General features: G+C 67.3%; 33 protein-coding genes, 1 tRNA gene and 2 pseudogenes (1 of these 36 cut by a window edge). 19 read left to right on the top strand and 17 right to left on the bottom strand.

All coding sequences use genetic code 11. The annotated features are described in order from the left end of the window. A pseudogene (locus FFS35_RS04640) lies at positions 1-246 on the bottom strand (hypothetical protein); the annotation flags it as partial. 141 nt (positions 247-387) lie between these two features. Between FFS35_RS04640 and FFS35_RS04635 the strand changes: the two are divergent. From FFS35_RS04635 to FFS35_RS04595, 9 genes are all read left to right on the top strand, one after another. Continuing rightward, positions 388-477, top strand: a tRNA-Ser gene (locus tag FFS35_RS04635). A 535-nt stretch (positions 478-1012) separates the two neighbouring features. Continuing rightward, positions 1013-3637, top strand: coding sequence for a TonB-dependent receptor (locus FFS35_RS04630; RefSeq protein WP_171007501.1), 2625 nt, complete (start codon positions 1013-1015; stop codon positions 3635-3637). 87 nt (positions 3638-3724) lie between these two features. Beyond that, positions 3725-5572, top strand: a complete 1848-nt coding sequence (locus FFS35_RS04625; protein ID WP_212742167.1) for a CocE/NonD family hydrolase — start codon at positions 3725-3727, stop codon at positions 5570-5572. 32 nt (positions 5573-5604) lie between these two features. Further along, complete coding sequence (locus tag FFS35_RS04620) at positions 5605-6183, top strand: DUF3237 domain-containing protein (RefSeq protein WP_171007499.1); 579 nt, start codon at positions 5605-5607, stop codon at positions 6181-6183. Positions 6184-6440: 257 nt separating this feature from the next. Then, positions 6441-7397, top strand: a complete 957-nt coding sequence (locus tag FFS35_RS04615; RefSeq protein ID WP_249341452.1) for a LysR substrate-binding domain-containing protein — start codon at positions 6441-6443, stop codon at positions 7395-7397. Between the two features lie 146 nt (positions 7398-7543). Then, the gene (gene gabT / locus FFS35_RS04610; protein ID WP_137785920.1) at positions 7544-8866 is read left to right on the top strand and encodes a 4-aminobutyrate--2-oxoglutarate transaminase; all 1323 of its coding nucleotides are present in this window, start codon (positions 7544-7546) and stop codon (positions 8864-8866) included. Then, complete coding sequence (locus tag FFS35_RS04605) at positions 8866-10344, top strand: NAD-dependent succinate-semialdehyde dehydrogenase (RefSeq protein ID WP_137785919.1); 1479 nt, start codon at positions 8866-8868, stop codon at positions 10342-10344. Before gabT ends, FFS35_RS04605 begins: the two co-directional genes overlap by 1 nt. Before the next feature lie 259 nt (positions 10345-10603). Further along, positions 10604-11356 carry a gamma-glutamyl-gamma-aminobutyrate hydrolase family protein gene (locus FFS35_RS04600; protein ID WP_137785918.1) on the top strand — a complete coding sequence of 251 codons (753 nt, stop codon included), beginning with the start codon at positions 10604-10606 and terminating at the stop codon, positions 11354-11356. Between the two features lie 13 nt (positions 11357-11369). Beyond that, a complete protein-coding gene (locus FFS35_RS04595; RefSeq protein ID WP_137785917.1) occupies positions 11370-11621 on the top strand; it encodes a hypothetical protein in 252 nt (83 codons plus the stop codon). A 238-nt stretch (positions 11622-11859) separates the two neighbouring features. On the opposite strand, the gene FFS35_RS04590 is transcribed toward FFS35_RS04595, so the two are convergent. Continuing rightward, positions 11860-13161 (bottom strand): FAD-binding oxidoreductase, encoded by a 1302-nt coding sequence (locus FFS35_RS04590; RefSeq protein ID WP_137785916.1) that lies wholly within the window; start codon positions 13159-13161, stop codon positions 11860-11862. Next, positions 13161-14513, bottom strand: coding sequence for a glutamine synthetase family protein (locus FFS35_RS04585; RefSeq protein ID WP_137785915.1), 1353 nt, complete (start codon positions 14511-14513; stop codon positions 13161-13163). Before FFS35_RS04585 ends, FFS35_RS04590 begins: the two co-directional genes overlap by 1 nt. A gap of 144 nt (positions 14514-14657) precedes the next feature. On the opposite strand from FFS35_RS04585, the gene FFS35_RS04580 reads away from it, so the two are divergent. Continuing rightward, positions 14658-16217 carry an APC family permease gene (locus FFS35_RS04580; RefSeq protein ID WP_137785971.1) on the top strand — a complete coding sequence of 520 codons (1560 nt, stop codon included), beginning with the start codon at positions 14658-14660 and terminating at the stop codon, positions 16215-16217. Here the strand turns inward: FFS35_RS04580 and FFS35_RS04575 are convergent. From FFS35_RS04575 to FFS35_RS04525, 11 genes and pseudogenes are all read right to left on the bottom strand, one after another. After that, a pseudogene (locus FFS35_RS04575) lies at positions 16204-17712 on the bottom strand (CoA-acylating methylmalonate-semialdehyde dehydrogenase). The gene FFS35_RS04580 and the pseudogene FFS35_RS04575 overlap by 14 nt on opposite strands. Before the next feature lie 72 nt (positions 17713-17784). Then, positions 17785-19176, bottom strand: coding sequence for an amino acid permease (locus tag FFS35_RS04570; protein WP_137785914.1), 1392 nt, complete (start codon positions 19174-19176; stop codon positions 17785-17787). Next, positions 19173-20498 (bottom strand): aspartate aminotransferase family protein, encoded by a 1326-nt coding sequence (locus FFS35_RS04565; protein WP_137785913.1) that lies wholly within the window; start codon positions 20496-20498, stop codon positions 19173-19175. Before FFS35_RS04565 ends, FFS35_RS04570 begins: the two co-directional genes overlap by 4 nt. Positions 20499-20627: 129 nt before the next feature. Then, positions 20628-21332 (bottom strand): GntR family transcriptional regulator, encoded by a 705-nt coding sequence (locus FFS35_RS04560; RefSeq protein WP_137785912.1) that lies wholly within the window; start codon positions 21330-21332, stop codon positions 20628-20630. Between the two features lie 93 nt (positions 21333-21425). After that, positions 21426-23546: a molybdopterin cofactor-binding domain-containing protein gene (locus FFS35_RS04555; protein WP_137785911.1), complete on the bottom strand. Its 2121-nt coding sequence runs from the start codon at positions 23544-23546 to the stop codon at positions 21426-21428. Then, the gene (locus FFS35_RS04550) at positions 23543-24004 is read right to left on the bottom strand and encodes a (2Fe-2S)-binding protein (RefSeq protein ID WP_137785910.1); all 462 of its coding nucleotides are present in this window, start codon (positions 24002-24004) and stop codon (positions 23543-23545) included. The genes FFS35_RS04555 and FFS35_RS04550 overlap by 4 nt, the downstream gene beginning before the upstream one ends. A gap of 12 nt (positions 24005-24016) precedes the next feature. Beyond that, the gene (locus tag FFS35_RS04545) at positions 24017-24382 is read right to left on the bottom strand and encodes a c-type cytochrome (protein ID WP_249341451.1); all 366 of its coding nucleotides are present in this window, start codon (positions 24380-24382) and stop codon (positions 24017-24019) included. 8 nt (positions 24383-24390) lie between these two features. Beyond that, a complete protein-coding gene (locus FFS35_RS04540; RefSeq protein ID WP_137785908.1) occupies positions 24391-26274 on the bottom strand; it encodes an NAD(P)/FAD-dependent oxidoreductase in 1884 nt (627 codons plus the stop codon). A 344-nt stretch (positions 26275-26618) separates the two neighbouring features. Continuing rightward, positions 26619-27500: an amidohydrolase family protein gene (locus tag FFS35_RS04535; protein ID WP_137785907.1), complete on the bottom strand. Its 882-nt coding sequence runs from the start codon at positions 27498-27500 to the stop codon at positions 26619-26621. Then, positions 27497-28552: a 4-oxalomesaconate tautomerase gene (locus tag FFS35_RS04530; protein WP_137785906.1), complete on the bottom strand. Its 1056-nt coding sequence runs from the start codon at positions 28550-28552 to the stop codon at positions 27497-27499. Before FFS35_RS04530 ends, FFS35_RS04535 begins: the two co-directional genes overlap by 4 nt. Further along, positions 28545-29219 carry a 4-carboxy-4-hydroxy-2-oxoadipate aldolase/oxaloacetate decarboxylase gene (locus FFS35_RS04525; protein ID WP_137785905.1) on the bottom strand — a complete coding sequence of 225 codons (675 nt, stop codon included), beginning with the start codon at positions 29217-29219 and terminating at the stop codon, positions 28545-28547. The genes FFS35_RS04530 and FFS35_RS04525 overlap by 8 nt, the downstream gene beginning before the upstream one ends. Positions 29220-29315: 96 nt before the next feature. Here FFS35_RS04525 and FFS35_RS04520 point away from each other — a divergent pair, with 96 nt between their 5' ends. The 7 genes from FFS35_RS04520 (at position 29316) to pobA (ending at position 36013) form a co-directional block, all read left to right on the top strand. Next, entirely contained in the window at positions 29316-30491 is a 1176-nt protein-coding gene (locus FFS35_RS04520) for a LysR family transcriptional regulator (RefSeq protein WP_137785904.1), read from the top strand. Positions 30492-30562: 71 nt separating this feature from the next. After that, positions 30563-31399 (top strand): NAD(P)-dependent oxidoreductase, encoded by an 837-nt coding sequence (locus FFS35_RS04515; RefSeq protein ID WP_137785903.1) that lies wholly within the window; start codon positions 30563-30565, stop codon positions 31397-31399. Beyond that, positions 31396-32421, top strand: coding sequence for an amidohydrolase family protein (locus FFS35_RS04510; protein WP_137785902.1), 1026 nt, complete (start codon positions 31396-31398; stop codon positions 32419-32421). Before FFS35_RS04515 ends, FFS35_RS04510 begins: the two co-directional genes overlap by 4 nt. Continuing rightward, positions 32418-32894: a protocatechuate 4,5-dioxygenase subunit alpha gene (ligA, locus tag FFS35_RS04505; RefSeq protein ID WP_137785901.1), complete on the top strand. Its 477-nt coding sequence runs from the start codon at positions 32418-32420 to the stop codon at positions 32892-32894. Before FFS35_RS04510 ends, ligA begins: the two co-directional genes overlap by 4 nt. Before the next feature lies 1 nt (position 32895). Continuing rightward, entirely contained in the window at positions 32896-33789 is an 894-nt protein-coding gene (locus FFS35_RS04500) for a class III extradiol dioxygenase subunit beta (RefSeq protein WP_137785900.1), read from the top strand. Between the two features lie 113 nt (positions 33790-33902). After that, complete coding sequence (locus tag FFS35_RS04495; protein ID WP_137785970.1) at positions 33903-34844, top strand: Gfo/Idh/MocA family oxidoreductase; 942 nt, start codon at positions 33903-33905, stop codon at positions 34842-34844. Further along, positions 34844-36013 carry a 4-hydroxybenzoate 3-monooxygenase gene (gene pobA, locus FFS35_RS04490; RefSeq protein WP_137785969.1) on the top strand — a complete coding sequence of 390 codons (1170 nt, stop codon included), beginning with the start codon at positions 34844-34846 and terminating at the stop codon, positions 36011-36013. The genes FFS35_RS04495 and pobA overlap by 1 nt, the downstream gene beginning before the upstream one ends. 169 nt (positions 36014-36182) lie before the next feature. Here pobA and purU read toward each other — a convergent pair whose 3' ends face one another. Further along, on the bottom strand, positions 36183-37034 hold the full coding sequence (purU, locus tag FFS35_RS04485) for a formyltetrahydrofolate deformylase (protein WP_137785899.1): 852 nt from the start codon (positions 37032-37034) through the stop codon (positions 36183-36185). Between the two features lie 18 nt (positions 37035-37052). Continuing rightward, positions 37053-37928: a methylenetetrahydrofolate reductase gene (locus FFS35_RS04480; RefSeq protein WP_249341450.1), complete on the bottom strand. Its 876-nt coding sequence runs from the start codon at positions 37926-37928 to the stop codon at positions 37053-37055. 79 nt (positions 37929-38007) lie between these two features. Between FFS35_RS04480 and FFS35_RS04475 the strand changes: the two genes are divergently transcribed. Then, positions 38008-38751 carry an alpha/beta fold hydrolase gene (locus FFS35_RS04475; RefSeq protein ID WP_137785897.1) on the top strand — a complete coding sequence of 248 codons (744 nt, stop codon included), beginning with the start codon at positions 38008-38010 and terminating at the stop codon, positions 38749-38751. A 14-nt stretch (positions 38752-38765) separates the two neighbouring features. Further along, a complete protein-coding gene (locus FFS35_RS04470) occupies positions 38766-40163 on the top strand; it encodes an aminomethyltransferase family protein (protein ID WP_137785896.1) in 1398 nt (465 codons plus the stop codon). Positions 40164-40297: 134 nt separating this feature from the next. Here FFS35_RS04470 and FFS35_RS04465 read toward each other — a convergent pair whose 3' ends face one another. Continuing rightward, positions 40298-40700, bottom strand: partial view of an IclR family transcriptional regulator gene (locus FFS35_RS04465; protein ID WP_249341449.1) — the 3' portion only. The gene runs 338 nt beyond the window's last position; only the last 403 of its 741 coding nucleotides appear in the window; the start codon falls outside the window, past its right edge; its stop codon occupies positions 40298-40300.

Here is a 40700-nt window from a genome sequence, read left to right as displayed (position 1 = left end):
GACAGCGACATTGCTGGCCGGCACGGGGTCGGCCGGGACCGGTTCGTCGGGATAGGCCGGAACCTGCCGCGCGGGCGGTGCGCCGCCGGGCGCGGGGGAAATGTCGTTGTCGATCGCCTTGTTCGGGTCGATCGTTCGCATTTGCGCCGGCGCGGCCGTGCCGGCCAGCAATGTCGCTGTCAGACCAAAGGCCAGCATCATCTTGCGCATCGTCACATACCCCCCGGGGAACGGAGCGATCCCCATCCTAGGATGCTAATCATCATGCGCCTTTCGGGGCAATGAACCGGACGACGACCTGAGTCGATTTCGCGCCAGGGCGAATCCGCAATGCATCGGTTGATTGCCGCGTTTCGCCCCGCTATAGCCCGCCCTCGCGCCGCATCCGGAGACGTGGGTGAGTGGCTGAAACCAACGCTTTGCTAAAGCGTCGTACGGGAAACCGTACCGAGGGTTCGAATCCCTCCGTCTCCGCCAGCAGGGTTTTTCAGGCTGTATCATCCGGTCGCAGGGGTGATCGCCGCGGGCTGCAGCGGGAAGGCCGCCTCGAGCCTTTGCAGGTCAGGCCGTTCTTGAGCGGACGGCCTTGCAGCGGGCCGGAGTGCGCGAGACAGATCGCCTCCAGCAGCGCAATCTTCATCGAATCCCCTCAGGATGCCGCGCTCGGCGCTGTCCGGGGAGTTCAAGCCGATTGCGGCGACAATATCCGCGCCGCGGCGCGCATGAACCCTCGCGCGGATCGCGCGGTCTGACCACGCGACGCCACGGCTGGGGCGGCGCGCGCAACGTCAAGTCGGAGATGACGACGGGCGGAGAAGGGGAGCGGGACCGCCGCGCCGGACGAGTGGCAGAGCCTTGCAAGCCAGGCCAACGCGTTGAAAGACCGACCTGCATCGTGTGGATAGCGGCTGGCGTCAGGCTGACGGCACCTCTCCGGGGCATTGCGCAGCCTCGGTCATGGGATAAGGCCTTTGACCTGGGGCACGACCTGGATCATCGCGCGGGTCGCCCGATGGAACCGAGCCGCGGGGCGTGGTGTCTGGAATGCACCATTGATGATCTTGTTGGCCACTCCCCCAAATCTGCCCGTACGTCGACACAGTTTCCAAATGGCACCGATCCGACGAAGGCAGTGGGCGCCGATGGCACCACTGGGGATCTGCGACGGGTTAAGAGGTTGGGCCGGATAGGGGAGTTGACAGTGAAGGGCTATTTCAAACGGCACGTCGCACTCTGCGCATTGCTTGCAGCGTCATATGCCAATCAGGCCGGCGCCCAGACGGCCACGCCCGCGCGGGCCGAGAAGGCGAATGACAACAGCGGCGCCGCCGCCGACATCGTGGTGACCGCGAACCGGCGTAGCGAGGCGCTCTCGACCGTCCCCATCAGCATCGCCGCCTACACAGGCGACGACCTGCGCGAATCGGGCGTGAAGTCGATGATCGATCTCGCCCAGAAGTCGCCCGGCGTGCAATTCGATCAATCGGCGGGCTTCGGTGCGGGAACGCAGACATTCGTCTCGATCCGCGGGATCGCCTCGACGATCGGGACTTCGACGACCGGTGTATATATCGACGATACCCCGGTGCAGTCGCGCGTCGCGGCGCTGTCCTATTTCGGCAATCCTTACCCCGCCCTGTTCGATCTCGAGCGTGTGGAGGTTCTGCGCGGGCCGCAAGGAAGCCTGTTCGGCGCCGGCGCGGAAGGCGGCGCCATCCGCTTCATCACGCCATCCCCGAAAGTTTCAGGCGTGAGCGCGACTGCGCGAAGCGAAATCGGCTTTATCGATGGCGGCGGCACGAATTTGGAGGCGGGCGTTGCTGTCGGCGCTCCGATCATCGAAGGGAAATTAGGTTTCCGCGCCAGCTTCTGGACCCGCCACGACGGGGGATACATCGATCGGATCAATCCGCTCACCGGCGATGTCCTGATCAAGAACACGAATAGCGCAAACGCATATGCCGGACGGCTCGCGTTCGCCTTCGTGCCAAGCGACGGGATCACCATCACCCCCGCAATCTATTTCCAGCGTCAGACGAACGCCGATGCTCCGCTGTTCTATCTTTCGGCGCCCCAGCCCGCCGATAGCCTGCAGACCCGCAACATCGCCGATCCGAAGAATGGTGTCTTTCTGAACGGCCGCCTCTTGCGTCAGCCGTTCTCGGACCGCGTGATCCTCCCATCGCTGAAGGTCGAAGTCGGATTGGGCGGGGCGACGCTTACCTCGATAACATCGTATGTCGACCGTCGGGGCAAGCTGCTGTCCGACACGACCCAGATCAACGGCGCGTTCTTCGGCACGGTGACCGGATTTGACGAGAACGGCCCCATCATCGTGCCGGGTTACGGGAATCCGAACGGGCCCGAATATCCCACCAGTTACGACCAGGCAGGCCCGCAGGATATCCGCACCAGCCTGAAATCGATAACACAGGAAGTACGGATTTCCAGCGATGGGGGTGGTCCGTTCAAGTGGACTGCCGGCCTGTTCTATCTTCACACCGAGCAGACCGATTTTCAACGCGCGACCTCTCCCTTCGTCGTTCAAAACTACATTCTGCCGCTGCTCCCGAATTCGCAAGGATTGAACGATCCGATCCTCTATTCGCAGATCACCCAGACCGACGAGCAATATTCAGTTTTCGGTCAGGCCGATCTTGGCCTGACGGACAAGTTGACGCTGACGGTTGGCGGCAGACTTTCCCACCACAAGGCGGACTATAATCAGGAACAGTCCGGATTTCTATCTGCGGCCCAGGTTTGGGGACCGCTGGTGACCTCCTCCGGCGGGCAAAGTGAGACTCCGTGGTCCGGCAAGGTTGCGCTCGACTACAAGTTCTCGCCGACACTGATGGTGTATGGATCTGCAAACCGCGGCTATCGGATCGGTGGCGCCAATCAGCCGATCTCATCGACGTGTGGCGTCTCCAATATCTTCAAGCAGACATACAATAGTGACTATGTAAACAGCTTCGAAGCTGGTTCGAAAGGGCGCATCGGCAGGAAGATCCGGTTCGACGTCGATGCCTTTTATGTAAAATGGAAGAACGTACAGCAGAATGTCGTATTTCCATGCGCCTTCGGTTATATCGACAATACCGGAGACGCGACCGTCAGCGGATTCGATGCTTCGCTTGATCTAGACGTTGTGAGAAACCTCAAGATCTCCGGTTCGGTATCATATGCCAAAGCGACGTTTTCGAAGACCGTCCTGATACCCGGCGTCGCCGCGGGTGATCCTGGAAGCCTGGTTGTACGTAAGGGAGATCAGGTTAATCCCTATCAATCACCCTGGAACCTGAGCGCATCTGCCGAATATAGCTTCGATGTCGGCACTTCAAAGGCCAAGATCAGAATAGAAAATATCTATCGCAGCAAGAATAACGGCCCATTCACCTCGGATGATCCCCGCGCGGTTAATTTCGATCCGCTTCGTGTTTATAACCCCGCGACAAACCAAGTAAACGGTCGTGCGACGATTGCGATGGGTGATCTGGAGTTTGCGATATTCGTACAGAATCTTACGAATTCAAGGCCGTTGCTGTTTCAGTATAGAGACTCAACCGCCACGACATTGTTCACGGCGAATACATTCACACCTCGTACGATCGGCGCGTCGATCGATTTCCGCTATTGATCGGAGTTAAGAACCATTATGCCACGTGTCAGGAGATGGTCGATCAGGAACAAGATGCGCCTTGGCGCAGGCTCCCTGTCGATTTGTATGGCGGCTTGCAATCTGGCCGCCGCCAGCGAAGCGTCAGCCCAGGCGCAGGTTCCGGTCGCGAAGAGCCAGGATCCGTCGGAAATGGCGCCGGAGATCAAGATCCATCGACCGTTTTTTTCGAAGCGGTTGCGCGGGTATCTTCCCGCCCGTGATGGTACACAGCTGCGCTACAGCGTTCTTCTGCCGAAGGGCAAAGGGCCGTTTCCGGTCATCGTAAACTATTCTGGCTACGATCCCGGGTCGATCGGTGGCAAGGCCTATATGAACGACAATACGGCCATGTCGGTCAACCTCGACAGGACATTGGTCGAAGCGGGCTATGCCGTGCTCGGACTACAGGCGCGGGGCACCGGTTGCTCGGAAGGACAATTCGAATTCCTGGCGCGATCCTACGGCGAGGATGGATATGACGCGATCGAGTGGATCGCGAAGCAGCCGTGGTCGAATGGCGCGGTCGGCATGGCCAATTGGTCATGGGCCGGAATGTCGCAGATCGCCACGGCTGCGGAGCGGCCACCCCATCTCAAGGCTATAGCGCCAGGCATGGTGCTGGGCGATGCCCGGCTCGATTCCTGGGCGCCCGGCGGCGTTCCGGCTCCCGGATTCGTCGACGGCTGGTGGGATTATCTTCATTCGCGATGGGATGCGGCGAAGGAGAGTGCGAAGGCTGAGAACGATCAGCGCTGTTTGTCGCAGATCGCTCAAAACTATGAGTCGGCCGAGAAGAACCGCGTACCAGCCATCCTGATCCGCCATCCTCTGCGCGACGACTATATCGAAATCCGCCATCTCGCCGCCCGGACAAAGAACATCTCCGTTCCGGTGTTCAACATGGAAGCCTTTCAGGACGAGGCGGTCATTGCCCGGCAGGGCTATTTCCAGGAAACGCTGAACCCGGACCAGCTTTGGTATCTGCAGACCAATGGCGGTCACGACCTGTATGTCGCGACGCGGTTCCGCAAGCAGCTCGTGGCGTTCTTCGATCACTTCGTGAAAGGTATCGACAACGGGTTCGAACAGACGCCGCACGTCCAGGTATGGCTGGAGAGCACCTTCACGGGGCCGGCGGACGCCATTTTCGAGAACCTGTCCCCCGGCTTCACGTTTCAAAGCCAGCGGTTTCCGATGGCAGTCCAGCCGGTCAGCTTGGCCTTGAATGCCGGCGGAACGCTGGTGGCGAACGGGAAGGGGCAGGGAGCCGCCGACGGCTTCGACTATCCGGTCCGCGGACCGGCCGTCGACCACGAATTCGGCAAGGACAGTTGGGGCCCGATGGATCCGGCGTGGCGGAAAGGAAGCCTTGCCTACACGACGGCGCCGCTTTCCGATGATATGGTGGCCTACGGCCCGGCCAGCGCGGATCTGTGGGTCGTCAGCACGGGCGCCGATGCGGACGTGCAGGTGACGATCACCGAAGTACGGCCTGACGGGCAGGAAATGTACGTCCAGCGCGGATGGTTGCGCCTGTCCGATCGCCTGCAGGATGAAACGAAATCGACCGCGCTCCGGCCATGGCCGGTCGATCGTCCCGAAAAGATGCTGGCACTGGTGCCCGGACAGCCCACGCTGGGACGGATCGAGGTCCAGAAATTCGGCCATGCATTCCGGAAGGGCTCACGGCTGCGTCTATGGATCGATACGCCCAGTCAGTTCGGTGGCAATCTGTTCGCGCCCTATTCGGTGCCCACCCGGATCCAGGTGTTGCATGATGCAGACCATCCCTCGCGCCTGCTGATCGGCACGGTTTCCGCGAAGGACCTGCCGGCGCAACGGCCTGCCTGCGGCACCGTGCATCATCAACCGTGCCGGGCAGACCCGCTGGCATCCAACGGAGGACAGAATTGATGGCCATTTCGCGTCGCAGCGCCCTGGGATGGATGGGGCTGGCCGCGCCCGCGACGCTTTTGGGACCGGCGACGCGGCTTACGGCGACCGAGCCGCTCGGGCGCGAACCCCATGTTCCGCCATTGCCCCCCGGTGGCGCTCCGAAGACCTACGATGTTCCGGGCCTCGAATGGGTCATGGACATTGTGCCGATCTGCTCCGACCCAGAGTTCATGGGAGACAAGGCGGATCAGGTTTCGGCGGACGGGGACCGCTACGATGTATGGCCGTTGATCGGCGGGTTCTTTCGGGGGAGGGGCATCAAGGGGACGATCATCCCCGGCGGCGGCGACTTCCCCGTGATTCGCCCTGATGGCGTGGTCGTGGTCGACGCCCTGTATCGCCTGAAGAACGACGATGGCGTGCAGATCATCATCCACAACAAGGGATATGGCTATACGGAGGACAAGTACCGCCTCGTTCCGACGTTCAACGTGCCGGGGAAGAAGTATGGCTGGCTCAGGGAGTCGATCTTCGTCGGCACCTTGTCGTATCCGGTGCCCGCAGCGTACGGAGTGAAGGAGAAAGCGGGAGAGAACGGGCGATTGATTCAGGTGTATCGGCTCGTTTGACCGCTCCCATCTTTCCTTCGGATAGCTCGGGACCGATCGTCGCCCTATGGGGTTTGCCCGCGGGGCCGATCGGTCGCCCTTCATGGAGTCCAGAGCCGGGCCTGGCGCCGGATCGTATCAGACACCCATCCTTCGGGGATGGAAGCGCGGGCAGTGGTGTGCTTTCATCACCACTCCGCCGGATCGGCTCGTGATCAGGGACTGACAACGTCCCGGATCGCGACCGCCCGGCACGTTGCGAAGGTTTGGATGCGAGCATGCTGATCGATTCCCGGCTCCTGCCGCCGCTGGCGGCGCTGCGCGCGTTCGAGGCGGTGGGGCGGCTGGGCGGCATCCGCCGCGCGGCCAAGGAACTGACGGTCGACCATGGGGTCGTCAGCCGGCACATCCGATCGCTCGAGGCATGGGTCGGCGTCGAGCTGGTGGTGCGCGACGGTGCCGGTTACTCCCTGACCGAGAAGGGCGAGGTGTATCACCGCCAGATCTACGAGGCGCTTCGGGCGGTCGCGTCCGCAACAGGCGCGCTGGTCAAGGTCGGCGACGATCTGAAGCTTCGGCTGCAGTGCATTCCCGGCTTCGCCTCGCTGTGGCTGTCAGACCGGCTTGGCGAGTTCATCGATGCGAACCGCGACATCGACGTAGATTTCCGACCGTCGGATCACAGCCCCGATTTCCGCGGGCAGGATGTCGACGGCGACATCCGCTACCTGCGAACCTGGGAGGAGGTGGACCTTCCCAAGGTGGTCTACCGGCTGGACGTCGCCCGCCCGGTGGTCTTTCCGGTGGCCAGCCCCGCCTGCGCGGCCGGGCTGCCGCCGATCACCTCGCCAGCGGACCTGCTGAACATGCCGCTGCTGCACGAGGAAAACGATCTGGAATGGCGCCACTGGCTGACCGCGCAAGGCGTGGCCGTGCCCGAACGCATGCCGGGCTCGCGCCTCTGGCACGCGCACCTGACGCTGGCGGCGGCGCGACAGGGCCACGGCATCACGCTGGCGAACACGATGCTGCTGCGCGACGATCTCGCCGCCGGCCGCCTGGTCAAGGTGAAGCTGGCGCAGGGAGAGTTCGCGCCGGTGCTGCTGGGTACGTACACCTTCCTTGCGCGCGAGGATCGCTGGAATTCGCCCGCGATCGCCCGCTTCCGCCGCTGGTTATGGGGCGCGGTCGCCGTGTTCGACAGCGACGCCGCACTCGCGGCGGGTGCGCGTTGACGCTCCGGCGCCCGCACATTGAAAGGAAACGGAGGCGGGACGTGCCGCTGGTGACCCGGAGTCACCAGAGCCGGACAACTTGACCTCTTTCGCCGGTGCCGGCACGCGGAGGATGGCACGGGGCAAGAGCGAAGGAGCGTAACCCCGTGACCAGCAATGCCGAACTTGAGCGCCGCCGCATCCTTGCCGTGCCGCGCGGCGTCGGATCCGCGACCGCCGTCTATGCCGATCGGTCGGAGAATGCAGAATTGTGGGACGTCGAAGGTCGCCGCTATGTGGACTTCGCCGGCGGCATCGCCGTGCTCAACACCGGCCATCGCCACCCGCGCGTGATGGCGGCGGTTCAGGCGCAGCTGGCGCGCTTCACCCACACCGCCTTCCAGGTTTCGCCCTACGAAAGCTATGTCGAGCTCGCCGAACGGCTGAACGCGCGTGCGCCCGTCGCGGGGGCGGCCAAGACCATCCTGTTCACGACCGGAGCCGAAGCAACGGAGAATGCCGTTAAGATCGCCCGCGCGGCGACGGGCCGGTCCGGCGTGATCGCCTTTGCCGGCGGCTTTCACGGGCGGACCCTGCTCGCCTCCGCGATGACGGGCAAGGTGCAGCCATACAAGCGCATGTTCGGGCCCATGCCCGGAGAGATATTCCACATTCCCTTTCCCACCGGCCGCGACGGCGCCACGGTGGAACGCTCGATCGACGCGCTGCACACCCTGTTCGCCGCGGACCTGGAGCCGGAGCGGGTCGCCGCGATCATCCTGGAACCGATCCAGGGCGAGGGCGGCTTCCATGTCGCGCCGCCGGCGCTGCTCCGGCAGCTTCGCGCAATCTGCGACGCACATGGCATCCTGCTGATCGCCGACGAGGTGCAGACCGGCTTCGCGCGCACCGGCGCGTTGTTCGCGATCGAGCACAGCGGCGTTGCGCCCGACCTGATCTGCGCCGCTAAGTCGCTAGCCGGCGGTTTCCCGCTTTCGGCGGTGATCGGCCGTGCCGAGGTGATGGACGCGGTGGAGCCCGGCGGGCTGGGCGGAACCTACGGTGGCTCGCCTGTCGCCTGCGCCGCCGCGCTGGCGGTGCTGGACGTGATTGATGAGGAGGAGCTGATCGGCCGAGCGGACATGCTGGGCTCGCGCATCCGGGAACGGCTGGAGCAGATGGCCGGCGCGGAGGGCTTCGTCCCGATCGACAACATCCGCGGGCTCGGCGCGATGATCGGCTTCGACATACTGAGCGCATCCGGCGGGTTCGATCCAGCGGAAACCAAGGCGGTGTGCGCGCGCGCGCTCGCTGCCGGGCTGATCCTGCTCAGCTGCGGCACAAAGGGAGAGGCGATCCGCATTCTCGTGCCGCTCACCGCGTCCGACGCCATCGTTGATGAGGGGCTCGACATGCTGGAGACTGCCTTGCGCCGGGACGCGCCAGCAGCTGGGGTGGCCGCCAGGCGCGACGCGACGGTGCTTGCCTGATGACCGAACGGCTCGATCCCGCACTCGCCCGCGCGGAGCTGCTGCGCGCGGAGGCTTTCATCGACGGCGCATGGGTTTCGGCCGGCCAGACCATCCCGGTCACCGATCCGGCGAGCGGCCGGCTGGTCGGCACCGTTCCGATGCTGGGCCGCGCCGCGGCCGAGGACGCGGTGGGCGCCGCCCAACGGGCGCTCGCGGCGTGGCGCGCGCAAACCGGCAAGGCGCGCGGTATGATCCTGCGCCGCTGGCATAACCTGATGATCGCGCACGCCGAAGACCTCGCCCGGCTGATGACCGCCGAGCAGGGCAAGCCGCTGGCCGAGGCGCGCGGCGAGGTGCTGTACGCCGCGGGGTTCCTCGAGTGGTTCGCGGAGGAGGCGCGTCGCGTCCATGGCGAGGTGCTGACCCCACACCTCGCCGACAAGCGGCTGACGGTGCGGCGCGTAGCGGTGGGCGTGGTCGGAGCGATCACGCCATGGAACTTCCCACTGGCCATGATCACCCGCAAGGCCGGCCCGGCGCTGGCGGCGGGGTGCACCATGGTACTGAAACCCTCCGAGCTGACTCCACTCTCCGCGCTCGCGCTGGCCCGGCTGGCGGAGGAGGCGGGGGTGCCGCCCGGGGTGTTCAACGTCGTCACCGGCGACGCCGCCGCGATCGGCGCGGTGCTGACCGGCGATCCGCGCGTGCGCAAATTCACCTTCACCGGCTCGACCGCCGTGGGCAAGATGCTCGCGGCCAAATGCATGGACACGGTGAAGCGCGTATCGCTGGAGCTGGGCGGCAATGCGCCGTTCATCGTCTTTGACGATGCCGATCTCGATGCCGCGGTCGAGGGGGCGCTCGTTTCCAAATTCCGCAACACCGGGCAGACCTGCGTGTGCGCCAACCGACTGCTGGTCCAGTCCGGCATCTATGACGCCTTCGCTGCGCGGCTGGCCGAGCGGGTCGGCGCCTACAAGGTTGGAGCCGGGCTGGATGGAGAGACGCAGCAGGGCCCGTTGATCGACGACCGGGCGATCGCCAAGGTGGAGGCGCATGTCGGCGACGCCATCAGTCGCGGCGCGCGCGCACTGGCGGGAGGCGAGCGGATCTGGGGCGGCGGCAGCTTCTATGCGCCAACCGTGCTGGTCGACGTGCCGCGCGATGCGCTGCTGTGCCGCGAGGAAACGTTCGGCCCGGTAGCGGGGCTGGTTCGCTTCGATACCGAGGCCGAGGCGATCGCGATGGCGAACGACACGAGCGCCGGGCTTGCCGCCTATCTCTACACGCGCGATCTCGGACGCAGCGTGCGCGTGAGCGAAGCGCTGGAATACGGGATGGTCGGTCTCAACACCGGATTGATCTCGACCGAGGTGGCGCCATTCGGCGGGGTGAAGGAATCCGGCCTGGGGCGCGAGGGATCGCACCTGGGGCTGGACGATTATCTCGATATCCGGCTGGTCTGCGCACACGTCGAGCCGGCGCCCGCCGGTTGACCGGCGCGGCGATGACGCGGGCAGGGAGGGGCTAGCGGCGCAGGCGCCACGCAGCGACCGACCCGCCCGGCATCGCGGATCGCAGCCTCCGACAGCGAGATTGCACCCGGTCCTCGCGCGGGGGCGGCGCGTTGCCGCGGTGCCCTTACGACGTGTCGCGCCGTGCCGCGTCAGGCGACGCGATCGCTTTTGACAGCCTCAGTGATCACAGATATCAAAGCCGGGTCGTCCCTTCAGTCGTGATCGGAATCGAGGAACCATGGTCAGGCCCGTGCTGGGTATCATATGCTGCACCCGCGCCGTCGGCCATGATGAGGCGCAGGTGGCGATGAACCGATACGTCACGGCAGCGATGGCGTATGCCGATTGCGCGGCGCTGCTGGTGCCCTCGCTCCCGATGCTGATGGAGGCGGGCGAGATCGTGCCCCGGCTCGACGGGCTGCTGCTCACCGGCAGCCCGTCGAACGTCTCCCCGGCGCGCTACGGCGAGCGCGACGCTGCGGATGCCGACGGCCCGTTCGACACCGCCCGCGACGAGATGACGGCCGCGATGGTGCAGGCTTGCCTCGCTGCGGGGAAGCCGGTTTTCGGCATCTGCCGGGGCTTGCAGGAACTCAACGTGATTTTCGGCGGCACGTTGCGGCGCGACATGAGCCGCGCGGACGCACCGCTGCCGCACCACGCCCCGGACGATGCCAGCTGGGACGCAATGTTCGCGCACGGTCATGAGGTGACGCTTGCGCCGGGCGGTGTGCTCGGCCGCGCGCTGGGGAAGGAGCGGATCGAGGTCAACTCGGTCCATTTCCAGGGTGTCGCAAGGCTCGCAGACGGGCTGCGCGTCGAGGCCACCGCGCCCGACGGGGTGGTGGAGGCCTTCTCCGCTACCGGCCATGGCGCGCCCGTGCTGGCGGTGCAATGGCATCCCGAGTGGCACACGGCGGAGAACGATGCAGCGCAGGCCTATTTCACGTTGCTCGGACGTGCGCTCCGCGGCCAGTCCATCGACGGATAGCGGGACCGGCGGCATGCTGACGAAGGGCCACGACGTCGCCGAACCGCGTCGTCTGGACGTTGCGCATCATCGGCCTGCGCAGCCGGACCAAGGGCTGATGCGCGACCTTGGCGGCGCGGGATCATTACGCGTGCCGAGGACCGCTACATCTACGACGCGGACGGGAAGGGGCGAGATCCTCCGCATCATCGCGCGCTCGCTCGACGAAGCCACGCCTGCCCTGCGCGCGCTGGACGAGCCGGGCGAGCTCGCGGTGCGTGCCTGACCGGATGGTGCGGCAGCGTAAAACAGGCTGAGTCACGGCGAATACAGGTCGCGTGCGCGCGGCCTGACGCGCGGACGCTGCCTGATGAGCGGCGAGGGCAGCCATCAGCTCCATGTCGATTTCGGCCCGCACGACACGACCTGGCACGTGCAGCGCAGTCGGCTGTCGCAGCGGTCGGCGTCGTCCGCCGCGCGTCCCGCCTCGTGATCCGCCGGTGGCGACGGGCCGGGGCGCGCGGTCAGATACCGAGCCGGTCCCGCATCGCGTACCAGAGCGAGCCGAGCATCGTCAGCGGCACCCGGAAGTGGCGGCCGCCGGGGAAAGGGAGGTGCGGCAATGTCGCGAACACATCGAACCGCTCCATCTGCCCCGCCACGCCCTCGGCAAGGATCCGGCCAAGCAGCTGGGTCGTGGTAACGCCGTGCCCGCTGTCACCGTGCGAGTACCAGACCGTGGGCGAGAGCCGCCCGACCTGCGGCATGCGGCTGAGCGTCAGCGCGAAGTTGCCGCTCCACGCGTGATCGATCCGAACGTCGCGCAGTTGCGGAAAGGTCTTGAGCAGATTGGGGCGTATCTTCGCCTCGACGCTGGCGGGATCGCGCCCACCATAGACGACGCCACCGCCGTACAGCAGGCGACCGTCGGCGGTGCGGCGAAAATAATCCAGGATGTAGTTCGCGTCCTCCACGCACAGATTGGCCGGCAGCAGCTCTTCGGCCAGTGCGCCGAGCGGTTCGGTGGCGATAACCTGGCTGGAAACGGGCATGATCCGCCCGCTCAGGTCTGGCACGGCATCGCCCAGATAGGCGTTGCCGCATAGCAGCACGATGTCGGCGGTGACCGAGCCGTGTTCGGTCGTGACGACGGGCTTCGCGCCCCGTTCGACGCGCAGCACGCGACTGTGCTCGAAAATGCGCCCGCCCAGTGCCTCGAACGCCGCCGCCTCGCCGAGCAGATAATTGAGCGGGTGAAAATGCCCGCCGATGGGATCGATCATCGCGCCAACGTAACGATCGGTGCGGACCACCTCGGACAGCCCGGCCCTGTCGACCAGCCGCATGCCCGGATGGCCGTAGCGTGCCCACACCTTCGCCTGCTCGGCAAACCAGCTCATCTGCTTGTCGGTGAGTGCCGTGGCCGCGGCGCCATCCACCAGGTCGCAGGCGATTTCGTACTTCGCCACGCGCTCGCGGATGATCGCCCCGCCCTCGAGCGCGACGGCAGCGAGATCACGGGCGTGATCCTCGCCGTAGCGGCGCGCAAGCAGGTCCAGCGGGCGGCTGTAGCCATTGATCAGCTGGCCGCCGTTGCGCCCCGACGCGCCCCACCCGCAGCGCTCGGCCTCCACCACGACGACCGGGATACCGCGCGCCGCGAGTTCGATCGCCGCCGAAAGGCCGGTAAAGCCGCCGCCGACGATCACGACATCGGCGGTGACGGCGCCTTCGAGCGTCGGGCGGGCCGGCGCGGGATTTGCGCTGGCGGCATAGTAGCTCGGCATGCCCGCATAGGGGCTTGCGGGGAAGGAGGGTGCGTTCATCAGAGCGGTCCGAGGTAGCTCGCATATTCCGCGTCGCTGACGCGCGCGAGCAGGGTGTCGCGGTCCTGGCGCTTGCAGGCGACCAGGATGTCGCGGAAACGCCTGCCGAATGCCCTGGCGATGAAGTCCGAAGCGGCGAAGCGGTCGATCGCGACCCCCCATTCGGCAGGCAGGCGCGCGGCGACCTCGGGAGCGCCGGGTTGCTGCGGCGCCGGCGGGGGTTCGCCCGCCGCGATTCCGGCGAGCATACCGGCCAACACCGCCGCGACCGCGAGATAGGGATTGCAGTCCGCGCCCGGCACGCGATGCTCGATCCGGGTCGCCCTGGCATCCGCCTTCACCACGCGTATCGCCGCAGAGCGGTCGTCGACGCCCCAGCTTGCCGCGACCGGCGCGTGGGCGTTGGCGCGGAACCGGCGGTAGCTGTTGGCGTGGGGGGCGAAGGCGAGCATCGAATCCGGCATTGCCTTCAGCAGCCCGGCAACCGCATGGAACAAGGTTTCGGATGGCGCCCCGTCAGCCTCCGCCAGCACATTGTGTCCCTCGCTGTCGAGCAACGACACGTGAATGTGCATGCCGTTGCCGGAGGCGTCGCCATAGGGCTTGGCCATGAAGGTCGCGCCGAGCCCGTGGCGCCGCGCGAGCGCCTTGATAATCCGCTTGAGCAGGATCGCGTCGTCGCAGGCGGTGATCGCATCGGTGCGGTGGAGCAGGTTGAGCTCAAACTGGCCGGGCCCCGCCTCGCTCGACAAGGTGTCGGCGGGGATGCCCATCGCGGCGCATATTGCCATGATCTCGTCGAACAGCGGCAGATGCGCGAACTTCGCCTCGGGCGACAGGATCGCATTGACGTGGCGCAGGTCATCCGCCGCCGAGGCGCCCGGCGGGACCGGTCTGCCCGCCTCGTCGAGCTGGTGCAGATAGAATTCCAGTTCGGTCGCGACAACGGGGTGAAGGCCGCGCGCTGCCAGTGCGGCCTGCACCTGCGCGAGCACGCCGCGTGCATCGCCGACACCCGGATCGCCTTCTGGCGACAGGCCCAGCATCACCTGCGCGGTGGCGCCGTCGAACCAGGGCAGCAGCGCGGCACGGTTGGCGACGGGGAAGAACAGCCCGTCCGGGTCGCCGGTGCCGAAGGCGAGACCCGCATCGGGCACGTCGCGGCCCCAAATGTCGAGAGCGAACACGGACCTGGGCATCGCCAGGCCCTTGAGGTCCAAGGTCAACGCTTTTTCGCGGGTCAGCCACTTGCCACGGGCGACGCCGTTGACGTCGGACACGAACGCCTCGACGCGGGTAATCTCCGGATGCGCCTCCAGCAGCGCAAGAAGCTGGTGATCCTGATGGCTCATACTGTGATCGCATATCGACGCGAATGGCGTCTGTCTATAGCACGGCACGTTCAAAATCGGCATATCCGTGGTCGGTTTGTCTTGACTTTCTGTGATCGCAGCGCTTCGTTCGTGGGCAAGAGCCGAAGGAGAGGTAGTTTGCCGATGTCGGAAGCAGGCTTTGCCGGGGACAGTACAGGCGTCGGCGAGAAAGGGCTCGCCACCGGAGCGGTGGGGCTGTTCGGCGCGCTGGTGATCGGTGTCTCATGCGTCGCCCCCGCCTACACGCTCACCGCCGGGCTGGGGCCGATCGTCTCGGTCGCCGGGCTTCAGACCCCCGCAGTGATCCTGATCGGCTTCCTGCCGATGCTGCTCGTGGCGATGGGCTATCGCGAGCTCAATCAGGCGCTGCCCGACAATGGCACCACCTTCACCTGGGTGACCGCGACATTCGGGCCCTGGGTGGGCTGGATGGCAGGTTGGGGACTGGTCGCTTCCACGGTGCTGGTGCTGTCGAACAGTGCGGGCGTGGCGGTCGACTTCTTCTACCTGCTGCTGGCGCAGGCGACCGGCCATGACGAACTGACCCGGCTCGCTGACCACACAAGCGTCAACATCCTCACCTGTCTTGCGTTCATGGGCGTGGCGACGCTGATCTCCTATCGCGGGATGGAGGCGACCAAATTGGCGCAGGTGTTCCTGGTCGGTCTTCAGGTGCTGGCGATGTGCGCTTTCGCCGCCGCCGCATTCGGCAAGGCAAGGGCAGGGCAGGCGTTCGATCACACGCCCGTCACGCTTGCCTGGTTCAACCCGTTCGTCATCCCGAGCAGCGCCGCGCTCGCCGCCGGGCTGTCGCTGTCAATCTTCATCTTCTGGGGCTGGGACGTCACCCTGACCATGAACGAGGAGACCAGGGGCTCGCGCTCCACCCCCGGGCTCGCCGCGGCCGGGACGGTGGGGGTGACCATGCTCCTTTACCTGCTCGCGTCGTGCGCCGCGCTGACCTTTGCCGGGATCGGCACCGGCGCGCTGGGGCTCAACAACCCGGAAACACAGCGCAACGTGTTCCAGTCGCTGGCCGTCCCGGTGTTCGGACGTGCGGCGATACTGGTCTCGGTAGCGGTGCTGTGCAGCTCGGCCGCCGCGCTGCAATCCACCATCGTCAGCCCGTCGCGCACGCTTCTGGCGATGAGCTTCTACGGCGCGATGCCAAGGTCATTCGGGCGGACCAGCGCGCGCTTCCACACGCCTTCGGTGGCGATCGTGGCGTCGACGGTGGTGTCGTCCGCCTTTTACACGGGGATGCGGCTCTATTCCGAGCACGTGCTGTGGGATACGATAACCGCGCTCGGGATCATGATCTGTTTCTACTATGGATTGACCGCGTTTTCCGTCGTCTGGTTCTTCCGCGCGACCTGGTTCGATTCGGTTCGCAACGCGATATACCGGCTGATCTTTCCGCTGCTGGGCGGGCTCTCGCTGGCGGCCCTGTTCGTCAAGACACTGTGCGACAGTCTGAACCCGCACTTCGGCAGCGGCTCGCACGTCGGGTCGATCGGGCTTGTGTTCGTGATCGGCGTCAGCATCTTCGCCGTCGGACTTGGCATCATGGCGCTGATGGCGCTGCTCCGCCCCGAGTTTTTCCGCGCGCCGCTCGCCGGGCTGGACGTGACGGCGCCGCGCAGCATGCGCGACGCCGCCAGTAAGGCGCTCAGCCCGAGGTAGGGATCAGGAACGCCGCGCCGCGGTCTGCCGCGACGCCCGCGGTGGGCCAGCGCTGCGTCACCACCTTGGTGCGGGTGAAGAAGCGGATGCTGTCCATCCCGTACTGATTGTGGTCGCCGAACGCGCTGCGTTTCCACCCGCCGAAGCTGTGGTAGCTCACCGGCACCGGGATCGGCACATTGATGCCGACCATGCCGACTTCAACCGTGTCGACGAACTCGCGCGCGGCGCCGCCGTCGCGGGTGAAGATCGCGACGCCGTTCCCGTATTGATGCGCGGTCGCGAGCGCCACCGCCTCGCCCAACGTCTCGGCGCGCACCATCTGAAGGACCGGCCCGAAGATCTCGTCCTGGTAGCTTCGCATCGCCGGGGTCACCCGGTCGAACAGGCTTGGGCCGATGAAGAAGCCGTTCTCGTGGCCCTGGAGCGTGAAGCCGCGGCCATCGACCACCAGCTCGGCGCCCTCTTCGATGCCCATCTGGATGTAGCTCTCGATCCTGGCGCGGTGCTGCGCCGTGACCACCGGGCCATAGTCCGCATCCTCATCGCCGGGGAGGCCGACGCGCAGCCCGGCGATCCCGCTCACCAGCTTCTCGCGCAGCCGCTCGGCCGTCCGCTCGCCGACCGGGACGACGACGGGCAGTGCCATGCAGCGCTCGCCGGCCGAGCCGAAGGCGGCGCCAAGGATGTCGGACACCGCCTGATCGAGGTCCGCGTCGGGCAGGACGATGCCGTGATTCTTCGCGCCGCCCATCGCCTGCACCCGCTTCCCCAGCGCGGTGCCGCGGGCATAGACCGCTTGCGCGATGTCGGACGAGCCGACGAAGCTGATCGCTTTCACATGCGGATGATCGATCAGCGCCTCCACCGCGACCCGGTCGCCATGCAGCACCTGGAGCACCCCGTCAGGCAGCCCCGCCTCCGCCAGCAGCTCGGCCAGACGGACGGGAACAGAGGGCGCGCGCTCGGACGGCTTGAGAATGAAGGCATTTCCGGTCGCAAGCGCGGGGGCGAGCATCCAGAGCGGGATCATCGCCGGGAAGTTGAAAGGGGTGATCCCTGCGACGACACCCAGTGGCGCGCGCAGTGAGAAGACGTCGATCCCCGGACCGGCGCCGTGCGAATATTGGCCCTTGACCAGGTGCGGCACCCCGCAGGCGAACTCGACCACGTCCAGCCCACGCTGGATGTCGCCCCTCGCATCCGCCACCGTCTTGCCGTGCTCGCTGGAGAGCAGGCGAGCAAGCGCGTCCATTTAGCGCTCGATCAGGTCCTTGAAGCGAAATAGCACACGCGCGCGCCGCTGCGGGTTGAGCGCAGCCCATGCGGGCTGCGCAGCGCGCGCGGCCGCGACGGCGGCGTTCACCTCGTCCGCGTCGGCAAGGCGGACCTGCGCCTGAATGCTGCCGGTGGCCGGGTCGTAGACGTCGGCGAGGCGCGTCGCATCGGCAACGCGGGTCACCCCGTGCGCGAGCACGTGTTCGATCACTTGCATCTGTAGCTCCGTCAAAAGTGCGGCGCGGCGCGCTGCTGGGTCATGGATACGGCGCACGCGCGCCGCGGGAGGTCAGAGGGTCGGCGCGGGTCGCCTCGAAACCGCTCGTTTGAGGACCAGCCCGGCCAGTGCCACCAGCACCGCCAGGGCGCTGGCTCTGAACTGGGTTTCGAGCGCGGGGGTCAGCGCCATGGCGGCGAGCACGCCGACGATCGCGAGGATCGCCGCGATCGCGCCGTACGGGTGCCACCACATGCGAATGGTCAGCCGCTCCGGCGACTCACGCTCGAGCCGCGTGCGGAGCCGCAGCTGGGCGAGCGCAATGAGCAGGTACAGCACCAGCATCACCGCGCCCGAAGCGTTGACCAGAAAGGCGAAGGCGCGGGTCGGCGAGACGATGGAAAGCGTCAGCGCGGCCAGGCTGAACACCGTGCCGAACAGGATCGCGCGGCGGGGAACGCCTGCGCCTTGCGTCAGCGCCAGCCCGCGCGGTGCATCGCCGCGCATCGCCAGCGCATGAAGCACGCGCGAGGTGACGTACAGCCCCGAGTTGAGGCACGACAGCACCGCCACCAGCACCACCGCCTGCATGATCAGCGCGCCGCCGGGCACCCCGATCCGGGCGAGCGCGGTGGCGAACGGGGATTCGCCGGGGATGATATCGGTCCACGGCACCACCGCCACGATCAGCGCGATCGAGACGACGTAGAAAAGCAGGATGCGCGCAGCCACCGTGAGCGTCAGCTTGGCTATCACCTTCGGCCCGGCGCTCGATTCGGCGGCTGCCACAGTGGCGATCTCGGCGCCGACCAGCGCGAAGATCACATTGGTCACCCCCGCGACAACAGATAGCGCGCCGTGCGGCGCGAAGCCGCCGTGCGCGGTCCAGTTGGAAAGGCCGGTGCCGGCGCCCGCCACGCCGGTGATGGCGGCGATCGCCACCAGGATGAAGACAAGGATCGCGGTGATCTTCAGCCCCGACAGCCAGAATTCGAATTCGCCGTACGAGCGCGCGGACAGCAGGTTGACGCCGGTAAGCGCCAGGGTCAGCGCGAACGCCACCGCCCACACCGGGAGGACCGGCCACCAGCCGCAGACAATGGTGGCGCCGGCAATCGCTTCGATCGCGACCACCACGACCCAGAAATACCAGTAGAGCCAGCCGCTGAGAAATCCCGCCCAGTCGCCCAGGCCCAGCCGCGAGAATTCGGGGAAGGACTGCACCCCGGGTACCGCGTTCGCCATCTCGCTGAGCATCCGCATGACCAGCAGCACGATCAGTCCCGCGGCGGCGTAACTTACGATCGCGGCGGGGCCGATCGCCGCGATTGCCGAGCTCGAGCCGACGAACAGCCCCGCGCCGATGATCCCGCCGATCGCGATCATCTCCACGTGACGCGGCTTGAGACTTCGCGCCAGCCCCTGTTCGGGGCCGGTGGCGAGCTCGGCCGGGCCCGCGATCATGCCACGGTGGCCAGGGTGGCCCGGATCTGGTCGAACAGCCGGTCGATCAGCGGCTTGTCGATGATCAGCGGCGGCGACAGCGCGATGATGTCGCCGGTGACACGGATCAGCACGCCCGCGTCGAAGGCACGCTGGAACGTCTCGGTGGCGCGCGCGCCGGGCGCGCCGGGGCGCGGCTCGAGCTCGATCCCCGCGACCAGCCCCAGGTTACGCACGTCGATCACATGCGGCGCGCTGCGCAGCGCGTGCGCGGCCTCTTCCCAATAGCCGGCGAGGTCCGCCGCCCGCGCGAACAGCCCGTCCTCGGCATAGGTGTCGAGCGCGGCGATGCCTGCCGCCGCTGCCAGCGGGTGCCCAGAATAGGTGTAGCCGTGGAAGAATTCGATCCCGGAAGCGGCGGCGTTGACCACGGTGTCGTGCACGTGGCGCGAGGCGGCGACCGCGCCCATCGGCACCGCGCCGTTCGTCAGCCCCTTGGCCATGGTCAGGATGTCTGGCGTCACTCCGAAAAACTCGGCGCCCGTAGCGGTGCCAAGGCGGCCAAAGGCGGTGATCACCTCGTCGAAGATCAGCAGGATGCCGTGCGCCTGCGTGATCGCGCGCAGCCGCTCCAGATAGCCGCGCGGGGGGATCAGCACGCCGGTGGAACCGGCCACCGGCTCGACGATCACGGCCGCAATCGTGTCGGCGCCGTGAAGCGCGATCAACTCCTCCAGTTCGGTGCCGAAGTCGACGTTCGTCTCGGGGATCCCGCGCGAGAAGCGTGGCACGGCATTGTGCGTATGCGACAGATGATCGACACCCCAGACCTGGGTGGCATAGGCGCGGCGGTTGCCGCCGATCCCGCCCACCGACATTCCGCCGAAGTTCGTGCCGTGATAGCCGCGCTGGCGGCCGATCAGCCGCACGCGTCCCCCGTCACCGCGCGCGCGATGGTAGGCGATCGCCATCTTGAGCGCCGTGTCCGCCGATTCCGAACCGCCGCCGGTGAAGAAGATGCGATCCAGCCCCGCGGGCATGATTCCGGCGACCCGCGTCGCCAGCTCGAAGGCGAGCGGGTGGCCGAGCTGGAACGTCGGGGCAAAATCCAGCGTCCCCGCCTGCTCCTGGATCGCGCGGGTGATCCGTGGCGCATTGTGGCCCGCATTGACGCACCACAGCCCGGCGGTGCCATCCAGGATCTCGCGCCCGGCGGGGTCGCGGTATATCATGCCGTCCGCTGAGGCGAGCAGACGCGGATGCGCCTTGAACGCCTTGTTGGCGGTGAACGGCATCCAGAAATGCGAAAGATCGCGCTCGCCATCCGCCAGGTTTTCGGTCATTTTCAGCAAGAGCCTCTCCCCGCGTTGCTGCCCGGTGCATAGGCGTGCGCGGCAATGTCCGAGAAGTGACTGTTGTAGCTGCCGCGGTGTCCGATGGTCACCACCGTGGCGCGGCAGCGAGAGCGAGCGCTAGGCGCCCGGCTGCTCCCAGTTGCGCATCAGGTCCATCCCGTCGTTGATGTCGCCCAGGATCGCCTCGTGAAGCGCTGCTCCGTCCTTGGCGGCGATCGCATCGGTCGCGGCGACGTGGCGGTCGACCAGCTTGGAGGTGCCGTAGCGTCCATACACCACCCTCATGAACGGCCCGAACTGCATCCACAGGCTGTCGACCAGCCGATTGAGAATCTGAGTTGGCGCGGCCGAATAGATCAGTGAATGGAAGCGGTAGTTCGACTCCATGTAGCCGTTGAGGTCACCCTGCTCGAGCGCGCGATCGGTGGCCTCGTCAGCGGCGCGGATCAGCCGCAGCCGGGCGGCGTCGATATGGGGCAGTGCGTCTGTCGCAGCGGTCGGCTCCAGCAGCAGCCGGCAGCGGATGATCTCTTCCAACCGCGCCGGCGACATCCGGGGGACCATGATCGCCCGCTTGGAACGGATTTCCACCGCGCCCTCGGCCGAGATGCGGCTCAGCGCGTCGCGCACCGGCATCTGGCTCACACCCAGCTGCTGCGCCAGCCCGCGCGTTGATATGGCTACGCCGGGCGCGATCTTGCCCGTGATAAGGCGGTGGCGGAGTTCCTCGTAGATTGTCTGACGCAGCGAGCTCACATCCGCGTCGGCAGCGTCGTTCGCGAGCGCCTTGGCATAGCGGGTGGGGGTTGCCTGCGTGGCCATTTGCATCCTGCCTGGAATAAGATGAGGACGCCTTTAGCAAGTGGTGCGCCAGCGCGAAACGCCAAGTCGTGCCCCGGCGCGTCGGGTTGCGCGTCAGGCGCTGCTGCCCAGCAACGGCAGGTTGCGACGCCGCTCGCCCGTGGCGGCGAACAGCGCATTCGCGATCGCCGGACCGATCACCGCGGCGGGCGGCTCGCCCAGCCCGCCGGGGGACAGGTCGCTCGATACGATGTGGGTCTCGATCACCGGCGCATCGTCCATCCTGACGACGCGGTAATCGTGGAAATTGGATTGTTCCACCCGCCCGCCGGCCACGGTGATGCGGCCCCACAAGGTAGCGGCCATCGCGAACAACACCCCGCTTTCCACCTGCGCGCGAATGCCGGCGGGATTGATCGCCTGGCCGCAATCCACCGCCGCCACGACGCGGGTTACGCGCGGGTCGTCGCCGGCCACGGCCGTCACCTCCGCCACCGCCGCGATATAGGTGTCCCACAGGTGCAGCACGGCAATGCCGCGGCCACTGCCCGCCGCCACCGGCGTACCCCAGCCTGCCTTGGCGGCGGCGAGATCCAGCACGCCGAGCGCGCGCGCATCGGCGATCAGCGCGCGACGATAGGCCACCGGATCCTGCCCGGCGGCGTGGGCCAGTTCGTCGATGAAGCTTTCTACCGCGAAGGTGGTGCGCAGCCCGCCAACCCCGCGCCACCAACCGGTCGACAGCCCGCTCTCGACCTGCCTGAACGTGACGCGGCGCTGCGCGACGGGGTAGAGCGGCGCGACGGTGCCGTCGATCGCGTCATCGTCGACCCCTTTGAATTTGTCCGCCAGCAGTCGCGCCATGATCGACGAGCCGGCGATGCGGTGCCGCCAGACGACCGGGCGGCCCGACGCGTCGAGCGCCGCCTCCAGCCGGTCGTGATAGGCGGGACGGTACATGTCGTGCTGGACATCCTCCTCGCGGGACCAGATCAGCTTCACGGGGGCGTCGATCTGCCGGCCGAGCTCGGCGGCGCGCGCGATCATGTCCGTTTCGAGCCGCCGGCCGAAGCCGCCGCCGAGAAGATAGGTGTGAACGGTCACGTTCGCGAGCGGGAATTTCAGCGCGTCCGCTGCCTGCTGGCGCGCAGCAGCGGGAACCTGCGTACCTGTCCACAGAGTCGCATGTCCGTTCTCGACGTGGATCACGCAGGAGAGCGGCTCCATCGCGGCATGCGCGAGGAACGATTGGGTGTAGTCGGCACGAACCACGCGCGCGGCATGTGCGAGCGCCGGCCCGGGGTCACCGCCCCTGGTGCCGGCGTCGGCGCCGTCCTGGGCACACGCCGCCGCCAGCGCCCCCTCGATCGCGACCTGATCGAGCGCGGCGTGAGTGCCCGCGGTCCAGGTCGGCGCGGCTGCCTCCAGGCCCTGCTTGGCCGCCCAATAATTGTCCGCGACTACAAACAGCACGTCGTTGCCGCGCACTATCTGGCGCACGCCCCTCACCGCAAGCGCGGCGCGCTCGTCGCAGCCGGATAAGGTGGCGCCGATCGCGGGCGCCTGCGCCAGCGTTGCGACGCGCATTCCGGGGCGCGCCACGTCGATCCCGTAGGTCGCGGTGCCGCGCGCCTTGGCGGCGGCGTCTAACCGCCGTTGCGATTTGCCGATCACCGTAAAGGCATGGGCAGGCTTTAGCGGCACGTTCTCGGGCAGCGGTCGCCTGGCCGCCAGTGGTGCCAGCTCGGTATATGGCAGCGCGCGGCCGGAGGGCGGGTGATGAACCCCACCATCCTTCGCCACACAGGTGCCGGCCTCCACGCCCCAGTGGTGCGCCGCCGCCTCGATCAGCGCGGCCCGGGCGTTGGCGCCAGCCTGGCGGAGCGGCTTCCAAACTTCACGAACGGACGTCGAGCCGCCGGTGGCAGGATCGAGCGGCTTGAAGCGATCCGCATCGCCATCGGGGAGAATGATGCGAATTGCGGAGGGCGCGATATTCAGCTCCTCGGCCACCAGCATCGCGATAGTGGTGCTGACGCCCTGGCCCATCTCCGTCTTGGGCAGGAGGAGCGAGACGCCCGTAGCGTCGACGCGCAAGAAGGCGTTTGGGGTAAAGACGGCGTCATCGTCACCGCGCATCAGCCCGCACCCGGCGACCGAGGCGCCGATCAGGAGCGCGCCGCCGATCGCGCCGACGCGCAGCACGTCGCGACGGGAGGCAACCGGCGCCTTCATGCTCCGGCACCTGCGGCGCGCTTGATCGCGGCGCGAATGCGCGGATAGGTGCCGCAGCGGCAGATGTTGCCGCGCATCCCCTCGTCAATCGCGGTGTCGCTGGGCGCGGGATTGCCCGCGATCAGCGCCGCCGCCGCCATGATCTGTCCCGGCTGGCAATAGCCGCACTGCACCACGTCGACGTCGGCCCAGGCGTCCAGCAGCCGCTTGCCGAGCGCGGTATCGCGCATCCCCTCGATAGTAGTCACTTTGCGTCCGACCACGCTTGCCGCGGGCACCTGGCACGAGCGCTGGAGCTCGCCGTCCACATGCACCGAACAGGCGCCACAGAGACCCGCGCCGCAGCCGAATTTGGTCCCCGTCTGACCCAGCGTGTCCCTCAGCACCCACAACAGTGGCATCGCCTCGTCGGCGTCGACCTGATGGTTCCGGCCGTTGATGTTGAGCGACAGGGCCATCGGGTACTGTCCTCACTTTACCGTGGCGAGATGCGCGACGATTGCCGCGCGCTGCTTCGCGTCGGGGACCGCAAGGTTCATCCTGGTGCCGGGCACCGCCTTGCCCGGACCCGCGAGGAAGCGGTCCAGCGTCGCCTTGTCCCAGACGAGGCCGGACTTTTTAAGCGCGGCGGAATAGGGATATGCCGTCGACCCCGCCTTGCGCCCCATCACCCCGGCAAGGTTCGGGCCGATCGTCGGCCTGGCGCCGGCCTTGGCGACGTGGCACACCTGGCACCGCTGTTTGAACAGGTCGGCTCCGCTCTGCGCGATTGCCGGGCTGGCGGCGGCGAGCAGGGTGGGGGCGAGCAGGGCGGCGGCGTAAAGCGAACGGATCACAGGATACCTCATGCAGTTGCGGCGGCGCCATCGGGCGCGTGCCAGAGTTGGTTGACGGCGCGCCAGGCCTCGTCGATCGCGACGTTGGTGTAAGCATTCCAGCCGGCGTCTGAATTGGCGATGGCGACGCGCCCGACCGGGCGGCGCGCGGTATTCATGCGCACCTCCTGCTCGGCGGGATCGTCGTTAAGGCTGTCGGGGGTATAGGAATAGCCGTGGGGCCAGCGGTTCACCGTGACCGCGGCGACGTCCCGGTTGAAGTCGAACCCGCCGGGGCCCAGAATGCGCGTCATCTCGTCACGAAGCGCCTGCTCGTAATCGGCGAAGTGCATTTCATAGACCTTCTGGCGCGACAGGCGGAACTGGGTGCGCATGTCCATCCCCGCATCCTCGATCAGCGGCACCATCAGGTGATGGGACACGATCGGATCATCGGGTGTGCGCGCGAAATGATAGTCGCCCCGGCTGACCGGAAAGTCCAGCGACATGGAGGCGATCTTGCCGGCCGGGTTGGCGATCGATGAGGCGCCGAGCTTCTTCCACGCGTGCCAGTTGCGCTGGGCGACGTTGATATAGACCAGCGGCGCCTTGACGTTCATCGCCAGCGCGGCTCGCTGCGCCTCCGGCACGTCGTCCAGGATGTACGGGATCATCATGTTGTAGCAGGCGAGAACGCACGCCTTTGCCTCCACGCGCGCGAGCTTCCCCGCCCGCATATAGCCCACGTCCACCCGGCCGGCGCGGTTGCGCACGCGCACCGCCGTGCTCGACAGGCGGATGCGCACCGGATTGGCGGGGCGGTCGAGCGCGAGATAGTCGAACGGCGCGGTGACGATGTCGGTCATGGTGGTGCCCGGCGCAATCCCGGGGATCAGTCGCCGTACCAGCATCCGCGCGATCGAGGCGTTACCGTCGGGGAAATGGTAGATGTAGGGCTCTTCGTTCGTTTCATGCGCATCGAGCTTCAGGCCCTGACCGCCGGGCAGCCCGGTGTTGAATGCGCTGGCGGCGGATACGCCCTCCAGGCTGGAGACCCAGATGCCGAGCAGACGCTGGCGATAGACACTCAGCACCAGATCGTCGGCATCCCAATAACGGCGCAGGAAATCGGCGTAGCTGGTGCTGCGGATGATCCGCCGCTTTTCCGCGTCGGATTTTCCGGCCAGAGGGTCGCGGCCGCTGGTCTCGATCGCGATGACCCGGGCCTTGCTCTCGGGCGGCAACGGATAGTGATCCAGAACCGGGCGCAACGCCTCCGGCTGCGCGGCCGCCATTTCCGGGTCGCCGGCGCCGTATGCCTCGGGCGGTGGGCCCAGCACCAGACGGTCTTCGCCATAGCGCTCACGTGCGAAGAAGGTGGCGGTGCGCAGGCCCGCATTTCGGTAGAATTTGCGGTCGAACGCGGTGTCGAACCGCGTGATGTCCACCCCAAGCTCGCGCAGCAGTCCGGCCGCGACCGGGCTATACGTGCTGCGCGGCGACTCGATCGACTGGGTTCCGCCGTAACCGAGCAACTTCCGGCCATCGACGTCGAACTCGTTGCGCTTGGCATGCCCGCCGAAATCGTCATTGGTGTCGAGCACCAGGATGCGGTCGTTCGGGCGCGCGCGGTGGTGAAAGAAGGCGGCGGCGAGCCCGCTGATACCCGCGCCGACCACAACGAGGTCATAGCGCTCGGAAACCGGCATGGGATCGAGCTCGAAACGTTCGCCGTCGCGGACCCGGTGCGCGGTTTCGAACGATCCGGGATGGCTGCCGCGCAGCCCGGTCTTCGCAGGCGGGTAAGGGGCGGCGGCCGACGATGCGGAATGCCGTGTGCAGCCCGTTGCCGCGCCGGTGATCGCAATGGCGACCCCGTTCAGGAAATCGCGGCGAACAATTCCGTCACTCATCTTGTCCAGCCCTCTCGCACGTTTGCTACATCTGTGATCACATAAATGCAACGCGGCGATGCGCCAAACCGTGGCACCAGCGACATCGGCGTCCCGCTCAACGCCGCGACCGGCCTGTGCTGCCTGGTTCGGTCGACCGGTGAGGAATGCCGATGCGGCTGCGGGCCCCGATCTGCCCGGCGGAGTGGCCCGAAAGCCAGGAGATTGTACGCATCAGCCGGACATTGGGGAAAGTCGGCCCGGCTTGTCCGCGCGGGATCGCCGCTCGGACGAGTGGATCGCCGCCGGCTTATACGGCGCTCCGGCGCGCACGGATGCGGGGGTAGAGTTCGGGCGCCTCTCACTCACCGATCCCAATAGAGCCGCATCGGCGTGTCCACCAGCATCCGCCGCTGCGCCTCCGCCGTCGGCGCGATGCGCGGAATCATGTCGACCAGCGCGCCATCGTCGGGGATCGCATCCTGCATGTTCGGGTGCGGCCAGTCGGTGCCCCACAGGCAGCGGTCGGGATAGTCGGCGACGAGCGGGGCGACCGCTGCGGCGAAATCGTGCCACGGCGCGCCGCCCGCATCCAGCCGGTCAGGACACGTCGCCTTGAACAACAGGTCTGCGCGCGATTCCAGCAGGGTGCGGAAGGCGCGCAGGTCCGCGCCGTCCGGCCCCTGCGCGACGTCGGGGCGTCCCATGTGGTCGATCACGACCGGAACCGGGATCGCGGCGAGAAACGATCGCAGCTCGTCGAGTATGTCGGCCTCGAAATAGACGACGACGTGCCAGCCTTTGGGCAGCCGTGCGGCGAGGTCGAGGAATGCGTCCTTCGGCGCATCATCGACAAGCCGTTTCAGGAAATTGAAGCGGATGCCACGGATGCCCCGGTCGTGCAGCGCGTCCAGATCGCGCGCCGCGATCGCCGGGTCGACCACTGCCACGCCGCGCGCCCGGCCGTCGCTGCGGGCGATGGCGTCGAGCGTTGCGGCGTTGTCGGTGCCGTGGCAGCTCGCCTGCACGATGACGTTGCGCTCGAACCCCAACCGGTCGCGCAGCGCGAACAGCGCGTCCGGGCCGGCGTCCTGCGGCAGATACTTGGCCTTCGCGCTGAAGGGGAAGCGGTCGGCGGGACCGAAGACGTGGCAATGCGCGTCGACCGCGCCGGGGGGCGGGATGTAGCTTGGCCGGGACGGGGCGAGCGTCCAGCTGCGGATGCGTCCGTGCGCGTCGGTGCTCATGCGAAGACCCTTCCGTCCATCAGCTTGCGCGCGGTGCGCAGCATCCCCGCCTCGACCGGCGCGCCGGCATCGTCGACGGTTACGACACATTCGGTGACGCCCGTCGGATGTTCGACGCCCAGCGTCTTGCTGCGCCCCTCCGCGATGGTCGCCAGCGCGGCGGCAGGCGTGCCGTCGATCAGGCAGGCCGTGGCGACGCTGACCGCGCCGAGCACCCCGATCGAGGCATGGACGCGATGCGGGATCAGCGATCTTACCGCGATCGCGCCGCCATCGCGCGGGGTGGATACCAGCATCATCTTGGGTACCGACTTCTCGCGCACGTCGCCCAGGTTCATCATCGGTCCGGCCTGCAACCGGATCGCCTCCACCCGTGCCTTCATCGCATCGTTGGCGTCGAGCGTCTCGCGATCCTCGTGGCCCTCTATGCCGACGTCGGCGGCAGCGATGACGACGCAGGGCATGCCGTTGTCGATGAGGGTGCAGGCGACACCGTCGATCGTGTCGACCGCGTGGCCCGTCGGCAGCAATGCGCCGCACGACGACCCCGCCGTGTCGCGGAACGCGAGCGGGACGGCGGCTGCGGTGCCCGGCACGCCGCTGATCGCCGCATCGCCGGCATAGGTCACCGCGCCGCCGGGCGTGGCAACGGTCGCGACCGCCACCTGGCGCGTGTTCTCCATGAAGATCGCGACGCGGGTGACGTCGCCCGTCGCCGCGATCAGCCCGCGTTCGATCGCGAAGGGGCCGACCCCGGCCAGCATGTTGCCGCAGTTCTGGCCGTCGGTGACGATCGCCTGATCGACGAAGACCTGGAGGAACAAATAGTCGACATCGACGCCTGTGCGATCCGAAGCGCGGACCACCGCGACCTTCGACGTCAGCGGATCGGCGCCGCCCATCCCGTCGATCTGGCGGGGATCGGGGGAGCCCATGATCCTGAGCAGGAACGTATCGCGCGCCGCGGGATCGGCGGGCAAATCGTCGGCCAGGAAGAACGCGCCCTTCGATGTGCCGCCGCGCATCCACATGCAGGCCGTGCCGTCATTCATAGCGCAGGCCCATCGCCGCCAGCTTGCCCCGCATGTCATAGATATCGAGGCCGAGTTCGCCCGCCGCGAGCCGCCCGCGCTTCGACTGTTCGGCCGCTTCGCGGGCGCGGGACTTTTCGGCGACGGCCGCGGCGTCGCTGCGCCTGACGACGCAGACGCCGTCGTCGTCGGCGACGATCACGTCGCCCGGGTCGATCGCGGCGCCGGCGCAGACGACGGGTACGTTGACGCTGCCGATCGTGTTCTTGACCGTGCCTTGCGCGAACACCGCCTTCGACCAGACGGGAAAGCCCATCTCGGTCAGGTCGCGGACGTCGCGCACGCCGGCATCGATGACGAGGCCGCGACAGCCGCGCGCCATCGCCGATGTCGCCAGCAGGTCGCCGAAATAGCCATCCTCGCACGGGGAAGTGGGAGCAAGGACGAGGATGTCGCCGTCGCGCAGCTGCTCGATCGCGACATGGACCATCCAGTTGTCGCCCGGCGGCGCGGAGATGGTGACCGCCGATCCCGCGATCCGCGCGCCCGGATAGATCGGGCGCATCCGGCTGGCGAGCAGGCCGATCCGCCCCTGCGCCTCGTGCACCGTGGCGACGCCGGCTCCGGCGAGGATATCGATCACCGCAGCATCCGCCCGTTCGATGTTGCGCACGACCCGACCCGACATGTTCGCTCTCCTTCGCGCTCCGCGATGGCAGGCGGCGGCCGGCGCGGGCAATGTCGAAAAGATGACATGCCATAAGTTTTTGCTATAGGAGAATGGATGACGGACCCGTTCGACCTCAACCTGCGCCATCTGCGCGCGATACCGCTGATCGCCGAGCGGGGCAGCATGAGTGCGGCGGCGGAAGGGGTGAGCCTGTCGCAGCCGGCACTGACGCAGGGGCTCGCGAAGGTGGAGCGCCAGCTGGGTGTCGCGCTGTTTGAACGGCACCCGGACGGGATGACGACGACCGAGGAGGGGCGTGTGTTCGTCGCTCGGATCGATGCCGCCTTCGCCCAGCTGGCGCAGGCGACGCGCGGCGGCGGACGGGGCGGTCGCGGCTTCGCCCGACCGGAACGGCTGATGACGGCGACGCAATTGCGCGCCTTCCTGACGCTCGCCGACGCGGGCAGCTTCGTTGAAGGTGCGCGCGCGACCGGCTGGTCGCAGCCGGCACTGCACCGTGCGGTAAGGGAACTGGAGCAACTGGTGGCGGTGCCGCTGCTCGAAAGGCGCGGACGCGGCGTCGCGCTGACGGCACAGGGGCGGCGGCTGGCGCGGGGTGTACGGCTCGCCGCGGCGGAGGTCGCGGCCGCCATCGCCGAAACCGGCACGGGTGCGGGAGACGGAACGCCGCTGGTGATCGGTGCGATGCCGCTATCGCGCGCGCGCGTGCTGCCCAACGCCATCGCCGCGCTGATCGATGCCGCGCCCAGGGCGACGGTGAAGGTCGTCGAGGGATCGTGGCGCGAACTGGTCGAGCCGCTGCGCGATGGCGTCATCGACCTGATGATCGGCGCGGTGCGCGAGGATACGCCCGCGGGGCTGAAGCAGGTGGCGCTGTTCGAGGATCGGCTGGCGGTGATCGCGCGGCGGGAGCATCCGCTGGCCGCGGCGCCGGATCCGACGCCCGCGATGCTCGCGGCCTATCCGTGGATCGTCGGATCGCGACAGACGCCGCTGCGCGCGCAGTGGCAGGCGTTGTTTCCCGAGGCCGCGCCGGCGGCGCCGATCGAATGCGGATCGGTGATGACCATCCGCGGCATATTGTTGCACAGCGACTGCCTGACGCTGCTGTCACCGGATCAGGTCGCCCTGGAGATCCAGGCGGGGCTGCTGACGGTGATCGGACGTCCGCGCGCGGACATGGTGCGCACGATCGGCATTACCACGCGTGACCCGTGGCGTCCGACCGCGCTGCAATCCCGGTTCCTGGAGCTGCTGGGATCGGCATAATTCCAGAAAAGTGATGGCTGGTCGCCGCTTCCGATTGGCGTCGCCCGGCCCGGTCGGACGATGACGCCGGTATGGAGAGGCGACTGGCCCTTATCGGTTTCGGCGAAGCGGCGCGCGCGTTCGTGCCCGGCCTGAATGCGGCGCTGTCGGCCTATGACCTGCGCCTCGACGATGCCGGCATGCGCGATGCGATGGCGGTCGATGGCGTCGCCGCCTGCGAAACCCCGGCCGAGGCGCTCGCCGGGGCCGGCGCCGTGCTGTCGCTCGTCACCGCGGATCAGGCGTTGGCCGCCGCCGAGGCTGCGGACGGGCTGGAGCCGGGGGCCTTCTGGTTCGACATGAACAGCGTGGCGCCCGACACCAAGCGGGCCGCCGCCGCCGCCATCGAGCGTCGGGCCGGTCGCTACGTCGATGTCGCGGTGATGGCGCCGGTCATTCCGAAGCGCTGCGCGGTGCCGCTGCTGCTCGGCGGGCCTGACGCTGCGGACGGCGCGGCGATGCTGCGCGCGCTCGGCTTTTCGACCGTGGCGCTCGTCGATGGCCCGGTCGGGTCGGCGTCGGCGATCAAGATGATCCGTTCGGTAATGGTGAAGGGTATCGAGGCGCTCTCCGCCGAATGCGCGCTGGCGGCCGATGCCGCCGGGGTGCTGGACGCGTTGATCGCGTCGCTCGAGGCCAGCTGGCCGGGTGCCGGCTGGCCCGAGCGGTTCGATTACAACCTGGAGCGCATGATGGCGCACGGCACCCGCCGCGCGGCCGAGATGGAGGAAGTCACGCGGACACTCGACGCGCTCGGCACGGACGCATCGATGAGCCGCGCGACCGCCGCGCGCCAGCGGGCGATCGGCGATCGGCGCCTGGCCGCGCCGCATGGATTGACCGCGAAGCTGAAGGTGCTGACTGCATGACGCTCGTCATCGATTGCCACGGCCATTACACGACCGCGCCGGCCGCGCACAACGAGTGGCGCGAAGCACAGAAGGCGGCGTTCAAGGCGGGCGGCACCGCGCCCGCCTATCCGTCGATCGGCGAGGACGAGATCCGCGAGACGCTGGAGGCGAACCAGCTGCGCCTGTTGCGCGAACGCGGCGCCGACATGACGATCTTCTCGCCCCGCGCCTCGGCCATGGCGCCGCATGTCGGAGACGAGGGGGTGGCGATCGCGTGGGCGAGGGCCAACAACAACCTGATCGCGCGCTGCGTCGGCCTGTATCCCGAAACCTTCGCCGGCGTGTGCATGTTGCCGCAGTCGCCGAGGGCCGACATGGCCGGGTCGATAACGGAACTGCGGCGATGCGTCGAGGAATTGGGCTTCATCGGCTGCAACCTGAACCCCGATCCGGGCGGCGGCAGGTTCGAGCATCCGCCGCTGACCGACCGGTACTGGTATCCCTTCTACGAGGCGATGGTCGAGCTGGACGTGCCGGCGATGATCCACGTCTCGGGCAGCTGCAACCCGGCGATGCACGCGACCGGCGCCTATTACATCGCGGCGGACACGATCGCGTTCATGCAGCTGATCGAGGGTGATCTGTTTGCCGATTTCCCGGGCCTGCGCTTCATCATTCCGCACGGCGGCGGGTCGGTCCCCTATCACTGGGGGCGCTATCGCGGTCTTGCCGACATGCTGAAGAAGCCGGCGCTTGACGGGCATGTCATGAACAATGTGTTCTTCGACACCTGCGTCTATCATCAGCCGGGCATCGACCTGCTTGCCGACGTCATCGATACCAAGAACATCCTGTTCGGCAGCGAGATGGTGGGTGCCGTGCGCGGCATCGATCCACAGACCGGATGCTATTTCGACGATACCAAGCGCTATGTCGATGCGCTGCCGATCACCGCGGATCAGCGCCATGCGATCTACGAGGGCAATGCGCGGCGGGTTTTCCCGCGGCTGGATGCGAAACTGAAGGAGAGGGGGCTGTGACCAGTCCGAACGACACAAGGGTCGGCGATATCCACGAGTATCTCGCCGAGTTCGAGGACATTCCGGGCACCCGCGTCTTCACCGCGAAGCGCGCACGGGCGGGCTATCACATGAATCAGTTCGCCATGAGCCTGATGAAGGCGGAGAACCGCGAGCGGTTCAAGGCGGACGAGCGCGCCTACATGGACGAATGGCCGCTGTCCGACGAGCAGAAGCAGGCGCTGCTTGACCGCGACTACAACCGCTGCCTCGATCTGGGCGGCAACGTCTATTTCCTCGCCAAGCTGTTCTCGACCGACGGCATCCCGTTCGCGCAGGCGGTATCGACGATGACCGACATGAATTTCGAGGACTATACCAGGATGATGGTCGCGGGCGGGCGCAGCCCTGAGGGCGCGCGCAGCCTGAAGGCGAATGCGGCGGCGCTGGAGGCGGCCGACGCCGAGCGCGATGCGGCCAGGGAGGGTTGCTGACATGGCACGGATCACCGCGGGCGTCGCCTGCAGTCACGTTCCCCTGCTGGGCGTGGCATCCGATTTCAACAAGGACGCCGACGACTATTTCAGCCCGATCTTCGACGGGTTCGAATGGACGCGCGCATGGGAGAAGGCGGAGAAGCCGGACGTCATCGTGCTGGTCTACAACGATCATGCATCGGCGTTCGACATGAAGATCATCCCGACCTTCGCGATCGGGTGCGGCGAGCGGTACAAGCCGGCCGACGAGGGCTGGGGGCCGCGCGCGGTGCCAGAGGTGGAAGGGCATCCCGATCTTGCCTGGCACATCGCGCAGAGCCTGATCCTCGACGAATTCGACATGACCATCATCAACGAGATGGAGGTCGATCACGGCCTGACCGTGCCGCTGACGATGATGTACGGCAAGGCACAGGAATGGCCGGTGAAGGTCGTGCCGCTGGCGGTCAACGTCGTCACCTATCCCCCGCCCTCGGGCAACCGCTGCTGGGCGCTGGGCGAGGCGATCGCCCGGGCGGTGGCGGACTTCCCGGAGGATCTGAACGTCCAGGTCTGGGGCACCGGCGGCATGAGCCACCAGTTGCAGGGGCCACGCGCCGGGCTCATCAACCAGGAGTGGGACAACCGCTTCATCGACGGGCTGATCGGCGAGAGCGATCACCTGCGTCGCATCCCGCATATCGAGTATCTGCGCGAGACGGGGTCCGAAGGCATCGAGATGGTGATGTGGCTGGTGATGCGTGGCGCGATGGGCAAGGCGACGCGCGAGTTGCACCGGCATTACCACGTGCCGTGTTCGAACACCGCGATCGGCCATGTCGTGCTGCGCCCCGACAACGGCGAAGGCTATGACATGACGGGCAGCGACGTGATCGCGGCCGCGGCCGAGTAAGCAGCCTTCCTCTCCCTGAACGAGGGAAGGGGGGTGTTCGTACTGCCCGACCCGATAGCCGCCCACCCAAACAGCCCCTCCCTTTTCGGGGAGGGCGGAGATAATTTATGACGATCCGCATTGCCCTCGCCGGCGCCGGTGCCTTCGGCGAGAAGCACCTTGATGGCCTGAAGAACATCGACGGCGTCGAGGTGACGAGCCTTGTCGGTCGACGCCTGGAGCCGACGCAGGCGATCGCCGCGAAATACGGCATCGGCCATGCCTGCACCGACCTCGCCGAGACGCTGGCACGCGACGACGTCGATGCCGTGATCCTGTGCACACCGACGCAGATGCATGCGGCGCAGGCGATCCGGTGCCTGGAGGCGGGCAAGCATGTGCAGATCGAGATCCCGCTGGCGGACAGCCTGGCCGATGCGGAGGCGGTGCTCGCCAAGCAGCAGGAAACCGGGCTGGTCGCGATGGTCGGCCACACGCGGCGGTTCAACCCCAGCCACCAGTACCTTCATCGCAAGTTCGAAAGTGGCGAGGCGAGCATCCAGCAGATGGACGTGCAGACCTTCTTCTTTCGCCGCAAGAACATGAACGCGAAGGGCGAGGCACGGTCGTGGACCGATCACCTGCTGTGGCACCACGCCGCGCACACGGTCGATCTGTTCGCCTATCAGGCCGGACCGATCGTGCAGGCCAATGCGGTCCAGGGGCCGATCCACCCCGAGCTCGGCATCGCGATGGACATGTCGATCCAGCTCAAGGCGGAGAGCGGCGCGATCTGCACGCTGAGCCTGTCATTCAACAACGACGGGCCGCTCGGCACCTTCTTCCGGTACATCTGCGATACCGGCACATGGATCGCCCGCTACGACGATCTCGTCACCGGCAGGGAGGAACCGGTTAACTTGTCCGGCGTCGCCGTGTCGTCGAACGGCATCGAGTTGCAGGACCGCGAGTTCATCGCCTCGATCCGCGAAGGGCGCGAACCCAACAGCTCTGTCGCACAGGTCCTGCCGTGCTACCGCGTGCTCGACGCGCTGGACCGGCAGCTTTCGGCATGATGCGCGTTGATGTCGCGATCGTCGGGGCAGGGCCGGCGGGGCTGATGCTCGGCCATCTGCTGGCGATGGAGGGCGTGCGCGTCCAGCTGGTGGAGCGCGCGAGTGCGGCGCGTGTGGTGGAGCGTATCCGTGCCGGCGTGCTTGAGCGGACGACGACCGATCTGATGGCGCGGCTCGGACTCGATACGCGGCTGAAGGCGGAAGGTATTCCGCATGACAGCGTGGCCCTGGCCGATGGCGAGCGGCTGATCCGCATCCCGCTGACGGAGACGGTCGGCCATCACGTCACGGTATATGGCCAGACCGAGGTCACCCGCGACCTGATGGAGGCGGCCGGATCCCGGGGCGTGGCGATCGATTACGAGGCCGAGGAAGTCGCGCTCCACCATATCGAAAGCGATACGCCTTATCTGACGTACCGGGTGGATGGTGCGCCGCGGCGGATCGACGCGCGCTTCATCGTCGGCTGCGACGGATTTCACGGGCCGTCACGGCGGGCCATCCCGCAGGCGGCGCAGCGGATTTACGAGAAGGTCTATCCGTTCGGCTGGCTCGGCATCCTGGCCGACGTGCCGCCGTGCAGCGACGATCTGATCTATGCCAATCACGATCGCGGCTTCGCGCTGGCGTCGATGCGATCGCCGACGCGCAGCCGCTATTATATCCAGGTGCCGGCCGACGAGCCGCTATCCGAATGGCCGGACGATCGCTTGTGGGACGAACTCGCGGTCCGGCTCGGGCCGCAGGCGGCGGCGGGACTGGTCCGCGGGCCGGCGCTGGAGAAATCGATCGCGCCGCTGCGTTCGTTCGTTTCGGAGCCGATGCGCCACAAATCGCTCATGCTGGCCGGCGACGCTGCGCACATCGTGCCGCCGACGGGCGCCAAGGGGCTGAACCTGGCGGCGGCGGACGTGTCGGTGTGTGCCGAGGCGCTGGTGCGCTATTTCAAGCGCGGCGACAACGACGGTGTCGGCGACTATTCGCGCCGCGCGCTGGAACGCGTGTGGAAGGTCGAGCGCTTTTCGTGGCAGTTGACGACGCTGATGCACCGCTTTCCAGACCAGACACGGTTCGATCGGCAGATGCAGCTGGCCGAACTCGACTATATCGCCGGCAGCCGCGCGGCGCAGACCGCAATCGCAGAAAACTATGTGGGGCTGCCGCTGTAGTTCGGCGCGTCAGGCGATCGCCATCGGTCCGCCGCCGCCCGGCACCGGCGTCGCCGCGCGGGCGTGACGGCCGGCCCCGGCGTGCGACCGGCGGCGGTCGGCGTCGCAACGCCCGCCGCCGTCTGTCGCGACACGGCCGCAGCCATCGCGACCCCGTCGACCGGGACCGTCAGCGGAAGACGACGGTGCGCGATCCGTTGAGCAGCACACGATCCTGAAGATGGTCGGCAACCGCCTGCGCCAGGACGCGGCGTTCGATGTCGCGGCCCTTGCGCACCAGGTCGTCGGGCGTGTCGGCATGGCTGATCGGCTCGACATCCTGCGCGATGATCGGGCCTTCGTCGAGGTCGGCGGTGACGTAATGGGCCGTGGCCCCGATCATCTTCACGCCGCGGTCGTGCGCCTGGTGATAGGGCTTCGCGCCCTTGAATCCGGGCAGGAAACTGTGATGGATGTTGATGCAGCGGCCCGACAGGAAGGCGGCGAGGTCGTCCGACAGGATCTGCATATAGCGCGCCAGCACGACGAGATCGGCGCCCGTCTCCGTGACGATCCGCTTGATCGCGGCCTCCTGCTGCGGCTTCGTCTCCTTCGTGACGGGCAAATGGTGATAGGGGATGTCGCCCACCATCGTCGTGTTCAGCGCGGACAGGGGGTGGTTGGACACGATGCCGACGACATGCATCGGCAGTTCGCCGATGCGGCGGCGGTAGAGCAGGTCGCCGAGGCAGTGATCGAACTTCGACACCATCAGCAGCACGCGCTGGCGCGTACCGGTGGCGCGCACCGACCAGATCGCGCCCATTGCCGTGGCGACGGGGGCGAAGGCGGCGGCGATGGCCGCGGCATCGCCATCGGCCATGCGGAACACGACGCGCATGAAGAAGCGGCCGGTGCCGCTGTCGTCGAACTGCTGCGCCTCGGTGATGTTGCCACCGCGTGTCGCGATGAACTGTGCGACCTGCGCGACCAGGCCGGCCCGGTCGTCGCACGACAGGCGTAATACGTAGCTGTTCTCCATGGCTCTCCCTTGATGCCGTTATCGGCGCGCGGCGGCGCTGCGGGCGTCGATCCACTCGACCGTGCGCGCCAGGCCGCCGAACGGATAGAAATGCAGCCGAACCGGGCCGTGCGCTGGCGTCAGCCCAGCCTCCAGCGCGTCGACCAGCTTGTCTGGCCCGGCCGTTCCCAGAAGTTTCGTCACTGACACACCGTATTTCGTCATCACCGACGCCGTCGCCCCGACGCCGCAATGGGCGGCGAAGCGCAGCAGCGTCTTGATCCCCGCCGGCCCGGGCACGCCGATGCGGACCGGTGCGTCGATGCCCTGCGCGCGCAACTCGACCAGCCAATCGAGGAACGGCTGCGCATCGAAGCCGAACTGCGTCACGATCAGCGGCGCCATGCCGCGTTCCCCGATCGCGTCGCACTTGCGGTGCAGCCACGACCACCGCGCCCGCGCGTCCATCGCGGGGTGGCTTTCAGGATGGCCGGCAACGCCGATCGCGCGGATGCCGTTCGTTTCGAACAGGCCGGTTTCGAGCAGCGACATGGTGTCCGGGAACGGACCTGCCGGCACCGGCGGGTCGCCCGCGACCAGGAAGAAGCGGCGCGCGCCCGCCTCCGCCGTCGTCCGCTGCACGATCGCCGCCAGCTCGTTGGGCGACTCGATCCGCCGGGCGGACAGGTGCGGCATCGGCTCGAAACCCAGATCGCGCACCGCGACCGCCGCCGCGATGCGGGCGTCCATCGTCTCTCCGGGAAGAAAGGTGATCGCGACGGGCGTGTCGGCGGCGATGTTCGGCGCCGCATCGATCAGCGCGGGCACGTCTTTCGCTGTGATTTCCAGCGAATAGCCCTCCGTAAAGTGCAGCGGCGCGCGCTGCCATGCGGGATGGATGGCCGATGCGTTCACGCAAACCTCTCCTCGTGCGACGCCCTGGAAGTGCATTTGCTCTAGCAGTTGGTTTGAATTCCGTATAGGTGAAAGCTTCATGAGTGCGAATGAATCTATCGTGGAGAGCGACGGCGGCCCGATCCTGGTGCTGCCCGGCCTCATGTGCGATTTCTCGATGTTCGCCGATCTCGCCGATCGCGTGCCTGCGCTGGTCGCGGTGCCTGACTATGGCGCGTGCGACGCGATCGGCGCGATGGCCGATCATGTCCTCGCGGATGCTCCCGCCACGTTCGGACTGTTCGGTCATTCGATGGGCGCCCGTGTCGCGCTGGAGGTTTACCGCCGCGTGCCGGACCGCGTCACGCGGCTGGCTCTGGTCAGTACCGGCGTCCACCCCGTGCAGCCCGGCGAGGCGTACAAGCGATATGCGCTGGGCGACCTCGGCCACACGTCGGGCATGGCCGCGCTCGTCGACAGCTGGCTGCCGCCGATGGTGGCGGCCGGCGCGCGGAACGACACCGATCTGATGGGGCGGCTGCGCGCGATGTGCGTTGGCGCCGGGCTGGATCGATATCGTGGGCAGGTGCGCGCGCTGCTGGCGCGGCCGGAGGTCAAGACGCTGCTGCCTGGCATCACCTGCCCCGTGCTGGTCGCGTGCGGCGACGCCGATCTCTGGAGCCCGCCTGACCAGCATCGTGCGATCGCCGCCGCCATACCCGGCGCGCGACTCGCGATCGTGCCGGGCGCCGGCCACATGCTTCCCGCCGAAGCGCCGGAGGCGCTGTCGGCGATCCTGCGCGACTGGATTACCGCCACCACCCCCATTCGATCCCAAGCTTGAGAAGGAGAGGCTTCATGACCGACCAGACGTTGCAGCAACTGCTCGACCAGAGCGGTGATACCGTGGCCTTCCTGCGCAACCAGCAGGTTGGGCCGAATGCCTATCCCGGCGTGCCGGCCGAATATTCGAACTGGCGGTCCGAGCAGAAGGCGTGGCAGGAAACGGCCGTGCTGTTCAACCAGTCGTACCACATGGTCGATCTCGGCGTCGAAGGCCCGGATGCCTTCGCGATGCTCAACCATCTCGGCATCAACAGCTTCAAGGGCTTCGTACCCGATCGCGCGAAGCAGTTCGTGCCGGTGACGCCCGAGGGGTATGTGATCGGCGACGTCATCCTGTTCTACCTGGCCGAGAACAGTTTCAACCTCGTCGGCCGCGCGCCGGCGATTGAATGGGTCGAATATCACGCCGCGACCGGCGACTGGAACGTCACCGTGTCGCGCGACGAGCGGACGGCCGTGCGCCCGGACCCGGAGAACCGCCGCCACTACCGCTTCCAGCTGCAGGGCCCGAACGCCATGAAGGTGCTGGAGCGCGCAATGGGCCGGACGCCGCCCGATCTGAAGTTCTTCCACATGACGACGCTGGATATCGGCGGCAGGCAGGTGCGTGCACTGCGTCACGGGATGGCGGGCCAACCGGGCTATGAGCTGTTCGGCCCGTGGGCGGAGGGCGAGGATGTGCGCCAGTCGCTGATCGCCGCGGGCAAGGACTTCGGGCTGACGCTGGTCGGCGGGCGGACCTATTCGTCGAACACGCTGGAATCGGGCTGGATCCCGTCGCCGCTGCCCGCGACCTATTCCGGCGAGGGCTCGAAGGCATACCGTGAGTGGCAGAGCGCCAACAGCTATGAAGGCAAGGCGTCGATCGGCGGCAGCTACGTCCCCGACAGCATCGACGGCTATTACCTCACGCCATGGGATCTGGGCTACGGCCCGTTCGTGAAGTTCGACCACGACTTTATCGGCCGCGAGGCGCTGGAGCGCATGGCGGGGCAGCCGCACCGCAAGAAGGTGACGCTGGCGCTAGACAACGAGGACGTCGTTCGCGTCATCAGTTCGCAGTTCACCAAGGGCGAGCGCGCAAAATACTTCGAATTTCCGAGCGCGGTGTACGCGATGCACCCGTACGACCAGGTGCTGAAGGACGGCAAGCCGGTCGGGATCTCGACATGGGTCGGCTACAGCGCGAACGAAGGCCGGATGCTGACGCTGGCAATGGTGGATGCGGACGTGGCGGAGCCCGGCACCGAAGTGACGTTGCTGTGGGGCGAGCCTGACGGCGGTACGAACAAGCCGACGGTCGAGAAGCACGTCCAGATCGAGATCAAGGCCGTAGTCGCGCCGACGCCCTATTCGGAGGTCGCACGTGACAGTTACGCGGAGAGCTGGCGGACGCGTCAGCCGGCGTGAGGTGATGGGGCGGTTCCGAAGGGGGCCGCGCCGCCGACGCGCTCCCGCGCGGGCGGGAACCTGGGGTCACGGGCGACAGCCTCTCTGGCTCCGGGCTATCGTCCGCGCGGGAGCGCGAGCATTTCAGACGACGGCTATTCCGCCTCCAGCAAGGCGGCCGTCCGTCGCAGCAGTTCCGCCGCGCGATCCGCCATTCTGCGATCGTAGCGGACGATGGGGATCGCCAGGCTGAATGCGCCGATCACCTTGCCGCCCGCGACGACCGCGCGGCTGATGCCGTGGATGCCGGGCGTATGTTCCTCATGCGTGTGGGCGATGCCGGTGCGACGGATCTCGGCGATCTCGCGACGCAGCGCGTCGGCATCGGTAATCGTCGCCGGGGTGTAGGCGGGACGATCGGTTTCCGCGAGGTAGGTGTCGACCTGATCGTCCGGCAGGGCGGCGAGGATCGCCTTGCCCGCGGCGAACCCATGCATCGGGGTCATCGTGCCCATGCTGACCGCGTAGCGTAGCGCATGTTCGCTGGTTTCGGTCACC

It is taken from the genome of Sphingomonas sp. 3P27F8, from assembly GCF_005502745.1.
In the GTDB taxonomy this organism is placed as follows: Bacteria; Pseudomonadota; Alphaproteobacteria; order Sphingomonadales; family Sphingomonadaceae; genus Sphingomonas.
Note: the sequence above shows the minus strand (reverse complement) of the source record. Positions and strands in the feature narration are given on the sequence as shown.

Bases quoted from the DNA above. Each gene is read 5' to 3' on its own strand.
- FFS35_RS04630 (WP_171007501.1), top strand. From the start codon at position 1,013: ATGGAACCGAGCCGCGGGGCGTGGTGTCTGGAATGCACCATTGATGAT.
- FFS35_RS04625 (WP_212742167.1), top strand. From the start codon at position 3,725: ATGGCGGCTTGCAATCTGGCCGCCGCCAGCGAAGCGTCAGCCCAGGCG.
- FFS35_RS04620 (WP_171007499.1), top strand. From the start codon at position 5,605: ATGGGGCTGGCCGCGCCCGCGACGCTTTTGGGACCGGCGACGCGGCTT.
- FFS35_RS04615 (WP_249341452.1), top strand. From the start codon at position 6,441: ATGCTGATCGATTCCCGGCTCCTGCCGCCGCTGGCGGCGCTGCGCGCG.
- FFS35_RS04605 (WP_137785919.1), top strand. From the start codon at position 8,866: ATGACCGAACGGCTCGATCCCGCACTCGCCCGCGCGGAGCTGCTGCGC.
- FFS35_RS04600 (WP_137785918.1), top strand. From the start codon at position 10,604: ATGGTCAGGCCCGTGCTGGGTATCATATGCTGCACCCGCGCCGTCGGC.
- FFS35_RS04595 (WP_137785917.1), top strand. From the start codon at position 11,370: ATGCTGACGAAGGGCCACGACGTCGCCGAACCGCGTCGTCTGGACGTT.
- FFS35_RS04590 (WP_137785916.1), bottom strand. From the start codon at position 13,161: ATGAACGCACCCTCCTTCCCCGCAAGCCCCTATGCGGGCATGCCGAGC.
- FFS35_RS04585 (WP_137785915.1), bottom strand. From the start codon at position 14,513: ATGAGCCATCAGGATCACCAGCTTCTTGCGCTGCTGGAGGCGCATCCG.
- FFS35_RS04580 (WP_137785971.1), top strand. From the start codon at position 14,658: ATGTCGGAAGCAGGCTTTGCCGGGGACAGTACAGGCGTCGGCGAGAAA.
- FFS35_RS04570 (WP_137785914.1), bottom strand. From the start codon at position 19,176: ATGATCGCGGGCCCGGCCGAGCTCGCCACCGGCCCCGAACAGGGGCTG.
- FFS35_RS04565 (WP_137785913.1), bottom strand. From the start codon at position 20,498: ATGACCGAAAACCTGGCGGATGGCGAGCGCGATCTTTCGCATTTCTGG.
- FFS35_RS04560 (WP_137785912.1), bottom strand. From the start codon at position 21,332: ATGGCCACGCAGGCAACCCCCACCCGCTATGCCAAGGCGCTCGCGAAC.
- FFS35_RS04555 (WP_137785911.1), bottom strand. From the start codon at position 23,546: ATGAAGGCGCCGGTTGCCTCCCGTCGCGACGTGCTGCGCGTCGGCGCG.
- FFS35_RS04550 (WP_137785910.1), bottom strand. From the start codon at position 24,004: ATGGCCCTGTCGCTCAACATCAACGGCCGGAACCATCAGGTCGACGCC.
- FFS35_RS04540 (WP_137785908.1), bottom strand. From the start codon at position 26,274: ATGAGTGACGGAATTGTTCGCCGCGATTTCCTGAACGGGGTCGCCATT.
- FFS35_RS04535 (WP_137785907.1), bottom strand. From the start codon at position 27,500: ATGAGCACCGACGCGCACGGACGCATCCGCAGCTGGACGCTCGCCCCG.
- FFS35_RS04530 (WP_137785906.1), bottom strand. From the start codon at position 28,552: ATGAATGACGGCACGGCCTGCATGTGGATGCGCGGCGGCACATCGAAG.
- FFS35_RS04525 (WP_137785905.1), bottom strand. From the start codon at position 29,219: ATGTCGGGTCGGGTCGTGCGCAACATCGAACGGGCGGATGCTGCGGTG.
- FFS35_RS04520 (WP_137785904.1), top strand. From the start codon at position 29,316: ATGACGGACCCGTTCGACCTCAACCTGCGCCATCTGCGCGCGATACCG.
- FFS35_RS04515 (WP_137785903.1), top strand. From the start codon at position 30,563: ATGGAGAGGCGACTGGCCCTTATCGGTTTCGGCGAAGCGGCGCGCGCG.
- FFS35_RS04510 (WP_137785902.1), top strand. From the start codon at position 31,396: ATGACGCTCGTCATCGATTGCCACGGCCATTACACGACCGCGCCGGCC.
- FFS35_RS04500 (WP_137785900.1), top strand. From the start codon at position 32,896: ATGGCACGGATCACCGCGGGCGTCGCCTGCAGTCACGTTCCCCTGCTG.
- pobA (WP_137785969.1), top strand. From the start codon at position 34,844: ATGCGCGTTGATGTCGCGATCGTCGGGGCAGGGCCGGCGGGGCTGATG.
- purU (WP_137785899.1), bottom strand. From the start codon at position 37,034: ATGGAGAACAGCTACGTATTACGCCTGTCGTGCGACGACCGGGCCGGC.
- FFS35_RS04475 (WP_137785897.1), top strand. From the start codon at position 38,008: ATGAGTGCGAATGAATCTATCGTGGAGAGCGACGGCGGCCCGATCCTG.
- FFS35_RS04470 (WP_137785896.1), top strand. From the start codon at position 38,766: ATGACCGACCAGACGTTGCAGCAACTGCTCGACCAGAGCGGTGATACC.